33 protein-coding genes and 1 tRNA gene (1 of these 34 running past the window's edge) are annotated in these 57,671 nt (G+C 55.6%); 16 read left to right on the forward strand and 18 right to left on the reverse strand.

Features of this window, described 5'->3' with window-relative positions; genetic code table 11:
* Positions 1–682: 682 nt before the first annotated feature.
* Entirely contained in the window at positions 683–1,960 is a 1,278-nt protein-coding gene (locus ABEA92_RS18325) for a metallophosphoesterase family protein (RefSeq protein ID WP_345685302.1), read from the reverse strand.
* A 360-nt stretch (positions 1,961–2,320) separates the two neighbouring features.
* On the opposite strand from ABEA92_RS18325, the gene ABEA92_RS18330 reads away from it, so the two are divergent.
* Positions 2,321–3,100, forward strand: a complete 780-nt coding sequence (locus ABEA92_RS18330; RefSeq protein WP_345685303.1) for an SDR family NAD(P)-dependent oxidoreductase — start codon at positions 2,321–2,323, stop codon at positions 3,098–3,100.
* Between the two features lie 213 nt (positions 3,101–3,313).
* Here ABEA92_RS18330 and ABEA92_RS18335 read toward each other — a convergent pair whose 3' ends face one another.
* A complete protein-coding gene (locus tag ABEA92_RS18335) occupies positions 3,314–5,785 on the reverse strand; it encodes a peroxidase family protein (protein WP_345685304.1) in 2,472 nt (823 codons plus the stop codon).
* Positions 5,786–6,249: 464 nt separating this feature from the next.
* Between ABEA92_RS18335 and ABEA92_RS18340 the strand changes: the two genes are divergently transcribed.
* Together ABEA92_RS18340 and ABEA92_RS18345 are read left to right on the forward strand one after the other, a co-directional pair.
* Entirely contained in the window at positions 6,250–7,449 is a 1,200-nt protein-coding gene (locus ABEA92_RS18340; RefSeq protein ID WP_345685305.1) for a C40 family peptidase, read from the forward strand.
* Entirely contained in the window at positions 7,446–8,603 is a 1,158-nt protein-coding gene (locus ABEA92_RS18345) for a dipeptide epimerase (protein ID WP_345685306.1), read from the forward strand. Before ABEA92_RS18340 ends, ABEA92_RS18345 begins: the two co-directional genes overlap by 4 nt.
* 2,395 nt (positions 8,604–10,998) lie before the next feature.
* On the opposite strand, the gene ABEA92_RS18350 is transcribed toward ABEA92_RS18345, so the two are convergent.
* Both ABEA92_RS18350 and ABEA92_RS18355 read right to left on the reverse strand, forming a co-directional pair.
* Positions 10,999–11,083, reverse strand: a tRNA-Leu gene (locus ABEA92_RS18350).
* Positions 11,084–11,414: 331 nt separating this feature from the next.
* Positions 11,415–13,124 carry a proteasome accessory factor PafA2 family protein gene (locus ABEA92_RS18355; RefSeq protein ID WP_345685307.1) on the reverse strand — a complete coding sequence of 570 codons (1,710 nt, stop codon included), beginning with the start codon at positions 13,122–13,124 and terminating at the stop codon, positions 11,415–11,417.
* A 455-nt stretch (positions 13,125–13,579) separates the two neighbouring features.
* Between ABEA92_RS18355 and ABEA92_RS18360 the strand changes: the two genes are divergently transcribed.
* From ABEA92_RS18360 to ABEA92_RS18375, 4 genes are all read left to right on the forward strand, one after another.
* Positions 13,580–15,259: an alpha-keto acid decarboxylase family protein gene (locus ABEA92_RS18360; RefSeq protein ID WP_345685308.1), complete on the forward strand. Its 1,680-nt coding sequence runs from the start codon at positions 13,580–13,582 to the stop codon at positions 15,257–15,259.
* 1,086 nt (positions 15,260–16,345) lie between these two features.
* Positions 16,346–16,936: a hypothetical protein gene (locus ABEA92_RS18365; protein WP_345685309.1), complete on the forward strand. Its 591-nt coding sequence runs from the start codon at positions 16,346–16,348 to the stop codon at positions 16,934–16,936.
* 21 nt (positions 16,937–16,957) lie between these two features.
* Positions 16,958–17,257 carry a hypothetical protein gene (locus ABEA92_RS18370; RefSeq protein ID WP_345685310.1) on the forward strand — a complete coding sequence of 100 codons (300 nt, stop codon included), beginning with the start codon at positions 16,958–16,960 and terminating at the stop codon, positions 17,255–17,257.
* Between the two features lie 176 nt (positions 17,258–17,433).
* Entirely contained in the window at positions 17,434–21,588 is a 4,155-nt protein-coding gene (locus ABEA92_RS18375) for a hypothetical protein (RefSeq protein ID WP_345685311.1), read from the forward strand.
* Between the two features lie 110 nt (positions 21,589–21,698).
* Here the strand turns inward: ABEA92_RS18375 and ABEA92_RS18380 are convergent, their stop codons facing one another.
* The 7 genes from ABEA92_RS18380 to ABEA92_RS18410 all read right to left on the reverse strand — a co-directional run bounded on the left by ABEA92_RS18380 (position 21,699) and on the right by ABEA92_RS18410 (position 29,126).
* Positions 21,699–22,394 carry a hypothetical protein gene (locus tag ABEA92_RS18380; protein ID WP_345685312.1) on the reverse strand — a complete coding sequence of 232 codons (696 nt, stop codon included), beginning with the start codon at positions 22,392–22,394 and terminating at the stop codon, positions 21,699–21,701.
* A gap of 137 nt (positions 22,395–22,531) precedes the next feature.
* Positions 22,532–22,822, reverse strand: a complete 291-nt coding sequence (locus tag ABEA92_RS18385; RefSeq protein ID WP_345685313.1) for a hypothetical protein — start codon at positions 22,820–22,822, stop codon at positions 22,532–22,534.
* A gap of 830 nt (positions 22,823–23,652) precedes the next feature.
* Positions 23,653–24,609 carry an EamA family transporter RarD gene (rarD, locus tag ABEA92_RS18390; RefSeq protein WP_345685314.1) on the reverse strand — a complete coding sequence of 319 codons (957 nt, stop codon included), beginning with the start codon at positions 24,607–24,609 and terminating at the stop codon, positions 23,653–23,655.
* 519 nt (positions 24,610–25,128) lie between these two features.
* A complete protein-coding gene (locus ABEA92_RS18395; protein ID WP_345685493.1) occupies positions 25,129–26,133 on the reverse strand; it encodes a ThuA domain-containing protein in 1,005 nt (334 codons plus the stop codon).
* Between the two features lie 124 nt (positions 26,134–26,257).
* On the reverse strand, positions 26,258–26,734 hold the full coding sequence (locus ABEA92_RS18400) for a hypothetical protein (protein WP_345685315.1): 477 nt from the start codon (positions 26,732–26,734) through the stop codon (positions 26,258–26,260).
* A 150-nt stretch (positions 26,735–26,884) separates the two neighbouring features.
* The gene (gene phnX, locus ABEA92_RS18405; RefSeq protein ID WP_345685316.1) at positions 26,885–27,742 is read right to left on the reverse strand and encodes a phosphonoacetaldehyde hydrolase; all 858 of its coding nucleotides are present in this window, start codon (positions 27,740–27,742) and stop codon (positions 26,885–26,887) included.
* A gap of 220 nt (positions 27,743–27,962) precedes the next feature.
* On the reverse strand, positions 27,963–29,126 hold the full coding sequence (locus ABEA92_RS18410) for a phosphonoacetaldehyde reductase (RefSeq protein WP_345685317.1): 1,164 nt from the start codon (positions 29,124–29,126) through the stop codon (positions 27,963–27,965).
* 440 nt (positions 29,127–29,566) lie between these two features.
* On the opposite strand from ABEA92_RS18410, the gene ABEA92_RS18415 reads away from it, so the two are divergent.
* Together ABEA92_RS18415 and ABEA92_RS18420 are read left to right on the forward strand one after the other, a co-directional pair.
* Positions 29,567–33,175, forward strand: a complete 3,609-nt coding sequence (locus tag ABEA92_RS18415) for a hypothetical protein (RefSeq protein WP_345685318.1) — start codon at positions 29,567–29,569, stop codon at positions 33,173–33,175.
* The gene (locus tag ABEA92_RS18420) at positions 33,172–40,431 is read left to right on the forward strand and encodes a hypothetical protein (protein WP_345685319.1); all 7,260 of its coding nucleotides are present in this window, start codon (positions 33,172–33,174) and stop codon (positions 40,429–40,431) included. Before ABEA92_RS18415 ends, ABEA92_RS18420 begins: the two co-directional genes overlap by 4 nt.
* A 142-nt stretch (positions 40,432–40,573) precedes the next feature.
* Here the strand turns inward: ABEA92_RS18420 and ABEA92_RS18425 are convergent, their stop codons facing one another.
* Together ABEA92_RS18425 and ABEA92_RS18430 are read right to left on the reverse strand one after the other, a co-directional pair.
* Positions 40,574–41,077, reverse strand: coding sequence for an RNA-binding regulator (locus ABEA92_RS18425; RefSeq protein ID WP_345685320.1), 504 nt, complete (start codon positions 41,075–41,077; stop codon positions 40,574–40,576).
* Positions 41,078–41,511: 434 nt separating this feature from the next.
* Positions 41,512–42,807 carry a CCA tRNA nucleotidyltransferase gene (locus ABEA92_RS18430; protein WP_345685321.1) on the reverse strand — a complete coding sequence of 432 codons (1,296 nt, stop codon included), beginning with the start codon at positions 42,805–42,807 and terminating at the stop codon, positions 41,512–41,514.
* Between the two features lie 130 nt (positions 42,808–42,937).
* Between ABEA92_RS18430 and ABEA92_RS18435 the strand changes: the two genes are divergently transcribed.
* A complete protein-coding gene (locus tag ABEA92_RS18435; RefSeq protein WP_345685322.1) occupies positions 42,938–43,372 on the forward strand; it encodes an NUDIX hydrolase in 435 nt (144 codons plus the stop codon).
* 145 nt (positions 43,373–43,517) lie between these two features.
* Here ABEA92_RS18435 and ABEA92_RS18440 read toward each other — a convergent pair whose 3' ends face one another.
* Positions 43,518–46,595, reverse strand: a complete 3,078-nt coding sequence (locus tag ABEA92_RS18440; RefSeq protein ID WP_345685323.1) for a hypothetical protein — start codon at positions 46,593–46,595, stop codon at positions 43,518–43,520.
* A 398-nt stretch (positions 46,596–46,993) separates the two neighbouring features.
* Between ABEA92_RS18440 and ABEA92_RS18445 the strand changes: the two genes are divergently transcribed.
* Positions 46,994–47,947, forward strand: a complete 954-nt coding sequence (locus tag ABEA92_RS18445; RefSeq protein ID WP_345685324.1) for a GDP-L-fucose synthase family protein — start codon at positions 46,994–46,996, stop codon at positions 47,945–47,947.
* A gap of 74 nt (positions 47,948–48,021) precedes the next feature.
* Complete coding sequence (gmd, locus tag ABEA92_RS18450) at positions 48,022–49,038, forward strand: GDP-mannose 4,6-dehydratase (protein WP_345685325.1); 1,017 nt, start codon at positions 48,022–48,024, stop codon at positions 49,036–49,038.
* 322 nt (positions 49,039–49,360) lie between these two features.
* Here the strand turns inward: gmd and ABEA92_RS18455 are convergent, their stop codons facing one another.
* Positions 49,361–50,326 carry a DUF808 domain-containing protein gene (locus ABEA92_RS18455; protein ID WP_345685326.1) on the reverse strand — a complete coding sequence of 322 codons (966 nt, stop codon included), beginning with the start codon at positions 50,324–50,326 and terminating at the stop codon, positions 49,361–49,363.
* Between the two features lie 178 nt (positions 50,327–50,504).
* On the opposite strand from ABEA92_RS18455, the gene ABEA92_RS18460 reads away from it, so the two are divergent.
* Complete coding sequence (locus ABEA92_RS18460) at positions 50,505–52,001, forward strand: N,N-dimethylformamidase beta subunit family domain-containing protein (RefSeq protein WP_345685327.1); 1,497 nt, start codon at positions 50,505–50,507, stop codon at positions 51,999–52,001.
* Between the two features lie 237 nt (positions 52,002–52,238).
* Here the strand turns inward: ABEA92_RS18460 and ABEA92_RS18465 are convergent, their stop codons facing one another.
* From ABEA92_RS18465 to ABEA92_RS18475, 3 genes are all read right to left on the reverse strand, one after another.
* Positions 52,239–53,108, reverse strand: coding sequence for a helix-turn-helix domain-containing protein (locus tag ABEA92_RS18465; protein WP_345685328.1), 870 nt, complete (start codon positions 53,106–53,108; stop codon positions 52,239–52,241).
* Between the two features lie 143 nt (positions 53,109–53,251).
* Entirely contained in the window at positions 53,252–53,458 is a 207-nt protein-coding gene (locus ABEA92_RS18470) for a hypothetical protein (protein WP_345685329.1), read from the reverse strand.
* A gap of 72 nt (positions 53,459–53,530) precedes the next feature.
* Positions 53,531–54,340, reverse strand: coding sequence for a 6-phosphogluconolactonase (locus tag ABEA92_RS18475; protein WP_345685330.1), 810 nt, complete (start codon positions 54,338–54,340; stop codon positions 53,531–53,533).
* Positions 54,341–55,021: 681 nt separating this feature from the next.
* On the opposite strand from ABEA92_RS18475, the gene ABEA92_RS18480 reads away from it, so the two are divergent.
* The 3 genes from ABEA92_RS18480 to ABEA92_RS18490 all read left to right on the forward strand — a co-directional run.
* On the forward strand, positions 55,022–55,837 hold the full coding sequence (locus ABEA92_RS18480; RefSeq protein WP_345685331.1) for a PIG-L deacetylase family protein: 816 nt from the start codon (positions 55,022–55,024) through the stop codon (positions 55,835–55,837).
* Positions 55,838–55,964: 127 nt separating this feature from the next.
* The gene (locus ABEA92_RS18485) at positions 55,965–56,993 is read left to right on the forward strand and encodes an SIS domain-containing protein (protein WP_345685332.1); all 1,029 of its coding nucleotides are present in this window, start codon (positions 55,965–55,967) and stop codon (positions 56,991–56,993) included.
* Positions 56,994–57,073: 80 nt separating this feature from the next.
* Positions 57,074–57,671, forward strand: the 5' portion of a protein-coding gene (locus ABEA92_RS18490) for a Gfo/Idh/MocA family protein (RefSeq protein ID WP_345685333.1). Its footprint extends 518 nt past the window's final position; 598 of the gene's 1,116 nt are visible here — the first part of the coding sequence; its start codon is at positions 57,074–57,076; the stop codon falls past the right edge of the window.

A 57,671-nucleotide genomic window follows, 5' to 3' on the forward strand; every position in this document is an offset into this window, starting at 1 on the left:
TTAACCCCCGCAAGGTGAAGAAACGCAGTCAAGCTTGGCCCACCAAACGCGACTGCGACCGCAATCCGCCTCCGCCCAATGGCATCTTCGCCGACCAGGTGGAAATGTCGATTTAGCGGTATTGGCCGTAAGGCACCGGGTCGTGCATGGGACCCGGCCGCTTACGCGTCGCGGCTCAATAGACCGACGAAAGTCTTGACGACTTCCGCTACGCCGAACCGCCTGTAGCGGAACTTGTCAAAAGTTTCGTCCCCCCTCCCCCTTCCATCCGCGCAACGTCTTCTAACCCTACTCAACGAAAGCCTCAACAGATCGTTGATTATTTGAGCCGTGGACCGTATGGCACCGGGTATCGCGGAGACCCGGCCGCTGACGCGTCACGGCTCAGGAGACCGACGAAAGTCTTGACGACTTCCGCTACGCCGAACCGCCTGTAGCGGAACTCGTCAAAAGTTTCGTCCCCCCTCTCCCTTCCATCCGCGCAACGTCTTCTAACCATACTCAACGAAAGCCGCAACGGATCGTTGACTATTTGAGCCGTGGGCCGTCAGGCACCGGGGCCTGTGTGGGACCCGGCCGCTTACGCGTTACGGCTCAGTAGACCAACAACCCGTCAAGATTTTCGTTCCACGGCTAATGCGAATCACCACCTTCTGGCGAAACTATCTAACGGAAAATGCCGTTACGACCATTGATGTTCATGCAACACTTTGCCGTCGAGGTCCACGATACGGATCATTAGCGATTTCTGGTTGCCGTCGTCACTCGCATCGATGATCGTCAATGTGGCTTGATCCGGTTTGGGACCACCACCGACGAACTGCAGGATCGGCATCTCCTTGCTCGCCGCGTCAAGCCGGTCGCGATGCATGTGCCCCGATACAATCGCTTGACAATTGGCTTGTTTCAGCATGGGCAGCCATAGCTTGGCCCCAAAACCGCTGTAGCTTGCGTAACCATCGAGCGTCGTGCCGTCATTTTGTCCGTCGGTTCCTCGCAGCGGGATATGGCAGGCGACGACCTTGTAGCGGGCATCGGCGATCTCAGGTCGCTTGAGCGTTTGAGCCAACCAAGTCGCTTGTTTTTCTCGGTAGGGTTCGTAGGCTGCGGTGCCTGCGAATACGGGATGGTGATCCGGTTTGTCTTCTCCGGTGTCAAGTGTGATCAACGCCAGAGGCCCGAACCGTAGAGCTTGATTGTAGGGTAGTTCCGATGACTCGGGAGCCGCAGCAAAACTGTCGATGACTTCACGAGCTCGTTGACCTCGCACGTCATGGTTTCCATTGCTAAACAGTATCGGACGAGTGCTCGCCCAAGATCGCTGTGGATCTTGGGCGGGATTCAGCAAGATCTGTTCAGGAGAATCGGAGGCGTCGAAATCGTTGCAGCTGTCGCCATTCCAAATCAGCAAATCGGGATCGAGTTTATCAATCTCACGGTGAAGCGCATGGATTGTTTCCAAGTTTTCGTGCGTGTCATTGATACTGACGATGCGAACCCGCGGAGCCGATGCACTCGTCAATTGCAATGGATAGGTCGCGGTGGATTGAGGTTCGCCACGCTCGAGCACGTACGCGTTGGCATAGCGAAGCGGTTGAACTTTCACGCGGTAAAAGATCGGCCGATCGGTTGGCAGGGCTTCCGGGTGATGGACGCGAACATGCAGGACACGATCATCGGCGTGAATCAATCCATACTGGCTCGCCACCGCCGTGAACGGCAAGTCATCTTTGCTGAAGCCATACTCAACCCATGCCGTCGCCAACTGGTTCACAGCAACGCTAACGCCAAACCCATTGCTGCGAGGATTTTGCACGACCGGAGGGCTGGCGATTAGTTCGCTGGCACTGGTGTGGCCCGTTGGCAACTCCGCGCCATCAGCCTGGGCATCTAGGTGAACCGAGGAAATGGCGACCGCAGAAACAGGCACGGTGCCGAGAAACTGACGACGATTGAACATGTTTGGACTCGAAAGGAGGGAATGCTAGGCAGGTGTCATCGGGCGGGATAGCCGTTTTAACCCATTGGGGCGCGTCGTTCCGACTTCTCTGGTAGTTAGCTTCGCTAGATGGTGGTGACATGCACTTGCGCGGCCATCATCCACGCTCTGGCGAGCGTAGCCACAACTCGCAAAGCCGTTGTTCGGTGCAGCCAATATAACCCAAAACCACAGCACCATGGCGGCACAAGTCGTCGAGCTTGACGATCGCGGTAACGATGTGATGCAAGGTTAAACTTATCTTACAATGGACCCAACCTTACTCGAGATGATTCGGGAAGGGGCGGTGTTTTCAAATCACTCGATTCACGTGGATGATCAATGACTCGTTGGCCCGGTATTTCGCAATTCAAACTCGACAACCAAGTCGCCATCGTCACCGGCGGATCTAAGGGACTCGGGGAGGCGATGGCGGCGGGGCTGGCGTCCGCCGGAGCGAACCTGCTGCTCGTCAGTCGCAACGATAAGGAAGCCCAAGATGCAGCGGCAGCGATCGCAGCGGAGTATCCCATCAAAGCGATTGGATTGGCCGCGGATGTTTCGGATGAAGACCAAGTTAAAGCGTTGACACAGCGCTGCGTCGACGAATTTGGTCGCATTGACATCCTCGTCAACAACGCGGCAATCAATATCCGAGGTTCGATCGAGGAGTTAACGCTGGAAGAGTTTCGCGAAGTCCAAAGCATCAACGTCGATGCCATGTGGTTGTGCTGTAAACATGTTTCGGCGGTGATGAAGCAGGTGCAGTATGGCCGGATCATCAATATGGCCAGCACGCTGGGGGTGGTAGGTTTGGCCAACCGAACGCCCTACGCAACCAGCAAAGGGGCGGTGGTCCAAATGACGCGGGCGCTCGGTTTGGAGTTTGCGAAGGACAAGATCACCGTGAACGCAATCTGTCCCGGGCCGTTTCTGACGCCGATGAATGTACCGATCGCCGAGACCGAAGAGGCCAAACAATTTATCGTCGGCGCGACGGCACTGCAGCGCTGGGGAGAGTTAAGCGAGATTCAGGGTGCCGCGTTGTTTCTCGCCAGTCCCGCGTCCAGCTACGTCACCGGTAGCCTATTGACGGTCGACGGAGGTTGGACCGCAAGATGATCCTGTGGGGACCACTCAAGAACGCACGTCGCCTGATGCCCGCACTCGCTCACGCATCTCTGTCGACAGAAATATTTACGCGACAGAAAAATGACGAAGCACCAAAACCGGTAAACAATCTTTCTGTCGCACCAATCTTTCTGTCTTCCCTTGACCGTACACACAATCGCAAGGAACGTTCGACGTGGAGCCGGGGCAACGTTTCAGCGGCTGTTACCGTTGTGGGTTGCGAAACGAGATGTCTCGGCCACTGAAGAACGGATCGACAAGATCAGGACGCAGCGGTTGCTGAAGCGATTGGTCCCCTCGGCCTGATTGCTCGTTGTCCGAAGCGGAACCGCGACGTTGTCCACTGTCGGACCGTTGGCCCGAGTCGGAGCCCGAGCCGGAGCGTTGAGATTTGTCACGATGGTCTGACCCCGTGTCGCCGTCATCATCGCTGAGCGAGAAATCAATATTCTCCAAATGGACGTCCCCGGTTGTTATCGCAACCTCCTCCACCGCGATCGTCGAGACAATGTCGTCGGTTTGCGAAACCAGATAGATTTCGTATTCGCCCGTCCGTAGACCATCTTGAACATCGAAGCGGTAGTTGCCCTCGGAATCGGTTGTCGTTTCAGCAACGATTTCCCCTTCACTGCCCAACTGGATCACCTGTCCCGAGACCCCTTCGGTTGTACCACCCTCCTTGGACTTGTCGTTCCCCTTGGACTTGGTTCGGCCATCGCGATTGTTTTGCTGGACGGTTTCCTCTGTGGTGACTGTGCCTGAAATCGAAGCGCTAAAGAGGAACACATCCTCTTGCAGATCGGTGAGTTCCGTATTGCGCTCGATGATGTCGGACAGCGTCGTACTTTCGATTTCAGCCAACGCGGATCCAGAGAACGTGTTCTCGTACCAAAACCGATCGGCGTCGCGAAGTCGCTCGAATTGGTCCGTGATGATGGTTTGGAACGTTTCGCCGACACTGGCGCCGTCGACATGGTCTTCGGCCAATCCGCCCACCCACAGGTCGATATCATCGACCGTGCCGTAAAGTTGCTCCAGTTTGGCTTGTAGATCCGGGTCCGACGTGATGTCGGCAAAGCTTTCGACGGGATCCAATCCGTAAGCGACCCGCGTCGAGTTGTAGTCCGACAATCCATGGTCCCTGCCCCGCTGGATGTTCAAACTCACCAAGTCGAACCCGCCCGATCCGGGAGGACCAAACAAGAAATTGCGGACGCTGTCGACGACCTGAATATCCAATTCCGAAGATGGGTCGGCCGTCAAATACTTGATGATGGAATCGATTCCATTTTCCGAGACCGCTTCGGGGTTTGAAAACGCCTGGCTCAGCGGGATCTCTTCTGCGATTGCGTTTCCCTCGTTGTCCAAAAACTCGACATCATCGCCAAGCAAGCTATGTCCGAATCGGAACGCGGCGGTCGAGAACTCGTTGGCAATGGTGGGATCAACCGATGAATCGTAGCCATCGTATTCGCTGAGCGCGTCTTCGCCTAAGACCGCCGGAAGCCATTCGTTGTAGGTGATTGCTTGCAGTTCAGCGACCACAATCGCACGCGCTTGCTGATAGATTTCTTCGTCGGTCAGCGTTGGATCGGTAGCTGCAATTTCGTCGGCGAGTCGATTGTGCTCTCGCACGAACAACGTTTGCAGCGCGGTCAGTTCGATGTTCTCGTTTGCGCGTACGTCTCCTGCGGCAAACAATTCGTCGTCAGGAACAATTCCTGCATCATTGTCCATCGGAAGCGTTCCGTCGGGAAACGTTTCGTCGTTGTTGTACGGCAACAAATCGCCTTCGCTCGTCTTCAAATGGCCGCCTGAAAGCGTGCTCAACGCCATCGCGGTTGCATCGTCGGATCCATAAATCACCGAACCGTCGATCCAAGTGGTGATGGCGTTGATCTGTTCGCGAGCGGAATCGGTTCCGGTTTCGGGATCGTAAGCCGACCGGGTCAGCGAAATCGTCTGGGTTCCCGTTGCGAAGGGATCAAAGTATTCGTCGCCCGTAGGGACTTCGATGTCAAACGACTCTTCACCCGTAGGCGTACGTGAGATGTCGTGGTCGATGAATTGGCCCCACGCATAGACGAATGCGGACAAGTCGCGATCGTTGATCAGGCTTTCATCGGTCGCCAGCACATTGCTGATCTCTCGTGCGCTGGGGCGATCTTCACCGGCAGGCTCCGAGATTCCGTCAGCATAGTCGCTGTCCGCGATGCGAGTGAGTTGAGTACCCGCCGTGCCGAGTTCGGGGTTTTCGAGATTGTTGCCCGACCCGTCGATGGACCGATATTCGGTCGGCAGCCCCTCTAGTGAAGTATCGGTTGGAAGATCACTGGGCGCGTCATCCCTCTCGTCTGACGGAACGTCAACGTCATCATAGGACTCTGGAATCTCATGGCGATCGTGTTTGTGCAATCCGCCGCTGTCGGATCGCCGGTGCATATGGTTGGCATTAGCCAGTGATTCGACCGCCGGTGCCACCTCCTCTTGGTGCAAATCTTCAACCATGACGTCGTTGTTGAAGAGATTGGCGGCCAACAGCTGTCGAGCCTCCAAGGACTCTGTCTTCAGACATCGCCGAGTGTTTTTGCGTTTATGCCCCTTCTTCTTTGCTGTAGAGGCTTTGCGGTTGGCGGCGTGACGAGGCTCGGCCCATCGTCCAAAGAAGTTTTCCATGTATGCACCTGATGCAGAGAAGTGGGGGGAGAAGCAACGCCGATAGCCGCTCTGTTTGACCGCCACCGACGTATCCACTTGTGAAGGACGACTTCCCGCCGAGGCTGTCACAGTCTCTAAAAAAAGGTGTCCACTGAGGAAAAATTTCCAGGTGGCTCCAATTCACCTAATCGCCCCTGCAATGGCGACGAGAACCGCCAACAGAGTCGGCGACGGTATTCATCGGTGTTTGTTTCGTCGGGCGCGCACGACGATCGCCAGCGGTATAAAATGAACTTCGCCTGAACGACCGACTCGTGATCCTTCGGGCATCGATGGAGCTGGCCCACCGCCCACCTTGTCAGCTCTTCGTCCTCGCCACTGGATGTAAAACTTCACACCTTCCCATATCCAACCTCGCTAGCCCACGGAATTGCGTGCCGAGGTAAATTGTTTTCCCACCCCAAGCTCGCGGAAGAATGTTGATGATCGTGCTGTTGCCGCTATTGTTCGCTTGTGCGTTTGCATCCCCAGCGACGCCAACCCTTTCAGAGCTGAATGAATTGTTGGACTCGCTACGCGCGACGCATGCACCTGATAGTCGAATTGAACTTTGGGATGTCCAGGTTCATGCCTCACAAAGGGGCCTACGGGTGCAGGGAAACCTGTTGAGTCAAGAAACGTTTGACGCGGTCTCGCAATCGCTTCAGCGGCAGTATCCCGAGGTGGTCAACCAATTGGTGTTACTTCCTGAAAAGGAGACAGGTTCAATCGTCAATGCTCTGGTGAATAATTCAGTGATTCATTTGCGTCGTGAACCCAGCAGCACCAAGGAACTTGTGACTCAGGCCCTGTTGGGCACCCCCGTGCGGATCCTGAAGTCAGAGCGTGGCAAGAGTCTGATCCAAGTTCCCGACGGATACATCGGCTGGGTGAATAACGCCGAAGTGCAGCGTGTCAATCAACAAGAACTGACGGCATATAGAGACTCCGAAAAAGTTATTTACACGGTCCAGTCGGGACGATCCTACAGTGCCCCAAATGTCGAGTCGTTGCCGGTCAGCGACCTCGTGATGGGGAACATCGTCCGCAAAGTCTCGGAGCAGGCTGGATTCACTCAGGTCCTGTATCCCGATGGACGTCGAGGATGGGTGGAGAGTCGCGAGCTGATTTCGGCGGAGGCGATTTTTCATCAAACGACCGTGCAGGATAGTCTTGTTCGGACCGCTCTAAAGTTTCATGGGATTCCTTATCTATGGGGAGGCACGTCGTCCAAGAACATTGATTGCAGTGGACTGATATGCAATGTCTATTTCATGAACGGCATGCTGTTGCCACGCGACGCAAACATGCAGGCCATGGTCGGCCGGGAACTGACTACCGACTTTGTTTCGGACGCTCTGGAGCCCGGGGATTTGCTGTTCTTTGGCAGAAAAGCATCGGCAGCAGCTAAAGAGAAGGTAACCCATGTGGCCATGTACATCGGCGGAGGCGAATACATTCACTCCGCCGGTTACCGGGAACGAGTCAGTATCAACAGCATGGACAGCACCCAACCCAATTTCATCGAGAGCTACCCCGCGATATTTGTGAAAGCGGTTAGGATTGTGGGCGAGCCGTTTGAAGGTTTCCAGTCCACTGCAGAGAATGCCTTTTACAACGAAATCATCAGGAGCAGAGAATGAAGAGCGGACGACGAGCCTTTCTGAGCGGAATGGGAGTGACCTCGCTGGCGACTGTACTGCCACAGACCAAGTGCACGGCGCAGGAAAATCCTGCATCGCTCGCGGCGGCGCCGGCATCGATTGGCAACGGGAAAATGAAGCTAAGCTTTAGGCCCTACGAGTTGCAGCTAGAGCACACCTTTACCGTCGCTGGAAACTCTCGGAAAACAACGCCCGTAGTGCTTGCCGAGATCCAGTACGAGGGATTGACGGGGTATGGCGAAGCATCCATGCCTCCCTACCTGGGCGAATCGCAGCAGTCGGTGATGCAATTCCTCAGCAAGGTGAAGTTGGAGCAGTTCAAGGACCCTTTTCTGTTGGACGATATTCTCGCCTATGTCGACTCGCTGGAAGCAGGCAACCGAGCGGCAAAAGCCTGTGTCGATATTGCCCTGCATGACCTGCTAGGCAAGTTGGTCGGTAAGCCACTGCATAAGCTCTGGGGGATCAATCCAGCAAACACCCCCATGACCTCGTTCACCATCGGGATCGACACTCCTGAAATGGTGAAGATGAAGACGAAGGAGGCTGCCCGGTTCAAGGTGTTGAAAGTCAAACTAGGCGGAGGGAATGACCGGGAGATGATCGAAGCCGTGCGTTCGGTGACGGACGTGCCCATCTATGTCGATGTGAACCAGGGATGGAGTGATAAGCACGAAGCGTTGGAGATGGTGCACTGGTTGGCCGAGCAGGGGACGGAGTTTGTGGAGCAACCGCTTGCCAAGACCGCCGTCGATGATTTGGCTTGGCTGACATCCAAAAGCCCGCTTCCCATCATTGCCGACGAGGCGTTTCAGCGTCTGGGGGATGTGGCCGACTTTCAAGGCGTGTATTCCGGAATCAATATCAAGCTGATGAAGAGCACGGGCTTGCGCGAGGCTCAAAAGATGATCACCGTGGCCCGAGCATTGGACATGAGGGTGATGATGGGATGCATGACAGAAACGTCTTGTGCAGTATCGGCGGCCGCACAACTATCGCCGCTCGTGGACTGGGCCGATCTCGATGGGAACCTGCTAATCACCAACGATCTCTACGAGGGAGTGAAGGTGATCGACGGCAAGTTAACCCTCAGCGACTTGCCCGGCATCGGGATCCGAAGGCGGAACGCCTGATGGCTTGTTCCCCCCGCCGCATCACCGTCGACAGCACGCAATCCCATGCGGCAGTTCTTGAATTTGCGAATTCTTTACAACCCGAAGCGTCAGCGAGGGACCGAGTCAAGATTACGATTCCGCGCTGACGTGTCGGGTTGTGATAACTTGGCACAACACGACTCAGAAATGATTCATAACGTTTCCCAAAACCGCGAATAGATCGAACGACACCTGGCTACCTGTTTAACCATCATCTCGCACTGACGATGATCGGTGGGGATTGTGTTTGGCAGTACGGAGAGACGGCCACCCAAACGGTCGCGCCGGTGACACGTCGAGGGTGGGGAACTAAAGCTGACATCCGTTGACGTCTCCTTCGGTGGGGCTCCTCACGATTGTGATTTCGGTCAAGGGAAGACAGAAAAATTGGTGCGACAGAAAGATTGTTTTACCGTGTTGGTGCTTCTTCATTTTTCTGTCGCGGTAATATTCCTATCGATACAGATGCGTGAGCGAGTACTGACACAAATCAGCGGAACTAAGCTGGTAGGCTGGGATATTTGGTTGGCGTCCCATTTGTCGCTTCGACCAACGCTGCGAAGCATTTGTCACAACCCGAACGCGTCAGCGAGGGAATCTTAAACTTCACTCGGTCTCTCGTTGACGCGTTTTGAAGTTGCTGTTTTTGTGCCGGAGGCACATTGTGCAATAGCCTTGGACTTGAGTCCAAGGTTATCGGTTCTGAAATTGGGACCCCGTCGCGGAGCGACGTTCTGTGGCGGACGACCATGTCACAAAACGTCCCGTTGGGACTCGATTGATACTGGCGAAAATCCTCGGACTAAAGTCCGAGGTTACCGAAATATGTGGCTCCGCGACAGCAAATAACGCAACTTCAAAACGCGAAAGCGAGGAAATCTTTTGCTCGACACGGTCCCTCGCGGATGCATCGAGTTGTTATTCGCCGTGGAACACAACGATAGGGCAATTTCCAGGCGTGTAAGCACGGAGGACTCGGGAGTCCGAAGTCCAAGAGCAACGGTATCAACGACAACGCTTACACACCTCGCTAAGTTTCCGAAGCCGGCAGCGGCACCAACCAGCGTTTTTTGTCTCAGGCCAACCCATCTCCACGAGCGTGCTAAATTAAGTCCCAACGGGACGGCACGATGTAGCCACGTGGCGTGAGCCCGTGGTTGCTGGACACAACGCAATCCCAAAGCCCCGAAGGGGCGACATGAACCACGCGATCATCGAACACAATACCTGACACCAGCGCAGCTTCTCCTCGAAATCAGCTTCTCCGTGAAAGGTGGTTGCCCGCAGGTTGCAGCGGTTCAACGCGAGATAAAGCCCACCTGCCACGTCCGCTTGGAGCGATCGAGGCATTTCGCTAAGCAGCCACCTGCTCCCGCTGATGCGAAGAGGATTGACCCATTTGATTTCTCAAATTCCGAATCTCGCGTCTCATCCTGGCGCAGCCACAAGCAGCCTGTATTGGAAATTGGTAAAAAAATTTACGGGCAAAATGATGAAAAGCCAACGCATCTCCAGTCTGGAAATCATTTTGCCAACGAATCATCTCGCCTAGTGCACGCGTTCGAGAACCAACCAGAACGACTTACTGCAATGAGTCATGGCAGACTGAATCAAACACACGGGGCAATCTATCGCCAAGAGTGTGGCAGGTGAACCATGAGCGGACGAAGTTCGAAACGCTTCCCGCCATCGAAGAAGCGAGGCTCAGCGAGTTTCGATTCGTCTAAACTGACTACAACACAAACCGTATCCACCAAACACTGAACGATCAAACACCGGACGAGTTCGAACGAGCTCACGAACTAACTCTGGCGACCTCAATCAACTTATCCACGGTTCGCAAGTCATGAACCTCGAGTCAGCCTCCGCAAAGCCCCGTCCTAGTTGATTGATGATTTGGGGCCACCACCATTCCCGCAGATCGGTAAGGCTTTGTTGTAGACATCGATATCGACCCGACGAATAAATAACTAGGCCTCAGCGCGGTCGAAAAAATCTTTCTGTCGCACCAATGTTTCTGTCGTCCCGATTCGAACGAACAATGGCGAGACGAGCCGTCAAGACAAAAGACAACGGCTGTCATTTTTTGTTGCCAACATCGCTTACGCTTGGTTTCGCAGCGAGTGACTCTCAGGGGACGCGATCGCTTACCGCCGTGTTGCCCTCGGCAAAGCGTCATTCGGCCGCCAGAGGCGACGGCACCTGTCACCTCGTTTGACAAACTCAATTCGGCTACGGATCCTGAAGACCGGTGCGTGAGTCGCAAATACCGGTGCTCTGCTGTCAAATCAGGCGAGCTGGGGAGTTCGTCGGGACGTGATCCCAAATACCATCCGCGCACGAAAAAGCCCCGTGTATTACGGGGCTTTTTGAATGCGGCCGAGAGGACTCGAACCTCCACGGGATTAACTCCCACTAGGCCCTCAACCTAGCGCGTCTGCCAGTTCCGCCACGGCCGCTCTTGTCGTGCTTTCGCTTAGCAGTATGCAGAGTTTTGCGTCCGCGGCCCAATTCGTCAACTCCCCCCATGCGATTCCTTTTTGTGCACCCCCACCCACCGCATTTTTCAGTCCGTTTGTTCCTGTTTTAACGACCAAATCGCCTCCTGAGGGACGCTGGGTTTAGGCTTCGACAGACGTGCCGGGGTTGCAATACTAGGGATGAGGAATCGTGGTAGCGGCGTATGAGTTTCGTCGTGGGTGGTAAACGTCGAAAGTCTTGACGACTTCCGCTACGCAGTTGGACGAAAGTCTTGACGACTTCCGCTACGTGCTTTGGCCCGCTGCACTGCTATGTGTCGAAGTTGACTCGCTTTCGCTTGCGGCCGCGACCGATCATCGCGTAGGCCCAGTCGGTATGGAACACTTCGTCACTGCCAGTGAACTCACGAATCATCCAGCCGCGTCGGGCCGCCGGGGATCCCGAGGGTGGGGAACGGCGGCGTCGATCGACGTTTTGCTGTTTGACAAGGACCGCTTCTGGCAGCCGCCGGATCAGCTGCTGGAAATACCCCGCGGCGGATAATTCGTGGTAACGCAAATCAATCTTCTTCTTCTCCGTCCACTCGGACTTCTCACCAAGCGCATCGATCAAGTGCTTCTTCGTCATCCAGTCGATGCGTCCGATCGCGTCGCGTGTCTGCGTGTGGTCTCGCCGGAACGCCGACAGGATGTCGATTAGCGATCCCCAGCGACTCAGCACCGTCTCGGATTCGCCATGCCATTGCTTTGACGTTTCGCCAACAAATTGTCTGGCCGCCATCAAGTACTTCTTTTGTATTTCCAACGCCGACAATTCGCCTTGCGACGTGGGCACGCTCGAAATCAAATTCCAATCACTTGCGATGCGATGGATCGATGCGACGCTGTTCTTTAAAACGGGCAAGTCCGCGACCGCTCCCGCTTCGATCATATCGAGCACCAGTGACACCGATGCAAATTTCACATACTCGGCATGATCGGCCATGTTCGAATCCGACAATCCGATTTGCAAGCGTTGACGTCGAGCGAACATGATGCGAGTCGACGCCAACGACAGGAACGTTTTCGCACAATAATGACTGAGCCAATGTCCATAAACAAACACCGGCCGCTCGCCACGAAAGCTTCCCATGTCGGCAATCGTATCGATCGCCATCGCCTTGCTGCTAAGCCGATAACGTCCTTCGTAATCCAGACCTCCCGATCCACAGACCGCTAACCGCGAGGCCAGTAGTGCGGTCAAGTAACGACGTTGGGGGCGAAAGGCAATGTGCCGAGCAACAAAACGCAACACGAGTACGATGGGCAGGTGAATCACTCGCAGTGCAGTGACGAAGAACATCGCAACCACTGGCGGTACCGAATCAAATGCGGTCTTCGGCGGTTGATCGTGCAACGAATCGTGTTCGGTAAATCCGGCAAACTCGCTTGCGTCGTATTCCGCAGCCGAGTTTGGGAAATCCGCCGAGTTTGCCCGCCCACGACGACGCTGTGCCATCCAACCGATCGCCAGCATGCACCACAGCAGCGGTACCGAGACGACCAAGCTGACGACTTGCATCATCCACAGCAGACAGACAAATATGCGGTAGACCAGCAACCAGACGCCGCTGGCGACTTCGGCATCATAGCTCTCTTGGCAACCGTAAATGTGTGAATAGGAATCGGAGCTGTTCTTCAGCACGCGAAGATCAAAACTGGTTTCCGATTCGGCCGTGGCATCGGCCACCAATTGGTCGATCGATCGTTGACAGGTCAACAGTTCTTCGGGGCTTCGCACTTCAGGGGTTGCGATCTCGATCAAACCGCCGGGAGTGTCGTGTAGCGTTGGATTGGATTCAAACGTGACCGCACCACCGCTGGCTAAAAACATCTGCTCGCTGTCGAACAATCCTTTCGCAGTCGGCTGGTCGCGGCGAATCGCTTCGCAGATTTGTTCATAGACAAACAAGGACGCGGGAAGATCTTCGGACGACAACGCTTGCGGGTCGACCGCCAGCGTGGCGTATTCGGTTTCCATCCCCATCAATCGCGATACGAGCGCGGTGGTCCGCTTCGGTCGAACCGCCGCGGAGCGTCGGTGTCTGTCAGCGGAAGCACGAGCGTTCACAATCGCGACTATGGATAACCGAGGTCTGGGAGTGATTAAAAACGGACCCGCCCTAACGCGTCACATTCTAGGGTGTCGCGTAGAGAGCAGATAGACCCGGGAGTGGGGAGTGGGGAGTGGGGAGTGAGGAGTGAGGAGTGAGGAGTGAGGAGTGACAGGGAGACACGGAGACACGGAGACACGGAGACACGGAGACACGGAGACACGGAGAGGGGGAGAGGGTAAATGCTGCGGGTTGTGATATGAGAGGGGGGCGGACAGCAGGGCTGGCAATTTTGGCGTGCGCTGCAGCCCGCTTTTGTATAATAAGATACACGCCGCGAGCTGGTTGGTATTTCGGAGTTCGTTTTTGTGAGGAGACTGCGATGAGTGTGTCAAAGGAAGCCCCACGCCGCGAGACGGCGAACGTGTCGATCGGTCAATACTTGGTGCGGCGTCTGCGTGATTACGGGGTGGACGACCTGTTTGGAATTCCCGGCGACTACGTGCTGGCACTCTACAGCGAACTCGAAAAGAGCCCGATCAATGTGGTCGGCTGTACGCGTGAAGACTGCGCAGGGTTTGCCGCGGACGGCTACGCGAGAATACGCGGGATGGGAGCATTGTGTGTGACCTACTGCGTTGGAGGACTGAGTGTCTGTAATTCGATCGCAGGCGCCTACGCGGAAAAGTCGCCGGTGGTTGTGATTTCGGGATCACCGGGGATCAAAGAACGCAGCACCGGGGCACTGCTGCATCACATGGTTCGCAACTTCCGCACGCAGATTGACGTGTTTGAAAAGTTCACCATTGCGGGGACGGAGCTTTCCGATTCGCTGACCGCGTTTTCAGAGATCGACCGTGTTCTCGATGCCTGTGATCGCTATAAACGCCCCGTCTATATCGACGTGCCTCGCGACATGGTCCACGTTGTGCCTCCGGTCACTCATGGTTACACCGGCGTTTCCTTCAGCAACAGTGAGGAAGCGACCAACGAAGCGATCCAGGAAACCGTGCGGCGTCTTTCGAGTGCAAAGAACCCCGTCATCTTGGCGGGAGTCGAAATGCATCGATTCCGATTGCAAGAACAACTAATCCAGCTGGCTGAATCGGCGAACCTTCCGATTGCGACCACCATGCTAGGCAAAAGCGTGGTGAGCGAACGTCACCCCTTGTTCATCGGTTTGTACGAAGGCGCGATTGGCGATCCGCAGGTGACGCGGTTTGTCGAGGAAAGCGATTGTGTGTTGTTGCTGGGGACGTTCTTGACCGACATCAATTTGGGGGTGTTTTCAGCGAAACTGGATCCAGGACGCTGCATTTTGGTGACCAGTGAAACGCTGCGTATTTCGCATCATCATTATCATGACGTTGATTTGAAGGCGTTTTTGACAGGATTGATCGAAGCCTCGCCGCAGACCACCGAACGCAACACCACCAATTTGATCCCACCACGCAACACCGAATCGGCGGACGAAGCGGGGACCGATTTGTTACAAACCAGTTGGATGATTCGCGAGCTGAACAAGCGACTGGATGCCGACACGATTGTGATCGCGGATGTGGGGGATTCGCTTTTTGCGGCCACCGAGTTGACGATCCACGAGCAGAGTGAATTTCTAAGTCCCGCCTACTATGCGTCAATGGGCTTCAGTATCCCGGCAGCGCTCGGTGCGGCAACGGCCAAGCCGGATCATCGGATCGTCGTGCTGGTGGGCGACGGTGCATTTCAAATGACAGGCCAAGAATTGAGCACACTGATCCGCCACGGACACAATCCAATCGTAATCTTGCTGGACAACCACGGATATGGCACCGAACGCTATCTGCACGAAGGCGAGTGGAAGTACAACGAGATCGCGAGATGGAATTATGGCGAATTATTGAAGGTCTACGGCGGTGGTGTGAGTCATTTGGTGAAGACCAAGTCCGAGTACATTCAGGCACTCGAGCGTGCATGGAACGAGAACGATTCGCCTCATCTGATTCAAGCGAAATTGAAAGAGAACGACGCGAGCCAGACCTTGCGAAAACTGGCTGAACGCCTGAGCAAATCGGTCGGATAAACGCCCCCCATCTCCGTAGCGGAAGTCGTCAAGACTTTCGACGGTTGGGGGGCATATTGCGGGCGTGGGGATGAAGTTGTGGCGTGGAACGAAACTTTTGACGAGTTCCGCTACGGCAAATCGAGAGTAGCGGAAGTCGTCAATACTTTCGACGGTTGGGGAGATATTGCGGGCGGGTGGATGAAGTTGTGGCGTGGGCCGAAACTTTTGACAAGTTCCGCTACGGCAAATCGAAAGTAGCGGAAGTCGTCAAGACTTTCGACGGTTGGGGAGTTTTTACGAGCGGGTGGATGAAGTGGTGGCGTGGCACGAAACTCTTGACGAGTTCCGCTACGGCAAATCCAGAGTAGCGGAAGTCGTCAAGACTTTCGACGGTTGGGGAGATATTGCAGGTGGGGGGATGAAGTTGTGGCGTGGGCCGAAACTCTTGACGAGTTCCGCTACGGCAAATCGAGAGTAGCGGAAGTCGTCAAGACTTTCGACGGTTGGGGAGATATTGCGGGCGGGTGGATGAAGTGGTGGCGTGGGCCGAAACTTTTGACAAGTTCCGCTACGGCAAATCGAGAGTAGCGGAAGTCGTCAAGACTTTCGACGGTTGGAGAGATTTTGCGAGCGGGTGGATGAAGTTGTGGCGTGGTCCGAAACTTTTGACGAGTTCCGCTACGGCAAATCGAAAGTAGCGGAAGTCGTCAAGACTTTCGACGGTCGGGGAGATATTGCAGGTGGGTGGATGAAGTGGTGGCGTGGTCCGAAACTCTTGACGAGTTCCGCTACGGCAAATCGAGAGTAGCGGAAGCCGTCAAGACTTTCGACGGTCCGGGAGCTTTTGCGAGCGGGTGGATGAAGTTGTGGCGTGGTCCGAAACTTTTGACAAGTTCCGCTACGGCAAATCGAGAGTAGCGGAAGTCGTCAAGACTTTCGACTGTTGGGGAGATATTGCAGGTGGGGGGATGAAGTTGTGGCGTAGGCCGAAACTCTTGACGAGTTCCGCTACCTGAATCGCAAACATTCGAATCTTCTATCGATATCCGCTACAATCAAAGACACAGAGTCGAACTTTTTCACGAACTCGGTTGGATGCATTGCATGACCGTTCTTCATCCTGATCGACTGAAGCGTCTGACGCCAGAGTACTATCAGGGGGATGCGTGGGTGCACTGGATTCTCACGATCGAAAAGCGACGCATCGGCTGGCTCGACGCTCGCTTTCTGTATCGGTTTCGTGAGTTGTTGACGCATGGTGCGTTTCGATACCAATTTGCGTGTCCCATTTATTGTCTTATGCCCGATCATATGCATCTTCTTTGGGCTGGATTGACGGCGAAATCGGATCAGCTTCTTGGGATGAAAAGCTTTCGCAAAAATCTGAACGACACACTTCAACGAATCGGCTTTCAGTTGCAGCGTCAACCTTATGATCATGTGCTTCAGGACGATGAACGTGAACAAAAGGCGATCGAAGAAGTCGCTGAATACATTGCCCGCAATCCAGAACGAAAGGGTTTGGTCGCAGACGACAAGTTTGCAAAGTATCCCTATACCGGTTGTCTGCTGCCGGGTGCACCGCTATTGAAGCCGTTTCAGGCCAAGGGATGGGATCCGATATGGACGACCATGTCCTTCCTCCGACGCACCGAATGCTTTCGCAAAGCAGATCCGAAATACCCTACTTCGTAGCGGAAGTCGTCAAAACTTTCGATGGTCGGGGAGATATTGCGGGCGGGGAATGAAGTTGTGGCGTGGTCCGAAACTTTTGACAAGTTCCGCTACGGCAAATCGAAAGTAGCGGAAGTCGTCAAGACTTTCGACGGTCCGGAGAGATTTTGCAGGTGGGGGGATGAAGTTGTGGCGTGGTCCGAAACTTTTGACAAGTTCCGCTACGGCAAATCGAAAGTAGCGGAAGTCGTCAAGACTTTCGACGGTCTGGAGAGATTTTGCAGGTGGGGGGATGAAGTCGTGGCGTGGAACGAAACTCTTGACGAGTTCCGCTACGTGTGAGGGGGCGTCGGAGGGAAAGAATATTGCGATTCGTTACATTCGTACCTCGAAAAAAACTTTCTTGCGAAGAATGCGGCGGTGTTGGGCTCTAATCGAACGTAGTCTTGCCAATAGCCACGCTTCCGTTTTGGCAATTCGGCCCCCCGACTTTCTCACTCTCCGTCTGCGTGTTCGATATGTCCGATCGCTATCTTCCTTTCAACTCTGGTTTACTGAGTCGGTTTGTCGTCGTGTGCACGCTGATGATCTGCACGGCAGCGTCGGCACAGTCGCCACCGATTCCTGAAGTGCTGAAACCATGGCAGGACTGGGTGACCTGGGATGTCGACAATCGCGATTGCCCCAAAATTTTCAGTAATGCAGGCGAGGCGATTTGTGCGTGGCCGTCGACGTTGAAATTGACGGTGGACGACGACGGTGGTGCGTTTGAACTCGAGGTTCAACGGTTTGACGAAACCTGGATGCCGCTGCCTGGTAACGTCACGTTTTGGCCACGGAACGTACAACTGGATGGGGAACCGGTCGTGGTCGTGCAGCATGACGGAGCTCCGTCGGTCAAATTGGACAAGGGCAATGGCAAGTTGACGGGCGAATTTTCGTGGCAACAAATGCCGCAGCGCATGCAAATCCCGGCATCCATTGGCATTTTGACTCTCTCGGTCAACGGCGCCGACGTGGCTGATCCAACCTGGGACGCGAAGGGCGAGGTTTGGTTGAAACGTTCGCGTAGCGAGCCTACCGACAAAGACCTGTTGAGTGTGAAGGTGTATCGAAAGATCGAGGACGGCATCCCACTGTGGTTGCGCACTCAAATCGAGTTGACGGTTTCTGGGAAAAGTCGCGAAGAGTTACTCGGTTCAGTGCTGCCCGAAGGCTGGCAGCTGGCGACCGTGCAAAGCCCCATCCCGGTGGCGATCGATGAACGTGGGGTCATCAAGGCTCAGGTGCGAGCGGGAAAATGGACAATCACGCTGGATGCGTTTCGCACGCAGGATGTCGATGAAATACGTTTCGCTACCGATGCGAAGCCACTTGCCGATAACGAGTTGATTGGGTTGCAAACCGATCCCGATTTCCGAGTCGCTCAGATCGAAGGATTACCGACGGTCGATGTGTCGCAGACGACCTATCCGAGCGGATGGCGAAATATTCCGGTGTATCAGTGGGATGTCAGCAAACCGTTTCAGTTGGTCGAAAAAATGCGAGGCATGGGGGATAAGGCTCGCAAGGGGCTGGAGATCCGACGGCGGTTGTGGTTGGACGAAGACGGCGAGATGTTCACCTATCACGATCAACTCGGTGGCCAGATGCAACAGATCTGGCGATTGGATGTCGCGGGGGATCATGAACTCGGTGCGGTGCGCGTCGATGGGGAAGCTCAGTTGATCACCTTGAATCCGGTCACCGGATCAAGTGGCACCGAAATCCGCCAACGGAACCTACAGCTGGACGCGGTCGGACGTGTGCCCATGAGCGACGCGTTGTCTGCGACCGGTTGGCAAGCGGATGCGGAATCGTTGCAAGTGACGATGACGACTCCGCCCGGTTGGCGAGTGTTTGCTGTTTTCGGGGCCGATCAAGTGCGCGGCGACTGGTTGACCGCTTGGTCGCTTTTGGATTTGTTTTTGCTACTAGTGTTTTCCTTAGCCGTGTTCAAGCTGTTTGGCTTTGTGGGCGGCGTGGTGGCACTGCTTGCGTTCGGGCTGTCGTATCACGAACCGGGATCACCGCGAATCACATGGCTCTTGTTGCTGATGCCGATCGCATTATTAAGAGTGGTTGGGGAAGGCAGTATTCGAAAATGGATCGTTGCATGGAAAGTCATTTCGATCGCGGTGCTGGTCCTTTGCCTGGTTCCCTTCATTGCGTTGCAAGTTCAAAGTGTGATCTATCCCCAGCTTGAACCGCAAGGGATTTCCTACGGCGATCGCGGCTTGTTTGTATGGAGCGGAATTGGTGCGGAGCCGCGTGCGGGACGAGCGATGACGGACGAAGCTGTTTCCTTTCAAGTCGACGCGCCCTCGAGTTCACTGGCACCGCAAAGGAGAGGAGAATCTGCCGCAAAGCAACTGGGCAAGGCGATCCATCAGTACGCCAATCTGAACTACGACCCCAAGGCAGTGATTCAAACCGGGCCCGCTCAGCCGCAGTGGAATTGGAACAACGTCGTATGTCGCTGGAATGGCCCCGTCGCGGCGAATCAGACCGTTCATCCGGTATTGGTTTCGTTGACGACCAACCGCATTCTGACGTGCATCCGAGTCGGGTTGCTTATCTTGTTGGCCGCGATTTTATTGCGACAGCGCGGCCGACGTTGGCCATGGTCTCGGGCAGCTTCACGCTCAGCAGTGGCCGTCACCGCGTTCGCAATGATGTGGTTGCCGAGTACTGCAATCGGGCAAGACACTGCGACCGACAGTACCAACGCAAATCCAAAAGCAACAAGTGCCCCAGGACCTGAAGTCGAATTGTTGGGCATTCCGACACCCGAGATGCTTGACACGCTGCGTGCGCGACTGCTGCAAACATCGGATGCGTTTCCCAATGCCGCCGCAATTCCGAACGCGGAGTTAAACATCACCGATAACGTGTTGACGATGAAGGTGACGATTCACGCGGCAGCGGATGTCGCGGTGCCGTTGCCAGGACGATTGCCGGCATGGTCACCGCTGTCGGTTACGACTGATGGAACCGATGCCGTCGCGGTCACGCGTCGTGACGGATACCTGTGGATCGCGCTGAAACAAGGGATTCATCAAGTCACGGTGAAAGGAACAGTGGCCGAAGCCGCCGAATGGGAATGGAGTTTCCTATTGAAGCCGCACCGATTGACGATCGACGCCGATGGATGGAACGTGACCGGATTAGACCGCAACGGGGTACCCGCCGAACAGGTGTTCTTTGTCAAAGACCAGGAGGTGAGCGATGACCAAGCGGCGTATGACCGCACCGAGTTCAGTCCCATTGTTCTGGTAGACCGGCGACTCGAAATTGGCTTGATTTGGAAGGTTCGCACCACTGTGACGCGACTATCTTCGGCGGGAAAAGCGATTTCATTGCAGGTGCCTCTATTGGAAGGCGAGCAGGTCTTGACCGCAGGGCGAGACGTCAACGACGGAGCCATCGCCGTTCAAATGGCCGCAAATCAGCAATCGTTTGGCTGGGAAAGCGAACTCGAGCGACGGCCACAAATCACGCTGTCGGCTTCGGACACCGAACGCTGGGTCGAACGTTGGCAATTGGTCACTTCGCCGATATGGAATGTGTCACTCGATGGGCTCGCTCCAATTTTCGAACCCGATGAACAAACTTTGATCCCCGTTTGGAAGCCATGGCCGGGGGAAACCGTAACGATTCAGTTTAGTCGCCCGATTGCCGTCGCGGGCGATACCGTGACGGTCCAGCGCGCGGATTTGACGACCACCTTAGGAGACCGACGCCGCACCAACACGCTGAAGATTGATCTTGAGTGCAGTTTGGCTAACGATTTTGGGATCACGCTTGCACCAGAGAGCGAAATCACTTCGCTAACGCTTGATCAGCAATCGATCCCGGTCCAGCGAGTGGACGGCGATTTGATCATTCCAGCGCATCCCGGTCGTCAAACGGTCGAAGTCCAATGGAGCAGTGCGGTGGCGATGGATCAGATCGTTCACTCGCCTGCGGTCACGCTGCCCGCGCCCGCGTCGAATGTCACCACGACGCTGGACGTTCCCGAAAGTCGCTGGATATTGTGGGCCGATGGGCCACTGCGAGGCCCCGCAGTGCGTTTTTGGACGATCCTTGCGGTTGCGATCATTGTGGCATTGGTGTTAGGCAGCGTTCCGATTTCGCCACTGCGACGTTATGAATGGGTGCTGCTGTCGATTGGATTGACGCAAGTCCCGCTGTTTGCATCGGTATTTGTCGTGGCATGGTTGTTTTTGCTGGCGTACCGCGGCAAGTACCCGGTCGTCGGAAGCTATCACCGTAGCGACTATGTGTTACAAGGGGTGATTGTACTGTTGACCGTGATTTCGCTATTGGTGCTGTTCATCGTGGTGGGCGAAGGGTTGCTTGGGAACCCCGACATGTTCATCGCGGGTAACCAATCATGGCGAAATCATCTGATTTGGTTCACGCCTCAGTCCGGTACGACGCTACCAATCACCACAGTCGTTTCGATCTCGGTTTGGTTCTATCGATTTTTGATGTTGGTATGGGCACTTTGGTTGGCCGCAGCATTGTTGCGATGGCTGGCGTGGGGCTGGAAGCAATTCAGCAAGGTTGTCGATGACGAGCCCGTGCTAGATGCCACGGTGGTGGAACCGGGAGAGGACGTAGAAGCTTAGTTAAGCCGCGTGCGTTCATTTCGCAACCCAACCGCGGTTGCGATGATGACTCTGGATTCATGCGGTTTTCCGCGGATTGACAATGCCCCGCAGTGCGAAGGCGGAAACGCTTATTGAGCGGACCGCTGTGCGGTGAGCAGGATCAGACGGTTCTCGTCAAAGAACTCGGTGACTCTTGCTGTGATCGTCCATAGGCTGTCGTTTGCGTCAGCGCGGATTGCGTTAACCACACGCTGTAAGACTAGATTTTCAACGATTTCAAGCGACTTGGCTTGCTTGACCGGTTTTGTCGGCGCGGAATCACGTTCGTATGTTTCGATCGACGTGGTAAACACACGTGAGATTGCGTCGTTTTCAACCGATTCTCGAAGCTGCGTTTCTGTTTTTCGCAAACGGTTATCGGGCGAAACGTTTTCGTGACGGTTTTCGTCGCTTGGGGTGAACAACCATCGGCGACCGGACATCGAGATTTGGCCGGTGATTTGAGGAATCACCGTGCCTTCGCGCAACTGATGGCGCAGCGAGTTATGATGCGTCAGCTTGGGGCTGTCGCTATTGTTACTGCGTGAAGCGAAATCCGAGCTGGAACCGGTTCGCTCAATCTCGTTGCGGTTGTGACCTGTTGCGTTCACTTGGCTTTCGTCGCCAAACCGGTCCGTTGCCAAGACGCTGCCGTCAAGCGTGACCACGAATAACGGAGTCAACACCGCGATCAGCGTTGTTGTTGGGATCAAGCATGCCATCAAATATCGCGAAAAATACATTGGCGTACGGGCCCACAACAGCAAGAGCGGTAGTAGCAGCATGACAGGGTATCGCAGTGGTAACGGTTTCAGGGATTGAAACAGTTCCTCGGATAACGGCTTCCATGCTGGCCGGGAACGAACGGAGCAAAACGCAACAGGTCGATAGATTCTTGCAAAAATGAATTTGGCGTTTAAATTCAGTTTTCTTTTGGCATTGCAAACGCATGCAGCGTGATTACGGCGCCGCAAGCGATCATGGAAAGTCCCAACCAACGAGGTGGTTGCACTCGTTTCATTGGTTTGGGATGAACTCGCAGCAGGATCGAATCGAGCGTAGGCGAATTATTCGCGGTCGTCGTTTCGCTGAACCGTGCCAACGTACGCGTGGTGGATTCATTCAAGACAAACGAATCGACCATTCGGAACTGGACACCGAGCAACACGAGCAGCAGACCGAAAAAGAAATAGCGGTGGCGATATCTTGTCATGACAATCAAAGCCCTAGCAATCTCGTGCCCCCCGGTGATTTAGATCGGATGGGCGGGTCGACACGAGTGACGTGGATTAGTGGAACGAAGCGACATGGATCGGTTGGTGTTTGGCAATCAGCCCAACCTTGGCGACTAATAATGCAATCGTCGTGATTAGCGTGGCGACGTCAGCGGATTTCAAAAGGAATCGATCGCAGCAAAAGCACCGTTGGTGCGTCGCGCAGCGGTCGTGCCCTCCTTGGCGGACTTGGTGAAAATGCCACCGGAGCGCGGCTGAGTAGCAATATTGTGAGATTTAGCGAGCGAATTCGTTTGCCACTTTGCGAGTTGCGCGCCATGCCCCCGCAAAACGCACCCCCGCCACATGTAGCGGAAGTCGTCAAGACTTTCGTCGGTCTCCTGAGCCGCGACGCGTCAGCGGCCGGGTCTCCGCGCGATACCCGGTGCCTTACGGCCCGCGGCTCAAATACTCAACGAACTGTCGAGGCTATTCTTTGAATAGGGTTAGACGACGTTGCGCGGATAGAAGGTGGTAAGTGGACGAAACTTTTGACAAGTTCGGCTACACGTGTTTCGGCGTAGCGGAAGTCGTCAAGACTTTCGTCGGTCTCCTGAGCCGCGACGCGTCAGCGGCCGGGTCCCACGCACGACCCGGTGCCTGACGGCCCACGGCTCAAATATTCAACGAACTGTCGAGGCCTTCGTTGAGTAGGGGGAGAAGACGGTGCGTGGATGGAAGGGGGTAAGTGGACGAAACTTTTGACAAGTTTCGCTACGTTTGGTTCGGCGACGCTTGGTTCTGCGACACGTGGTCCGCGCCGGAGCGACTAGTTGCGGCTGAGCGAGACTTGTTTGCTCGCCAAACGCAGTCGCAGTGTTGGGCTGACCAGGAAGATCACCAAGCCGCACCAAACGAATCCGAAGCCGAGGATTCGCCATGCATCGAGTGGTTCACCAAAGACGAACGCGCCGACAATGAATTGGAGCGTGGGGCCAATGTATTGCAGAATTCCGATCGTCGACAGATTGACTCGTCGCACGGCCGCCGCGAACAACATCAGCGGTGTGATGGTGACCAAACCGCCACCGATCAACATCATCTTGACCGCGGAAGTCGATCCGATCATCGCACCCTCGCCTGAGACCGATCGGGATCCGATGATCAAAACCGCTGGCAACACCAAGACCGCCATCTCGAACCACAGTCCGACGATGGCGGGCAGATGCGTTTTCTTTTTGATCAGTCCATAAAACGCAAAGGAACTTGCCATCGCCAATGAAACCCAGGGTACAGTGCCGCCCGCGATCGACATCACCAAAACGCCGACTGCAGCCACTGCGACCGCAACCCACTGGATTCGCCCGAGCTTCTCACCGAGCACGACGACTCCCAGCATGACATTCATCAGCGGGTTGATGTAATAACCCAGCGATGCTTCGAGCACTCGGTTGTTCTTGACTGCCCACAGGAACGCTAGCCAATTGATCGCAATCATGACTGCCGCGAGCGAGTAGACCGCCCAAACCTTGGGAGTGCGAACGGCGGTGACAAACGCCTGATACCCTCCCAGGTTCCCTTTGCGAAGCACGACCGGAAGGATCATACACAGCATCACGAATGACCAGAGGATCCGGTGCCACACCAATTCCGTCGCATCGACTTGGCCGAGTTGACGCCAATAGATCGGAAACAGGCCCCACAAGGTGTGGGCCGCGATCGCACAGAAGAACCCAAAACGCAAATCGAGCGGCGAGGGGGCGGTCGTGTTTGCGGACGCGTTCAATGAGGATGCTCTGATGGGGTAAGAGAATATGCCGAGCTGACACGAACGATACTACTGAGTGCGACTTAGGTAGAGGGGATGGGAACCAGACCGCTCAGGTTTTATCCCTTGGGGGCCGGAATCCTCCCTTTCATGCCGCGAACGTAACGACGTCGCTGTGACACCGAACACGCCCCCGACGTTCACGACGTTTTTCCTCGCGGCGCCGACGTCTAGATACAGCGGTGATGGGTGGGGACGATCGGGCAGGAACGATCGGGGACGCCAACCGCGGCGGGAATCGGAGCAAAGGGTGGGGTTTACTTGGCCGCCGTGCAGCGAAGCGGTCGTTCCAAGTCCGTCTAGCACTCTGCCGCGGACGTCAACGTTTTGATCCGCAGAACCTATGGATCCAGCCGGCTCGATTCGGACAACGTTCCAGGGGCTGAATGAGGAAACTCAGACGTTACCAAGAACGTCTGAGTCTCCGTCGTGACGATGCCGATGTGTGCAACGTATCGATGCAGCGGGTCGAGAATCTTACTCGATCGTTTTCGCGGATTTCCCAAGCTCAAAGTCTTCGGGTTTTAGCCCGCGTTTCGGGTAATAGTCTGCAGGTTGAAATCCATAGAATGATGGATCGTAGGGATCGACAAAACTCACGTCGGCTTTTTCCGGCACTTCTTGGTCGGTCAGAAAATAGGCAGCGTTGACAAACAATCGACGCAGATCCTCACTCAACAGATCGACGGCGGCACCGGCGGTGGTGGCAAACACCTTGCCTTCGGTCTCGCCCGAGGGTGATTTATAGCTTTTCAGCCATGCCAATGGCATCATGGGATCATTGACGGGGCCTTCGACGATCGGTGCGTTCGGGTCCAACGCGGCGATCACCGCACCTCGCAACAATACGGTTGCGGCTTCTTGATCCAAATGCACGACTCCATAGATGTCGGATGCGGTATAGATATCCGAGACCGAATTCAAAACGGGATGGTCGGCGTTTTCAGGGACCACGACGGCGCGGCCGCCTTGGACTTTATGCCGACCGTGATGGCTGTGCCAATTCTCGCCGATCACGTTGATGCCAAAGTTGGCCCAGTTGTACCCGCCATACTTCCCACTTTTGAAAGCGTGAGTCGAGGTGCGAAAGCCAATGACCGGTTTGCCCGCGTTGAGATAATCCAGGATCGGCGCCATTTGTTCATCGGGTAGCACTCGCCATCGAGTTCCGATGATCATCAAATCGGCATCCGCCAGCGACTCGAGACCGGGGATGTTAGTGTTGTCGTTGGGATTGATGACGCCGGTTTCTTTGTCGATTGCAAACAGCACGGTGCATTTGAAACCGTGTCGTTGGCTGAGGATCTTGCCGAGCATCGGACACGATTCCTCGGTGCGATATTCTTCGTCGCCCGAGATCAATACGATATGGCGGCCATTGGCGGTGTCCGCAGGAGGGTCGAACACAAGTCGATCCGCCGCGAGCGAGAAGGTGGCGGCGAAGGCCAGGCATAAAAAAGTTGCGAAGCGAGTAGTGATCATCATGAACCCGTTGGAATAGCGAGTGGGGGGACGGAAAAAATTGGACTTGGCGGCCCGTCGGATGCCGCATCCTGTTTGCGAATCAGTGTAGTTGACGGCCGTACCGATCGACAAGCAAGGCGTGCTAAACCCCTGGCGAATCCGCGATTTGGATCGGTTGCGGCAGGTCGTCCGTCCAACGCGTCAATTGGGCAAAAAACGTGGTATTTTGCTGGTCAGCGACTCGCCAAACTGTTTCCTTTTTACCAATCAGGTATCGCAGATTCCCAATCCAGTGGTCGAGACACTCAAGGATCGCAGCGTGGTGGGGCTGCGGCACCTCGCTGGATTCGAATTGAATTTTGCCGCCACGCGTGGCTCGATCCAGGCGAACCAGCCGGCCAGATTCGGCGGCATATCGCTGGCCTTGAAAATAGACACGGCGTAGTTCTTGTTCCGCGTTGAACTGAAACACGGGATCGGCACCGCAGTACAGACTGAGCTGCCCTGCGTCACGAAAACCGATAACAACGACGATGTCGTTAATCGTCGTCTCGCCGCGGATCGCCATTTGACGACCATCACGGAGCAGGTCTTCGCGATCTTGTTCTTGTTTTGCCATCGCATTGTCGCCGGATTTCGCAGAGAACCAGGCGATTGATCGTTTTGGGGGACGGAGGTGCCAGCCCCGCGCCAAGGAATCGATAGGGACGGGAGCCAGCTTATCTGACCCGCATAGTTTGGTCGGTCGGTCACGCGAACGTCAATGACGTCAGTGAGAGGGCGTGGTGGCGTTGACCAGTACTTCAGGCTGCGACGCCCCCAGGCGATTGATTTGGTCAATCAGCGATGGCAATTCGGTGATGGTCCGAATCACTGCATGCGCGCCGGCGTCACGAAAGATCGATTCAACTTCCTGCAAACGCTGCGATCGTTCATGGCCGGGCAACCGAGCATAATCCGTTTGGGAAACCCCCATCAAACTGCTGCTATCACAGACTGCGATCGACCAGCATCCGGCGGCCAGTCCCGCTTTGATGTCGGCAACGGTGTCGCCGATTTTAACGACACGTTGGGGAGCTTCGATGTTTAGCTCTTGCATCACGCGGTGGATCATCCGTGGTGCGGGGCGACCTTCGGGGACATCGTCGGAGCAAACGTTCGCGTCGGGGACGAAGCCTGCCTCGGCCGCATGTAACGCCACCGCCTCGGCCGCGGCACGAAAGTAACCCGTCGTGCCGCCTATTTTGACGTTTCGCTGCCTCAACTGGCCAACCACCTCGATCAATCCCGGTACCAAGTCGGCATGTTGTTGAATCGCTGCCAGTTGTACGGGGATGAAGGCTTCATACAGGTCATCAACGTCGTCCTCGTTCCATTCGTTCCCCGTAGCGCGGAGCCATGCCGAAGCGATCTCGGGGGCACTTAGCATCTCCACCAAGTGGTCGCGTTTATTGAGCCCCATCGGTGCACACGCTTGTTCGTTGGTGACTTGGACGTTTCGCGAAGCGAATACGTTCATGAATGCGGCGGCCGGGGCGCGTGAACCGAAGTCGACGGTCGTACCGGCCCAATCAAAGATGACCAGGGCGATCGTTTCGGTGCGGGGGTTTTCAGAGTGGATGTTCATGGAGGGTATCGTCGCGGACGTAGGGTGCGAACGGCGTGTTCATTGCATGAAGATTGCATGTAGTTCTTCTTGTCGGTCGCGAAAAGTCTGCTGCGATCGAGACTGCGGCAGATTGGAACAATTGCCGAGCCGACCGGAGCTGAATGCAAATTGGAATTGGTGATCCGCAATTGCCACGTTCATGCCAGGTCATGCCCGGACGCTACAACCCAACCATGAATTAAGCGTTCGAATCGTTTAGCAATTGCATCAGCGACTCGTCGGTGGTCCGCCGCGGGTTGTTCGACATTCGCTCGGCATTGACTCCGGCGACGATCGATTCCCATTGCGATCGCTGGGTGATTCCCACTTCGGCCAACGACGCGGGACCACCGGCATCGCGGATGATCGAGCGAATCCCTTGGCAGGCTGACGGGACATCATCTGCTCCCAATAGGTCGACGATCGTTGCAATTCGTCGACGCACGTCCTTCACTCCGCGAGGATCGACACAGTCCGAGGCGGTTACTTTGGAATTGAATGCCAACATCGGCGCGAGGGTCAACGCGACGGCGATGCCGTGTGGAAGATCGTGCAGTGATGTCAGCGGGTAGGACAATGCGTGGCACGCAGTTGTTTTGCTGATGTTGATTGCCTTGCCCGCCAAATGGGACGCTTGGCACATCGCCAAACGGGATTCGGGCGTCGGATTTTGGACCGCTGCAACGAGCGAGCGGACCGCAAGCGACGCGGCTTGCGTTGCATAATCACACGACTCGTCCGTGGCACCGACGGCCCAAATCGATTCGATCGCTTGGCAGAACGCGTCTAGCCCCGTTGCCGCAGTGATATTCGCAGGCAAGCTGTGCGTTAATAGCGGGTCGATCAACGCGTACTCGGGTAGCAGGGTCGGGTCGGCGACAGAAAATTTTTCTCCGTCGACGTAAACCACGGCAAAATGAGTCGCCTCGCTGCCGGTGCCTGCGGTCGTGGGAATCGCGATCAGCGGCGGTCCATCGCACCGAATCGACTGTCTTCCGAGCACGATGGATCTTGCAGCACCGGATTGGACCGCCAGCGTGCCGATCAATTTGGCGAGATCCATTGCCGTTCCGCCCCCCAATGCGATCACGATTTCTGGATCGACGTTGCGAAATTGCGAAATTCCTCGCTGGACGTCCTCGAGTTTTGGATTGAGTTGAAATTCTGAAAACTTAGTCACCTCACAGCGATCCAGCGCGGCCGCGAGCACCGCGTCTGCCCCGCAGGCGGCCGCTGCAATCGGATCGATGACAAGGAAGACGCGAGTGATCGAGAGCTGCGAAAGGATGCCGCCAAGCTGTAAAAGCGAGTCTGGGGCGAGAATTACGGTCGAAGGCGTCGCGGTTTGAAGGTCTACAGTCATGTTCGGAGCCGTTCGGAAACTCGAAAACAGAATTCGATTGATCGCGGCGAGCAATCTTTCTTGTTGGGTGTGTCGCCCCCTCGTGCCGAGGGGTGCGATTGCAGCGATTAGTGGCGTTGTGCGCTGTTTTCACCTTTTCAACCGTAATATGCGAAGGAACAAAGACGCAATTCCTTTTGCCGGTTACGGAGCTTGCGTAGACTATAGGGTATAACGTCGAGACAATGCACGCGGTGCTAACACCTCGTATCGTTCTGAGGCGATTGATGCGGCTGGTTAACGCCGCAACGGTCCCTTCATTCCTATTCTCAAGCGTACCCGGCAACTCTCTTGTCTTGCACTTCTCTGTGATGCCACCGATTCCCCTTCTAAACGGCTTCGTTTGCGCGTGTTGCATGCTTGCGACACGACGATTCGGCGTGCGTTTAAGTGGTGGACGCATGAAGGTTGCGAATCCTGCGAGCAATCGCGGTCGGGATGCTTCGGTATTCCGCAACGATGTCGATCGGCGATGCCGTCCAGGCCGCATGGCGGTGCTAGCGATGTTCGCGATTGGGTTTGCAGCGTTCACCGGTGCCGCGAAAGCGCAAGGGCCTGGTTCGGAGCCGCCTCGGAGCATTCTGCAATCTTCGAGCGATTCGGAATCGTCTACCGGCGGCAGCCAGTTACGAGTCAAAGGATTCTTGTTTCTTGATCAGTCGGGCGTGCCGGTACTGATGCCTGGGACGACTTTCGAAGAGATCGAACGGCTACAAAACTTGGAAGCCGGCGTCGATTCACGCAGCCAAGTGTTTGATTTCCAGTCGCTCGAGATCACCGGCGCTGCGTCACAAGGGATCACCGGGGCGGGATCCCCAGGCCGTGCTGAATTGAAGATTGTGATTCGGTTGACGATTGATTCCACCGGCGGGCGAATGGTGGCCATTCCACTGCGGATGCGGAACTTCTTTTTGTTGGGACCGCCTGATGTCAGCGGATTAGATGAATATCGCATGACGGTTTCGGGAAGCGATTCCGGGCATGTATTGATGGTCAAAACCAACCGGCGTCGCGAGGCGGTGGTGACGATGAATGTCGCCGCGCGAGTGGAACCGGGGCCAAATCACTCGCTACAGTTTCAATTGCCCGACGTTCCATCGAACGTTCGCATCACGACGGATGACGAACAATTCACTGGCGAGATCGTGGGTCGCGGCGACGAGGTACTACAAACCCAGCGGTCGGCAGCCAATTTGGCCGAATTTGTGATCGAAAGCGGCGGCGGCGTGTTCACGTTGAGGTGGGGTAAACGTGATCGAGCATCCGACGGATCTCCGCTGTTAGAGATCGATAACAGCCGGATTGTGGTGCAGTGGGACACGCCACAAGACCAACCGATTGCGTCATGTCAGATGATTATCCGCAGCGTTCGAGGGACGATCAACACGTTGAAGCTGCGATTACCCGAGAATGCGGTGTTGTTGGATACGCCCACGCTGGGGTCCAACGGTCAATCGGTCGAGATCACCAGCCCAGTGTCACCGACCAGCCCGTCGACCGGCGGCGAGGGGACGCTGCTTGATATTGTGATTCCCGAGACCGAACGTCAACAGCGGATCGATTTGAACTTGGATATCCAATTCTCGGCGAGCGATCCAAATGCATCCAACCCGCTGATGTTTCGTGCTCCGGAAGTCATCGGGGCGCTGCGGCAGCGTGGCGAGATCCAGATATCGACCGGCGATGATTATCGCTTGCGATGGCGGTCGCGTCCTTGGGTGCAAAGCATCTTGGCCCAGCCAACCGAAGAAACTGGGCGTTCGTACTTGTTTCGCTACGATCGTGCTTCGTTTGACTTGCCGATCTGGTTAGCCACGACGCGGCGTCAATTGCGATTGTCGACCGAATCGGAAATCTCGCTTCACGATTCAATCGCTCGGATCAAGTACCGTATCCTGTCGAGCGGACGCGCGGCGGAGGGAACGCTGCTAAAAATCGATATGGGATCGTGGCGATTGCGTTCGATTGAAAACGAAGAGACGTCCGAGCAGATCGAATCCGGTCTGAATGGCAACTTGCACGAAATTTATCTCGAGTCCGTTTCCAGCAGTGATCCATCGCCGATCCGAATTGTTGCCGAACACGACTTGCCGATCAACGTTGCGGATCATTCGGCGATCCGTAGCGAAGAAGATGACGGTATCACGTTTTGGCTGCCGCGCATTACCGACATCGAAGACACCATGTTGGTCCAATCGGCGACGGTCATGGTGGCCAATCAAGGCCGCATGTCCTTCGTCGTCGATCTACAAGATTCACAGAACATCGATCGTGTGATCAGCACCGACAATGCATCAACGGTGGAAACGCCTCGCTCAAATTACCGGATCATCCCTCCGGATGCGGCGGGGAAAATGGTCGGGCACGTGGTCCAACAATCACCCACGATCTCGCTCGCTGGCGACGCAACGATCGAAATCGAGGGCCGCAGCCTTCACACCACGCTGGATTGGATTGTCAATTCAAGTCTGGATCTGGAAGGCCGACTTCCCATTCAAATTGCATCACAGGATTATCCGTCGACTTCCAAACCGGAGGATGCCAGCCTGTCTGACGATTCGCTTCACGGGACGGTGTCGGATGGATCCGTTTCGAAGGAAATGAAGGCGGAAACCACGAAGGATTCTGATACATCCGCAACCGACTTTGCGTCCGCGTGGACCGTCCGAGTGAACAATCAACCCGCGGTGCTGGAACCCCGCGGAGACGACCGGTATGAATTGATCTCGGAACAACTTGGCAGCGGATCGATGTCCATTCGATGGGAACAATTGCGTCCGATCCAAGACGTGCGGTCGGCGGACCATATTGAAACATTGTCGATTCCACGTCCGTTTGGGGTGGAAACGACATTCCGCGGCACGATGCGTGTGTTGATGCAAGGCGATACGACCACGGAAATCATCGCGGCTGACCGGCTTAGCAAAGCCAGCGGGATGATTGGCGACGCGTCGACATCGGACGAGACTGCATCGCCGGTTTCGCCGATTCAAGATCGCGACAAATCGACGATGATTTTAGAAGCGTTGCCACGCGAACCACTGCGTTTGCGATTTCGTTCGCGGCAAACGGATACCGAGGATGTGTTCGTGTCCCGCGCGGTGCTACGATCAGCAACCGGTTACGCCACTCGCATGGAACAATTGCTGGCCAACGTCGAAGGCAGCCCCGAGCTGCGACTGGGGATTCCTGCGGGAGAATACAACATTTCGACCGAGGCGTTGGTCGACGGCAATGTTGCTCGAGTGCGTCGCGAGGACAACACGTTGGTGATTGCATTGCCATCGGACGGAAAGAACCATTTGGTGGATTTGCGAGTTTGGTTGCCAATGGATGCGTCGATGATGGTCGAAAGCATCCGGCCGGCACTCGAGTTGCCGATTGGTGTGGGGCGATTGTATTGGGAGATTGTGGCACCGCATGATTCGCATGTGATCTGGGCTTCACCGACGCTTGGACGCTCGATGGCATGGCGTTTTGATCGGTGGCGGCTGTATCGTGAATCGACACAGACACCTAGTTCGTTGGCAAGCTGGGTCGGCGGCAATGACCTTGTCGAAGTCCCACGTGGCAATCGGTATTTGTACGTGGGGGCCGACGTGCGGTCGTTCCGCGCGATCGTGGTGTCACGGACAATTTTGTGGGCGGTGACCGGATCGATCGTGTTGTTGATGGCGGTAATGTTGTCGTTCGTGCCTCAAACTCGGCATCCGTTGTTTGCCGTTGCGGTGGCGGTGATGTTTGCAGGCATGTTGGTGGTGGCTCCCGACGCGGCGGTGTTGGCAGGGCAATTGGGCATGATTGCAATGGTGTTGGTCGTGGTGATGTCGGCGATTCGGACGATGGTGCAATCGCGGGACCACAGCAGCGCGTTGGATTCGCGTCCACGCTCGCGTCGCATCGAAGGATCGACACAAATGCACAAAGAAAACTCTGGCGCAAGCCGTGGCACCCTGTCCGCAACCCGATCGATCGCTCCCGCTTCTAGCGTGAACAAGGTGACGCCGTGACACGCAGTGTTTGGCTCTGCATCCTCGCGATGGTTGTCACATTGGCGGTTTCGCCAACGTCCAGTGCTCAGGATTCGCCAATCGCTGATCCACCGGTGAATTCGGCAGCCTCCGAAAACGAAATAAACGCAGCCAGCGACGTCGATCCATTGGCGGAACCCGCCGGTGAGCCCGGCTCGAATGACACCGCCGGTGCGAACGAAGCCATGGCCGATTCGGACTCGGCCGATGCGGAAAGCGTTTCGAACGACCCAAGTGCGCCAAATACCGACAAGTCGGACAAGAGTGAGTCCGATGCAAACGAGCCAAAAGGGGAGGAAAACGCGGGAGAGGAACCTGCTGCGGCGACCAATCCGTTGGCGGTGCTGCCGGACCGACTACCCGACGGCAGCCGGTTGCGTCCGATTGCGCTGTTTCATTCCCAGCTTACCGAACTTGTCCCTGACAACTTTCAGCCGATTTCGGTACTACGGCTCAAAGAAGCGATCGATCTGGCTAGCAGTTTGGTGCCTGATGACAACGCGAGTCGACTGCGGCATGCGTTGTATGTGATCGAATTGGACGGCAACACCTTGGTCAGCGAGCGTTCGGTGCTTGACATCCAATGTGACGACAAAGGCATCGTGCGTCGACGGTTAGGCCGAGTCAACCTGGCGATCCACTCGACCGCCCGCAATGGGAATGTCAACAACACTTCGGCGATCCCGCGTTTGGAATCGCTACCGGACGGCGATTTGATGGCGGTGGTCGACGGTGATACGTCGCTCGCGTTTTCGTGGAGTTTGAAGAGTTCGACTCAGGGACTTGTCAAACAATTTGATTTGCGACTGCCGGCGTCGCCGCAAACGCGAATTATTTTGCAAGTCCCCAAAGGCATCGCGGTCGATTCGCTTGACGGCGTGGTCCGTTTGTCGCCAAGCCCGCCACCCGAATTGGAATTGAGTGCGCGAGGTGTTGATTCTCGCTACTACATCATTGACGCTGGCGGACTTTCGCGAGTCCGTTTGATCACCACCCGCGAAGGTTCACGCGAGAATCCGCGTGACTTGTTAGTCCGAAATCAATACACGCAATATGCGATCGATACATCACGCGTCGTATGGACGCATCAAGCGATCCTGCAACTTCATGTACCCGATCGTCTGCCTTCGATGATTGTCGGCGACAGCGCGATCACCTCGATTGCCATCAACGCTGTCGAGACTCCATTTAGTACGACCGAGATCGCCGACGGGGTCAACCGGATCGACATATCCCCGCCGTCGGGATCGTTGCCGTTGTCGGACAACCCCACATCGATCACGATCAAGGGGCAATCGGTATGGCAGGAAAGCGATGGTTGGTGCGACCTGCCGCAGCCCCACTTTCTGGTCAAAGGGATCGTTGTTTCCGAAGTGATCAGCAAGGTGGATCTGACGATGTCCAATCCACTGCGGGTGATTCAGTGGCAATTGCCCGACGGATGGACCATGTCGACCGAAACCCCCGATGACGAAGAGAACCTGCAAATTTCGGCGTCGGGGCCTCCGTTCACGCTCGACGAATCGGTGATCAAACATTTTGCATCCAGCGGCGAATCGGCCGCCGTGACATCGGATGATCGCGATGACGCCGAGTCAAGTTCGCCCGAGCTAGCCGACGGTTTGCCAGCTTGGTCCAAGGTACGGATCGCCAAAGCGTCGCCACTTCGCGATTCATCGACAGTGATGAATCTGAGCCTAGCTGACGGACTGATCACGGCGACGACTCGAATGCGAGTTCGCATGGATCCTCAGCGTGTTGAACCGATCCGGATCGAATTGCAACGTGGATGGTCATTGCAATCGATCACTTTGGTGGGCTCGGGACGCGTGATTGAAACGCCCGCCATCAATGCGGCCACGTCTCAGTTCACGATTTGGCCCGAAGCGAGTGACGTTTTTGATTCGGAGTTGCAGATCCAGGCAACGGGACAATCGCGAATCATTCAAGCGGATCCGCAAATCATTGTTCCACGAAGTTGGTTCCTCCGTTTTGTCGACGTGCAAGGCGAGTTTATCGCTGCGGTCACACCGCCGGCCAATTTAGATTGGTCAAGTCAGATGTCGTTGTTGAGTCAACGAATCAAACGTAGTGATATTGACCAACCGTTTCGCGATTTCATCGAACCGGCAAACAAGAACGCGATGTACTTGCGATGCCCCACCGGTCGCACGCCTACACTGGTGCTGCAGCCGCCAAGTGTCGCGTTTGATGTATCGACCGCGATGGCGATTCGCTTGATCGGCGACGAAGTGCTCGAAGACCTCGTCATCGAAATGTCGACGACCAACCCATCGCCACAAACGATCACCGTGCAAACAGGGCCGAATCACGATCGCCCCGCTTTGTCGTGGAGTTTGCGTCAATCCGATGGAGGATCGGCGATCAGTTTACCCGCGTCCAACGTGCTGCTGGAACGTCCCGATTCGGACGGTGTCTATACGATCGATGTTTCGCAGTGGAACCTTCGCGGCAAACGTCTTGTCGGCCGTCGGCGTTATCCACTCGCCGGCGACATGTCGATCCGACTTCCCGTGATCCCCAATGCAACCTCACAAACTTCGGAAGTCTTGATCGGTGACGGCATGATCGTCAAGCAAAGCGACGACTCGGTTTTGCGTGTGCCCATCGATGCCAATTTCCGGCTCGATGAATTGATTGATGGACGGCGAAGCAGCGAAGATTCTCCATCGGCCAATTCGGAGGATGCTGCGGAGGGGCCAGCGAAACCGGCGACGTCATCACCCGATGTCCCCTCGGTTGCGACGAACCCAGCCAACGCGATTAAGACCCGACTGCGTTATGACGCGGTCGACCAGCCTTCGTTGACGATTGCGAAAACGCAAGCGAACCCGAACATCAACATCGTTTGGAATCAAGACGTGACGCTGGTCGCATCGAGTCACGGCACGGACCGCGTGGAAGCGATCCTGCGGGTCACCGCGTCCAAGCCGCTACGAATCGATTACGACTCGGATTTACAGCTTGTGTCGGTCGAACAGAACGGCGTTGCGATGTCGTCGATAGATCTGACGAGTCGTCCGGTGGTGATTCAACCGGTCCAACCGATCAAGAGTCAACAGCTAAGGTTGATTTGGAGTCGTCAGCAGGTTTACCGAACTTGGTGGCGAAAATGCACGATGCCGTCGATCGACGTTGATGCCGTCGTGATGCAAGCCGAATCGCACGTGCGTGCGTCATCCGACTCATTTTTGCCCAAAATCCTTTTGGCCGAAACGCCCGAGATGAAACCGCAGTCGACGCTATCGCTAGACGCAGGCTCCGAAATCTTATTGGTGCGTCGCAACAACGCGCTGGCGATCGGTTGGTTGGCGGCGATGTTGGTATTCGCGTTTTGTTGGATGACCGCGCGTCGCTCGTTGTACCTGAATTTGATGATCGTGCTGCTGATGGCAATGATGGCCGGATGGTGGTGGCCGTGGCACTGGATCACGATCGGCTGGTTCTTGATTCCCGCGATTATGGGCGCGCTACTCGTCAGCACGTTGCGTTGGAAAGCGTTTACCGAATTCCGATCCGAACGCCGCCGTCAACTCGAAGAACTCGAACTTGAATCTCAACGGTCACAAGAACAGGCGACGGAGTTTTCCGTGACGACGCCTAGTGTGATCGCGTTGGCAGCGCTGTTGAGTTTGGCGTGTGCCGTCGCATCGGCCCAGGAAACGGGTGCCTCAGCGACCGATACAAAATCAACCGCCTCGAATTCGCCGATGGTTCCCAGCGTGGATTTGTTGGTTCCTGTGGACAAGGATGGAAATCTAGTTGGTGACAAACTTTACATTCCACGTGAATTGAAGTCGTCGCTTTTAGCACTGTCGTCGCGTTCGCAACCCGAGGAAGCTCGGTTCCAATCAGCGAGTTATCGGCTGCGAGTCGAATCGGACGAAGACTCGCTGCGTCCAGGTGCATTGTTGCTTGATGCCGACTACATCATCCACACCGATCGCGCGACCGATCGGATCATTTTGCCATTTGCTCCGGAAACGATTCGCCGGATCGAATTGGTTCAGGACGAACAAGATCGGATCGTCCAGTTCGTCGAGGCAGCGGCAGACGAAGTGGTCGCTAGCGTGCCACTGGGTGACCGATTTCGCTTGCGAGTGACGCTGATCCCGGATTGGATGGCCAGCGAGAACAAGGGGCAATTGACCGTCAGTTTGCCGCCTGTTTCGTCGTCGCGTTTGACCGTCGAAGGCAGCGGAACGTTGGACCGTGTGCGAATTTTAGGGACCACTGGACAACTGATCTCGCAACGTCAATTGCAGATTTGGACGGCCGAATTGGGGCCGATCAGCAAATTGGCAATCGAAATTGAATTCACCAAAGGCACCGCCACCACCAGTTCACTTCCGCTGAGGCGGCGTTATTGGCTGCACGCCGGAAAATCGCATACGACCGTCGAATGTCAAGTCGAACCGACCTATGCCGTGTCCGCCGGCGATACGGTTTCACTGTTGATTCGTGATTCCTTGATGCCGACGGTGGTATCGACATCCTGGGAAATCCGGCAAACCGATTCACTCAGTCCAACGCGGCGTCAAGTCACAATGGCCGCCTTGTTGGATTCCCCCGGTCCGATCCAATTGTTGTGGACATTACCCTCGCGAATCAGCCAAGCGGACTCATTCGAGGATGCGGTGTCGATGGTGATTCCCGATGTGGTGCCAACGACCTCCGGCGACAGTGAACCCGCTTGGGTCGGTATCAACAGTGATCCAGGCATCCGCGTTTTGCCGGTCACACGAGAACCGCTGGACGCATTGACCGACGACCAATTCCTTGCCGTTTGGTCGGGTTATCGCGGCAGCAAACCGGATCGCACGTTTGTGGCGTTTGGTCAACTGCCATCGTTCCAACTGATTAGCATACCAAGTCGTCGCTCGACGATTTCGCAAACTCACCAAGTGCACATTGCGGTCGATGCGTTGGAAATTCGCTACCAGGCCGAGATCGTTCATCAAGGCAAATCGTCACAGCGATGGATCTTAAAGCTGCCCGCCGGTGTGTCGCTGCGTCAATTAAACATCGATGGACAACCCAGCGACGCTCGCCCGTTGGTATCGAAATCATTCACCGAAGTCATGCTGGGCGATCTGTCCAACCAAACGACCAGTGTGGTGGATGTGATCGCGGTTTCGAATCTGCCGTCCAATGGCCGATTCACGCTGCCTCGTTTGACGCTGAGCCCGAGTTCGGAAACCACCGACCGATACTTTATCACACGCGACCAATCGCTCGATGTGCGTATCGCGACACGACCGCCGAAAGAGTTTGTCGAGCGAAACACGACGGGGGATCTTGCCCATTTGGCCAAGGGGTGGGTGCCGGTGGCCGGGTATGAATTCGACTCCAGTGTGGTCGGCGATGCGATGAAGATCCCTTCGATGGTGCTGCGAACATCGGTTCGCCCGACTCGTTTTGATGCGAATCAATTGATCACGTTGTCATGGAGCGAAGGGCGATGGAGCATGCAATCGTTAACTCGATTTGGTCCCGGCAAGCTGCCGGATTTCATCGACATCCAAGTTCCGACACGATGGTGTGAATCGCTCGACGTTTCGTCCGCGGCGCGTTGGTCGCGGCAACCGGCCAATGACGTATCGAATCAATTGATACGGGTTTCCTGTGACGAACAAGTGCGAAAGAGCCGAGTGATCTCGATTCAGGGCACCTTGGCTTCGTCGGACAAGTCTCGCGTGAGCGTTCCTTCGATTCAAATTCTGGGCGAGGGCAAGCGAACCGTTCATGTTTCGGTACCGAGTCGTTTGACGAACGAACCGATCCGCTGGCGATCCAGTTCGGTGCGAGCAGCTGAACTGCCGCCATTTTGGGTTGCGATCACTCAGCAAAAGGAACTCGAACTCAGCGGGCCACGTGCGACGTATGCGGTAGCGGCTAGCGGTTGGTCGATTGAACTTGCTCCGCTGCAACAGCAAAACCGGATCGCCAAAGTCATCGCTGCGGACACACGTGTGTTTCCGGGCCACCAGCGGATTGTCGTCATGACGCGGTTCGATTTGGTTCCGGGCTCATTGGATTGGGTCGATGTCGCGTTGCCCGAGGGAGCGACCTGTTTGGGCGCATGGACGGCGAATCAGGCGGTCACTCCGACGATGGTATCCGAGCAGAATGATAAACCAATCGGCGAGAGTGCTGCGGAGAAAACGGACGGAAACCAAACTGGCAAAGCCGTGGGAAACAAAGACGATTCGCCATCGGATCCTCGACATGTCATCCGGTTACCGCTGTCGCTTTCCCGTCTCGCGCAAAGCGTTGAAGTGATGTTTGATGTCCCATTGTCCCATGCCCGTCGTGGCGACTACGCGGCGACGATTTTGGGAATCCCGGTTAACGAAGCTTGGGTGTCGACCTATGCCCAATCGGGCGATCATGAAGCGGACCCGCCTGCATTGATCGAAACGCTTGTCAATCACGACGGCGAGCAACAGGTCTTGACGCCGGAACAAGTGCGTGCGGTGATGGTTCAGCGTCGAGGATTATCGCTAGCGGCATCGATCGTGCAAATGATTAACGATTCGAGCGACATCCTGGCGGAACGCCCCACCGCCGAATCGACCACTTGGATTCGCCCAATGATCGCGCGTTACGAAGACTTGGCGACCGAAGCCGGTTTTCCGGTGGAATGGATTTCGCCGGCTACTTCCGATGACAATGAAAAGGAAGGGGCATCCGAAGAGGCTGGCAGTGCGAAGTTGAAAGTGGCATCGCTGCCGAAGACGTCGGATCAACAATCGTTTCTTGCCGACGAGGTGATTCCCGGGCTAGCTAGCTGGGAGAAGCTAAATGCCGAGATGTTGGTACATGTCAAACGATATTCGAGTGGATCGATCGAGATTCCCTTCCTGTTTTCGAATCGAGCGAATTTGAAAGGATACCGGTTACAACAGATCCAGCGTGTGGGCGATCAAGCGGTATTGTCGCCGTTTGTGCCCGCCGATCCGAATGAAACCTATCTGAAGGCGATCATTACCAACACGATTTCGTTGTTGGCTGCGATTGCGATCTTGATCCTGTTATGGCCACTGAAACCTTATTTCAATACGGTCGTTTCCTACCCGGCATTCTGGCTGTGTCTTGTCGCGATCTGCGGTTTCTTTGTCGCGCCGATTCCGGTTGCGGCTAGTTTATTGTTGGTCGCCATTTCGGCTCCGGCGCTTCCCCACAAACCGTTTGGTCGACGCATGATGCGTTGATGATCCATCTTGCGATTGATTTGGGTGGGCGCGTAAAAACGGCTCGCTTTGGAGATCCAAGGCAAGCCGTTTGAGAATACGATTTTTGTGACGCTTAGGCTCTGCAAACAGGGCCGTCGGTCACGAGTCCATCGGAGACGTCTTAGTAACGATCGCCGCGGCCACCGCCACTGCGACCACCGCCGCCGCCACCACCGTAGCCGCCGCGACCACCGCCGCCGCCACCGCCACCGTAGCCGCCGCGACCACCGCCGCCGCCGCCACCATAACCACCACGTCCGCCGCCACGATCTTCACGCGGGCGAGCTTCATTGACTGTCAATGAACGACCTTCATGTTCTTTTTCGTGCAGTCCAGTGATAGCAGCTTGAGCTTCAGCATCGCTGCTCATCTCAACAAAGCCAAAGCCTTTGCTCCGGCCGCTATCGCGATCAGTGATGACCTGGGCGCTTTCAACCGTGCCAAACTCAGAAAACAAGTTTTCCAGGTCAGAACTTGAGACACTAAAGCTCAAGTTTCCACAATACAATTTCCTTCCCAACGCTAAACTCCTGTGCAAGGATTGACCGCCCGCCGTTGGAAGTTGCGGGCATAAAAGACTGCGGCCTATTTGGAGACCTACCAAGTGGGACGGACGAAACTGCACGCCCCGGCCTAAATCCGGCTACGAGCTGCACGATCAACCAACCAACCACGATTCAATTTACCGTATTAAACAGCCGCGTATAGCCCAAAGTCTCTCTGGAAATCGCCCCAGAGTGCCAAAATATCGTAAAAATTTGCCCCGCACTGGCTGCCGACCCAGCACGCCAAAATGCAAAAACGACCGTCCTTAGCGAGGCGGATTTTGATTAAGCCAGCAAAACAGACGCCTCGCTGCTGATCCGCTTTGCCACGTTACAATTAATCCACTTTCTTGATTTCTCACTGTGGACACAGCCAATTTGCATCGACGATTAACGTTCTCGCCCGGCAAATGCGTCGTCAAACCGGTTGTAACAATGAAATGCAGCGACCTGTTTTTGTTGTCACAATCAACCATCCCACCACGCCGCCGACGCTCTCGCCAGGACGGTTGGGTTACCACTGTGTCGCCCGGACTTCGGCAATGGCTTCCTCACGCGTCGTTAGTTCGCCATCGAGTTGCCGGCGGCGAAGTTCACGCAGTATCTTTGTGTACACTGGGCCCGCTGGGATTTCCAGCTTTGCCAGATCGCTGCCATTGAGTAGCGGCGGCGGGTCCAACACATCCGCAGGAAGTTGCAACGCTTCTTTGACTCGCCGGATCCCTTCATCCCCCAGCCCTTCGGCGGCTGCAAAATCACTTGCCACGTCGAGCACAAAGGCGGCATCACGATCCGTCAAAATGGGTTGGATCTTTGACCACGGGACTTGATGTGCAATCGCTAGTCGCGGGGCGGTTCTCAGCGCCGTGGTCACAATCCGAACCTCTTCGTTCGATAGTTTCCACCGCTCGGTGATTGCTTTGAGTGCGGCGTTGGCCGCTGGGCTGGCCAGCAAAAGGATTGCTAGCGCGACGGGAAAGTCACGCGGACGACGTTTTTGAAAAAACTGTGCAATCCGAGCATGGTCCATCTGCAAAAGTTCCGGCAGCACGTGTTGCGCCAATTGAAGCTCGCGAAGATAGTCCAGCCCCGACAGTAGATGCTCCGAAGCCATGCAGCGTCGCATTTCAACACCGATGCGTTCTCCGCTGACGACTTCGATTTCGCCAGCATTTTCGGCGATGGCATTGGCGGTTTCAGCGTCAATTTGAAAGCTGATCGTGGTGGCAAAGCGAACCGCCCGTAACATCCTCAACTTGTCTTCGGCGAATCGTTGACGAGGATCCCCGATCGTCCTCAGCAGTGAACGATTAAGGTCTTCGCGGCCGCCGACGTAGTCGATGATCTGAGATTCCACCGGATCAAAGAACAGTCCGTTGATGGTGAAATCGCGACGCAGCGCATCTGCCTCGGCGTTTCCAAAGTGAACGCTATCGGGACGTCGTCCATCAAGGTAAACGCCGTCGCTGCGAAAGGTTGCCACTTCGGTCGGTTCGACCTTTTCGACGCTCGCTTGCCGTGAATCGCCCGGCGACGCACTGCGGCGGTCGGGCAACACTCCCATCACTCCGAAACTGGCTCCGAATGCGAGCGTCCGCTTGCGGCCGAACACGTCGCGGATGGCGTCGGGCGTTGCATCGGTCGCGACGTCATAGTCCTTGGGCGATTTCCCCAACAACGCATCGCGGACGCTGCCACCAGCTAGGTACGCGGTAAAGCCGGCTTCGCGTAAGCGGTTGATAATCCGGATCGCTTCTTGGGCGGGGGGACTGGAAAAATCAAAATCGTAGCGGGTGCGAATGGGGTTCAATAAATCGTTGCAATGGTGACAGTGAAACAGCCGTGATGGGATCCGTTGGGCGTGCAAAAACAGCCCCAATCGACACGGTCCCTCAAGACCTCCGATTGTGGCTAAAGCCGATCTTGGGTAAAAGCACGGTATGAGTCATTTCAAGCAAAGAATCGGAAAAAAGCGAGGTGTCGTGGGAGTGATCTTCCGCGACGAAAAATTATTGATCATCCGTCGTTCGCTTACGGTGACGGCCCCGGGCAAGCTCTGTCTGCCCGGCGGGACGATCGAAAAAGGAGAGACCGAAGAGTTCGCGTTGGTTCGCGAAATGCAAGAAGAACTTACGATTGATGTCTCGCCCGTGCGCTTGGTCTGGCGGAGCGTTACCCCGTGGGGGACAACGCTGGCGTGGTGGTTGGCACACCTTGATGCCGACGTAACCCCGGTTCCCAATCCCGACGAGGTTTCCGAATATCGCTGGATGAACAGCGACGATATCTGTGCCGCGCGTGAGATGCTGCCGAGCTTGCCCGAGTTCATTCAAGCCGTGCGGGCTCGCGAAGTTGAACTCGATTTCGCGTTCTAATGTTCGCGATGCAAAATCGACTTGCCATACTGGGACGCAAGCAAGCCTGCAGACTAACAGCAACGCTGGCTAGCCGCGGGCAAACTTAGTTTGCAGCAAACCGATGTCGTTTCGGTTTGCTCTTGGCTATGCAACGAAAGCGATCCTAACGGGGACGCGTTGCGATGCGAGACGCGTCGCCTTCGCTGATCGATAATGCAACCCAGCCTTCGCGCAATTCCAATTGGCTGATCTGTAACCCATTGACACCGGGGTGGCGTGCCAATGCTTCGGTCGTCAACGGGAATCCGTGGTTTGGCGAAAGCACCTTGTTAAAGATCGCACGGATTGGCAATCGCTCTCGCATCGACAAACTCGGACCACTGATGCTCAAGTGACCGTCACGTACCAGCGTCGCATGCAGCCCATCGACTTGCGGGACATACGCCGCACGCACGATGAAACGTCGCAGATCAAACGACTCGCCACGTGTCAATCGGACGATCCGCAGCGTTAGCCAAAGTTTGCCATCTTCGATCTCGACCGTGATCGGTCGAGTCTTGGCAAATTGAATCATCACATCATTGGGAATGTCTTCAGGGATCGTCGGTGTTTCTTTGCCGAACAACACCATTCCTTCGTGAATCATTTCCGAGATCAAGCGAGGACGATCGCGTGGGACCAATTGCTCAAGCGTGTTGTTCATGGTTGATTGATGCACCTGAACGCTCATTAAACTGTCTCGCAGTGCACGCGGACGCGGCGTGTGGGCACCGAGCTGCCAATCGCCCGCCAACCGGTAGCGTGCCAACAAACGTTCGTTCGTGGTTTGCATATCAGCGACCTGCGGATCCAATCGCAATGCTCCAAGTGGCCCAAGCACCATTTTCGATAGATTGCGTGCCGACTCGTTAATTTGGTCATCAACGCGTTGATCAATTTCGCCGCCGACTTGCTCGCGAACCTTTTCTTGAGCAATCCGGTTCGAGATCGGCTCGAGCGAGTCGTAGCGTGATTCGGCGATGCTGCGGACAAGTGCGCCGATCAATGGCCAATTGTCATAATCGGTCTCGATGCCTTGCAATCGGTTTTCACCGCGTACATCCACCCACGAATCACCGAGTTGAACGCCGTCCGGAGTGATTTCGATTGGCGTTGTCGCTCGGAAGTCGGCGTCACCGTGCGTTCGCAAGGCGACGGGGCCATTGAATCCGACCGACTGCGTACGCACATTGCCGGTCGTTTGCAGATCGAGCTGCCAATGGTTGGGCGACGGTAACAATTGAACGCTCAACTTGCTTTGTACATGGCTGGTGCCACGCACGCGGCTGCCCAGCATCTGCGTTCGCACGGGAATCGTTTGTGGATCGATTGTCGGTAACATGCGCTGCAGCATCGCTTGGCTGATCGCAAGACGCACATTGGCGTTGCGGTAGTGCGAATCGATTGCCGCAGCGACTTGCACGGCAACGGGGTTGTCGGCGTGGCGAAGCGTTTGGACGGCCTCGGCAATTTCAAGCGAGACAGTGTCGATTTCGTTGGACTCTTGATGCTCGATCTGGTTCAGCAAGCTGGCGTAGTCCACGGCTCCTCGCGTCCAGGGACGGACGGCGACGGCAAGTTGTTCGACCGCATCGTTTGCGAGCCATTCGCGATGCTCGGGGTGCAAGCCGTGCCAGCGCAGACGTGCCAGGAATCGCTTGGCCAACATCGCACGGTCTTCGTTGGACGAACCGGTGGCCGCATTTTCAATCGCATCAAGCAACAGGAAACGGGCCCAACCTTCGGCATCCCCGGTCTCGTCGAGGATTTGCCGGACGTTGGCGACGAACTCGCTTGCATCGACGTCCGCTTCCAAAATGCTCCGCGATGCGAGCGTTTGTGTGTCACCACGTTGGGTCAGCTGCCAAATCGGTTGCCACACCGCCACACGCCGCTCGATTGCAAAGCAGGCATACAAAAATCGAATTTGGATTTCGCGGGTCGCCATCAATTCGGCGGTCTGGCGGCCCTCGCTTCGAAGTCGGTCGAGCGATTCAATCAGATCACCCGCACGCATGTCGCCAAGTCGAGGAAGCGTCCTCAGTTCGCGAAGCGTTTCTTGAACGGCGTGAGTCCACTGCGAAACCGCCGCCAATTCTTGCTGACGCAGCGCCGTCATTGCGTGGTCGGCTTCTGCTTCGGTCTTTGAATATTCGGCCAGCAGTTCGAGCTGATGATCCAAGCTGGTAGTCACAGGCCAACCGGCAGGACTGAGCTGGTGCGATCGACGGTCCGGCTGGAATACCGACGTTGGTTGTTGTGACGACTCAGTCTCGTTGGTTTGGTCCTGCCCTGAGATCACCTCGGGGGCATGAGGATCCAGCGCGGCCCGCGGGCTGATTTTTGCCAGCACGGAAATCGATTTTGGCAGAATCGACTCGCGGGGATTCGATGCAGTTGTCTGCGGAAGTGTCGCCGTCGGCTGCCGCGAAGCCACTGGCGATGGCGCCGCCGCGTTTAAAACCACTTCGTTACCGCGAACACGCGAGTAATCGACATCGGGCGAGAGGGTTGCGAGTTCGTCGTACGAATGTGCTAGCGATGCATCGTCCTGAGCGGCGAGGGTGGGGACGGCCGCATCGTGGCCAGCTAGTTCTTGTTGTTCTTCGCGAATCGGTGCCACCAACCGCTTTTCACTTTCCGCCACTTCTCGGGCCGCGTCGACGCTGGCGTCTGCATCGGCGTCGACGATGACTGTATTTGTTTCGCCCAACGCGAGGTTGCCGGTTGTGGCGTCGTCGTTTTTGGGTTCGAAAGCAAACGAGTCGAATTGATTCGCCGCTTCGTCTCTCATCTTCTCGGTCAGCTGATCACTGGGGCGCTCGGGTGTCGCTGGCACAGACGGCGCCGCGGGTTCGTCCTCGGGCAGCTCGGTTGGCAGCTCGCTCGTGGCAATCGAAGCGGTTGGCGAAATTAGTTCGCGTTCGAGCCGCAGTGGCAATCGCATTCCACGCGTTCCATGCTCGGCTCGTTCCACCACGTCGACGGCGACATCGGGAGGCGAAATTTGGCTGTGCAAGACGTTGATCTGGCTGGTCTTTGCGGTTGCTTCGGTTCGTGAAACCGGCTGCACAACTGGCCCGGAAACGGACTTGCCCATCAACATTGCCGAATCGTCCGTGATGCCATCGGTTCGTGATCCGGCTTTCGCGTCCGCGTGGGGCGATACCAGGCCTCGAGCCCTCGTGGTAAACTCGCTCAACGACGGAATGGTTCCAATCCACGACAGCGATAGAACCGTGATTGAAGTAAGCAGGGGCCAGAAAACCAGGGATCTTTTGACGTCTTTACGCATCCCGATCTCATCTTGAATTAGCGGGAGAAGTGAACAAGGACGGCCGTGTGCTGGGCGATTGCCAACCATGGCAATTCTGTACGGCCGTTGTAGACTAGCATCGGCGATCCAATCGGCTCAGTTCACAATGCTCTTTCGATCGCTACAAAAAGACGAGAAGTCGCCATTCCCCCCAACCCGTAGGAGTGGTTTTTATGTACTATTTTGCGAATTCAAGTTCGTGTTGGCTCGAAAGCGTAAATTTGCTATCAGTACGCTAAATTGCCTTGCCAATCATCCTGTTTTTCGAGACACCGTTTCGCGACATGACTGAAATCTCCGGGAAAATCTACGTCGCCGGCCATCGTGGTATGGTCGGTTCAGCGGTGTGCCGAAGACTGGCCAGCGAGAAAAATTGCGAAGTTTTGACTGCAACTCGCGATCAGCTCGATTTGACAAACCAACGTGCCGTGGAGGATTTCTTCGCTCGGGAGCGTCCTGACGCGGTCATCTTCGCCGCCGCCCGCGTTGGCGGAGTGCTCGCAAACGACACGTACCCGGTCGAATTCTTGGGCGACAATGTGCTGATGTCGACCTTTGCCATCAATGCAGCCTATACAGCTGGGGTCAAACGGTTCCTGTTTCTGGGCAGCACCTGTATCTACCCACGCGACTGCCCGCAACCGATTCAAGAAGATGCGTTGCTGACCGGTCCGCTTGAAAAGACCAACGAAGCGTACGCGCTGGCGAAGATCGCTGGGCTGAAACTTTGCCAATTTTATCGTCGCCAACATGGCGTGATGTTCCACAGCGCGATGCCGACGAATCTGTACGGTCCCGGCGATAATTACCATCCCCAGCACAGCCACGTGTTGCCGGCGTTATTGCGAAGGTTTCATGAAGCCACCCAGCAAGAAATCGACAGCGTCACCATTTGGGGCACCGGCACCCCACGGCGTGAGTTCTTGTATGTCGATGATCTCGCCGACGCACTTGTGTTCATGCTGACACAGTCAAATCCACCCGACTGGGTCAACGTCGGAACCGGGGTCGATTTGTCGATCCTCGATTTGGCGCATCTTGTTGCAAAAACCGTCGGTTATCAGGGAGAAATCAAGACCGATCCTTCCAAGCCCGACGGCACCCCGGTCAAATGCAGCGACGTTTCGCGGCTGAACTCTTTGGGGTGGAAGCATCAAGTCGAACTCGCGGAAGGTTTAGAAAGAACGTACGATCACTTTTTGAGCGAGCTGGAATCGGGGCTAATGCGTTCGGTCTAAGTTCCACCCTTTCATCCAAAACATTGGATCCCATCAACTCTATTTCGTAACCCAAACTACTCTCCGATACAGACATGACCAAAAACGCATTGATCACTGGAATTACCGGTCAAGACGGCAGCTACCTCGCAGAACTGCTGCTCGACAAGGGATACACCGTTCACGGCTTGGTGCGCCGCAGCAGTACCTTTTCGACCGAGCGAATCGAGCACATCTATCAAGACGTTCACGAGGATTCACGGCTTCGCCTGCATTACGGCGACCTGACCGATGGCCAAGCGTTGACGAATCTGGTGCTGGAGATCGAACCGGATGAAATTTACAACCTGGGGGCGCAGAGCCACGTTCGCGTCTCGTTCGACCAACCGGTCTACACGCTACAAACGGTGGGCGTCGGAGCACTCAACGTACTCGAAGCAGCCCGTTTGCTGAACCAGAAGAAGCAGGTCCGCGTTTACCAGGCCAGCAGCAGTGAGATGTACGGCGACGTGTTGCAAACGCCGCAAACCGAGTTGACTCCCTTCAACCCACAATCGCCCTATGCATGTGCAAAGGTCTTTGCGTTTCACCAAACCGTAAACTACCGACACAGCTACGACATGTTCGCCAGCAACGGGATTCTATTTAATCATGAATCCGAGCGACGCGGAGAGACGTTTGTCACACGAAAGATCACCCGAGCTGCGGGCCGTATCAAAGTTGGAATGCAAAAGAAATTGTACCTCGGCAACCTCGACGCCAAACGCGACTGGGGCTACGCGAAAGATTACGTCGAAGGGATGTGGCGAATCTTGCAGCACGACGAGCCAGACGATTTTGTGCTTGCGACCGGACGCACCGAGACGGTTCGCGACTTCGCTCGTTTGGTGTTCCAACAACTGGATCTGGACTACGAAGATTTCGTCGAGATCGATCCACGTTACTTCCGTCCGGCGGAAGTCGAGTTGTTGCTGGGCGATCCCAGCAAAGCAAAAGAAAAACTGGGCTGGGAAGCTGCCACCGACTTAGAAGAACTCGCGCGCATCATGACCGAGCACGACTTGGAACTGGCCAAGCGTGAAGCTCACGCCAAGAGCTTCGTTCCCAGCTAATTCGGCCGATCGACTCCAGAGCGATTCGAAAGATTCCCGGCGGTGGTAGATCGCCGGAGAATCTGCAACGCATAACCCATCAGCGGTGCGACGATCATCTTGATCGTGAGCACTGCTGTCAGGTGTTTTTTAAGACACGGCGACTGAGCACCATGATCTACGTTGGTTGTAGCAGTAGCAATGCCGCGGTCACGGCTCGCTGCAACAGGACGGCTTGCGCCGTGCCACTGCTTGCAGTAGACGGCATTGTCCTTTCAGCTCACGTCGCACCGTCTTGTTTGCGTCGCTACGCTCGCCAACGCGTGGATGGTTGCAGCTCCAATCAACTCGCGGCGCTGCTTTGTGACGGTTCCTTGCGTCCGCGTAGTCGCTGCACTCCGTTGACAATCAATAGACAGAGCGTGCCGCCGATGATTCCTAAGATTGCATCGAGCAGCATCTTCGCGATGCTGGATACAACGCCGCCAATCCCTTCGATTTCGGTCAATGGATGAACCAGAGACTCAACGAGGTGGTGCAGCGGAGGAATCCCATGCGTCAGGATGCCGCCGCCGACCAAAAACATCGCAGCCGTGCCGGCGATCGACAAGAATTTCATCAAGTACGGGGCTGTCGTGATCAGCGCGTAACCCACTTTTTGCTTGAACCCTGGTTTGGACTCCGCCGAATCGAGCCGCATCAGCCGAGTTCCCAAATCATCGATTTTGACGATTCCGGCAACCAAACCGTAAACGCCGACGGTCATTAGCATCGAGATCGCGACCAAAACCATCAATCGTGTGGTGAACGACGACGTCGCCACGGTTCCGAGCGTGATCACCACAATTTCGGCGGACAAGATAAAGTCGGTCCGGATCGCGCCGCGAATTTTGTCCTTCTCGATCGCGACCATGTCGATGTTCGGATCCACAAGCGCGGCGCCTAATTCTCGCTCGTGCTGTTCATCTTCCTTGTGGTGAAAGAACTTGTGGGCGAGTTTCTCGCAACCTTCAAAGCATAGGTACAATCCGCCGATGATCAGCAGCGGCGTGATCGACCAAGGAGCCAGTGCGCTCAAGCCGAGCGCGATGGGCACGAGGATGGCTTTATTTAGCAGCGATCCTTTGGCAACCGCCCAGACGACGGGAAGCTCGCGACGCGCGTCGACCCCGGTGACCTGCTGGGCATTGAGTGCTAGGTCGTCTCCGAGCACCCCCGCCGTTTTTTTTGCGGCCACTTTGGTCAAGACGGCGATGTCGTCGAGGATGGTGGCGATGTCGTCCAGCAACATCAACAAACCACTGGCCATAGAATAAACCCCAAAAGCAGTGAAACGGTTGAGAAGCGTCGCGAGATCGGACGCGTGAATATCGATCCCCGACGCAGTGATGGTTATACACCATCTGAGTAACCGTGGGAGAGTACCGATACGGTACAATGCCCACCTGCGTTATCCCTCGCCATATTTCCTACCGGATGGGCTGTCCATGAATCGTTCGCCTGACCGTCGCCAAATGCTCGGGGCGACTGCCGCAACCGCCAGTTCACTGATGTTACCCAAGCTCGGCTGTGCAGGTTCGGCGGCGTCGACGACGATCGCGTCAGAGAACGCCAAGGCGGGAACGCAGCAGTGGCGACTACGTAAAACACGAATCGATCCTGAAACGAAATACCGCTGCCCTTGGATCGAAGGCTATGTGTCGCACGCCAGCATCTTGCCGGGGGAAACGCTGCAAGTGATGGTTAGCACCGATCCGGTCAGCGAGTTTACCATCGAATTTTACCGGCTGGGCTACTACGCAGGCGACGGCGGACGGTTGGTTCACACCAGCGGGAAATTACAGGGCACCGTCCAAACGATGCCATCACCGGGCCCGCGTCGCTTACAAAATTGCAAGTGGGCGTCCAGTTTTGAAATGCGGATTCCCGACGATTGGGTCAGCGGTGTGTACGTCGGCAAGCTGACCGAATTGACCGAAGGGTTGCAAAGCTACGTCATCTTTGTCGTCCGTGACATACGGCGGGCCGAGTTGATGTTTCAGTGCAGCGATCATACATGGCAGGCGTACAACCGTTGGCCCTCTCAGTATTCGCTGTACGACAATGGCGAAACACCGTGGCATTGGGGCGGCGAATCGCAAGTCAGTTTTAATCGTCCGTACGGCAAGTATTGCCAGATCCTTGATGCTCCTCTGTCGATTGGCTCGGGCGAGTTTTTCTTGTGGGAGTTTCCGTTCGTCTACTGGCTCGAGAAAGAAGGTTACGATGTGACCTACGTCTCCAATACTGATTTGCACCGTGATGCCCGCGAGCCACTCCGCTGCAATGGCTTCCTCAGCGTCGGGCACGACGAATATTGGTCGATCGAGATGTTTCGCAATTTGCAAACCGCGATCGCCAGCGGCGTTAACATTGGATTCTTTTCAGGCAATGCGGTCTGCGGTCGCATCCAATGGGACGAAGCGACGCGGTCGTTCTACCGCGTCGGAGTGTTCGGGCCGCCTGGGGGAACCCGTGAATTTAAGTCGATGTCTTCGCTGACGCACGAGCGTCCCTACGCAAACGAGATCATCGGCGCGCATAGCACCGGACCGGTCACTGGCGGAGCGGATTGGATCTGCACCGCTCCGGATCACTGGCTCTACGAGGGCACGCAGATGCAGCGGGGCGATACGATCCCGGGCGTGATTGGATGGGAGTGGCACGGCGACCCCGCAGCGATAGCCGGGCTAGAGATTGTCGCTCGCGGACCGACTCAGTCGGCACCGGGAATCCCCAACGGTGGCGAGTACACCGCCACGGTTTATCCAGGCCCCAAGAACAACATCGTGTTTAATGCCGCCACCTGTTGGTGGGCGGACGGTTTGTCCGACCCGCCGGGCTATGTTCGTCCGAGCGTGTACACGTCACCGCAAGGCCCCGATTCACGGCTGCAGCAAATCACCCATAACGTGCTCCGCCGAATGCGGCTAACAATGTCGTGATTCGCTCGCCGAATGCCATAAACCCTCCAGTGAAGTTTGGTCCGTTCCGCTAGCGTTTTACTGGAACGGGCATAGGTAGGCCAGCATTTGAGGTAATGGACAAGGCAACGAGTCCCCACGACGGAGAGGCACGACGGGACTCGTTGCCTCGTCCACTACGGAGCAAATACTTTACCCGCGTGATTCGGCACAAAACTCGAATGACGAAGTTGTTTCCCAGCAGTGCTTTACGAACCCCTACGAAGCGATACGGAATCTCGCACGGTAATCCCGTGGCGTCATTTGACGTAATTGACGAAAACGACGGTTGAAATTCGAAAGGTTTGCGAACCCTGCCTGCATGCTAATCGACAAAATAGAATCGTCGGTGTCGGTTAGTAGCCGGCAAGCCAAACCAATCCGCAATTCGCTGATGTAATCCGATAGCGTGCGACCGGTCGACTGTTTGAAAAAGCGACTGAATGCCGACGCGTTCATGTCGGCAAGCTCTGCCAATTCGCTGTGACCAAGCTCAGGGTCGGTCAAATGATTTGCAATATGATCGCAGATCTTTTGGATTCTTGTTTCCACATCTTGGCTGGACGTGACCGAATAAAATTCGCTCGCCAATTGCACGCTTTGGTTGCAAGAGGCCAGTTCGTCTAAGATCGTGAAGAGTTCGATCAGTCGTGTCGCACCTTGCTTGTGTACCAGCGAGGTCATGCGTGCGCCAATCCGGGCCGCTACATGCTCGGGAAACCACAATCCACGGCTCGCGGTTTGCAACAGTTTGTTGATACTGAGCATTTCCGAGACACAAAAGAATTGGTTTCCCAGAAAATCGGGGTGAAATTGCAATACGATCGCAGGATGACGGTCGTACTTCTTTCCCCGGTATTCGTCGGAAGCCCAGGTGTGCGGAAGTTGAGACCCAAGCAACACCAAGTCGTGATCGCGATAGCTGCCAATGTGATCACCGACCACGCGTGACCCTGCGCCTCGGTAAATGTACGTCAGCTCGATTTCGGGGTGGCGATGCCATTTCACCGGAGAAAGTAACTCAGAGCGATCGAAGCAGCGAAACGACTCTCCGACCGCAGGAACAAGTTTCTCGTAGGACGGTTTCATGGCAGTGATACGGGGTAGGAGGCACTTCCGAATCGAGACGCAATGGGATTCTGCAATCGCGTGGTCAGGGGGGAGTGGCGAATGGGCGGCGGTTGGTAGGCGTGGCGGGGATGTCGCAGGCGACTCGGCGAGGACACCAACCATCATACCAAGCGAACGATTTCGGGATCACCCATCGCGGATACGTTTGGTTGACGCGATCCCGCCAAAGCGTCGATCCGGGACACCGGTGGACTGTTGCGATGATCTGCAATCCGCTCCGATCGGTGCGACTTGCAGACCATCGTTTCAACGTTTTGAAGCTGCGTGTTGATCACAACCCGACGCGTCCACGAGGGAATTTTCATCATGACTCGGTCGCTCGCTAACGCGTCGGGTTGGGATTTACCGGGAAAAATGACAACGTCGCAACTTCAAACGTACTACTTCGGGTCTAGCGTTGATGCCGCTGCCGAATCCAAGGCGAACTGAACGTCATCATGACCTTGCAGATAGGTTGCGGGCACCGAATCGGTGATCTCGCCTTGGACGCTACGCGCGACAATGGCGGATTTGTGCTGGCCAAACGCTAACAAGCGAATACGGCGGGATCGAAGGATCGTGCCGACTCCCATCGTGATCGCCAGTTCAGGGGTATTGTCGAGTCCACCAAAGTCGTTTGCCGCATCTGAGCGTGTGATGTCGCAAAGTTCCACAAGCCGGGTGGCTGAGTCGACTTCGGATCCAGGTTCATTAAAACCAACATGACCGGTGCGTCCGATGCCAAGCAATTGAAGATCGATGCCGCCGGCGACATTGATCGCGTCCTCATATTGTTGACAGTACTCGTCAACACCGTCGCGACCGATCGTGCCATCGGGAATATGAATGCTGGACCGAGGAATGTCGACGTGGTCGAAGAGTTGTTCGTTCATGAACCGAACATAGCTCTGGGCGGCATCCGGTTGCATCGGGAAGTATTCGTCTAGGTTGAACGTCACGACATGCTTCATCGACAGGTTTTCTTCGCGATGAATTCGTATCAGTTCGCGATAAACACGAACGGGCGTCGATCCCGTGGCAAGGCCCAAAACGCACGACTCGCCCTCAGCGGCACGTTGGCGAATCAGTGCCGCGATCTCGGACGCGACGGATTGACTAGCGTCAACGTCACTGCCAAACACACGAACCGCGATGCCGTTTCGAATCCACTGGACAAGGTTGTCGTCTTTCTCGGTCGGTTGGGTTAACAAAGTCTGTTCCTATTCGCGTACGGGAAAATCGCTATCGAAGGGATCCGAACTCAGACGCCGTGTGCCACCCCGCGGGGTGACTGTTCTGGGGCCGCCGGTTCCAGGTCCGGATGTGCCCCGGCCAAGGGGGAGGCAACGTCCACTGAACCCCTACGGCGTGACGGGGCCAACGTGTCTGAGCAACCTATCTTAGAGGCAATCAGCGATCGATCCACACTAGGTCTTGCTATTTATGATACCGAGTGTGCGCAAATACTATAAAACACTATGGTTACTGCAAGATTGCTGCAACAGTGATACAAAGATGATCTCGCTCGATTGCCGCATTGTTCGCCGCAATGCTGTGGCCAGGGGCCAGATTGGCGCCAAAACAGCCAATCATAGAGTTTTTGGAACCAGTGTTTTACGCGTAATAACGGTAATTCCGTTTGTGATTGCGATTTGACTTGCCTATCAATCTTGGCGTCGCCGCCCCCTCGGATTGAGGGCATTAACTGGGGCGTGGTGCGCAATTATCTCATCATCTACGGCGGTGATGCGCATCCCCTGGAATGGATGACTTACTGTGGCGCACACAGAACACCAGAAATGGCAACCGAACAAGAGGACACGGGCGGTGAAGCCAAGCAAACTACGTGCACGTCGGACTGAGAACATCACGCATCCTAGAGGTACCGAACCATGGCCAGCACGGAAAAAAGCACGCAGCGCAAAGTCGCACTGGCATTGATGGCTCACCCGGATGATGCAGAAATCACTTGCGCGGGCACCTTGATCCGCTTGGCCGAACAGGGCTGGGAAACCCACATTGCGACGTTGACTGGGGGTGATTGTGGGGCGTTGACCGGGGATGCCGCCGAGGTGGCGCGTATCCGCATTACCGAGGGAACCGAAGCCGCAAAATTGGCCGGAGCCACGTTTCACTGTTTGAACGAACCCGATGGGCGTGTGGTTTATGACCGCAATGCGTTGCAGAAGGTGATTGATCTGTTTCGCACGATCGCCCCCACGCTCGTGATCACGATGCCCATGTCGGATTACCACGCCGACCATGAAATCACCGGCCAACTTGGGCGTGCAGCGAGTTTCGTGTTTGCCGCTCCGAATGCTTCGACGTTGCCGTTGGTTGCTGGATCCACGATTCCACATCTCTATTACTGTGATGGTCACGGCGGGACGGATCGCTTGGGACAAAAAGTGGAACCGACGACACGCGTTGACATCACCGAGCAACTCGATCGCAAAACTGAGATGCTGGCCTGTCATGCAAGCCAACGAGAATGGCTGCGAGTGCACAACGGAATCGACGAATACTTGTCGACGATGCGTTATTACAACGAAACACGCGGCGAGGAATGTGGTGTGCCAGCAGCAGAGGTGTTTATTCAGCACACCGGGCACGCCTATCCGACAAACGATCTGCTCGCAGAACTGTTCCCCTTGAATCGTTCGTGCCAAAGCAACGCCATCGGCGCGTCGACCGTGATTGGCTCCTGATCGCCTTTGCTGACAACACAGCAATCGATTCACTGTACCGAACTCAATAAGCTCCCCCGCTTTTTCAAATCGCTTCCCAACAACTCGCGACTCTATCCATTCGAAAACCTCTCGATCGAGAAAAACGATGAATCCTGAAAGCGAGCATTTTATTCAATTCGGTTTGGTCAACGATATGTTATCGGTGCCTGATTTGATCCGCAATTTCGATACGGATCGGATGAGTGCGATGGCGGACGCGATCGTTGAAGCGGGCAATTTGATGATCACGGGTGAAGGATCGAGCCGTTTCTTTCCCGCCCGACAAGCGATCACCTGGGCGAGAAAACGAGGATCCTCGATTGGGATTCATACGGAATCGGCGCTGCAAGCGATGGAATACAACTTGCGAGATTGGGCCGTCTTGGGGCTGTCCAATTCCGGGCAAACTGCCGAAGTGATCGAATTGTTTTACAATTTGAAACTCGATGGGCACCCGAAACGATTCAGTTTGACAAGTTATCCAAACACACAGCTTGAGACGTTCGCGACCGCCGGATATGTACTGGGATGCGGCGAAGAAAACGCGGTGGCGGCTACCAAGAGTGTTGTCGAACAGGCGTTGTTTTTGCGAGCGCTGTTAGAGCATGTCCATGGGGTCGACACGCTTGCACCGCGTCGAGGCCAGCTAGCCGATGCCGTCGAGTCTGCGCTGTTAAGCGAGTTGCCCGCTGAGTTGGTTTGCCGCGTTGCGCGAGCCAAAACGGTATACTGGGCAGGACGCAACGACGGGGTCGCGGAGGAATTGACGCTCAAAACGAACGAGGTGATTCGAAAGTCCGCCGATTTTCTCGACGGTACTTATGCCGTACACGGGATCGAGGAAGTGATGGACGCCGAGGATGTCTTGATCTGGATCGAACCGCACTCGGTCAGTGAGGCCAAATTCAAAAGCGTGCTCGAGCGTAGTGTTGGAATGGAGATCATCGCCATTGCTTCGCGTCCGACGAGTTTTCCAACCATCTTGATTCCCGACGCCCGCGATTTGTCGGGGTTCGTCCAGATGGCGGCGGGGTGGAATTTGTTGGTCAACGTCGGGCTGAAACTTGGCGTCGATGTGGACACTCCCGTACGTGCCCGAAAAGTCGGAAATGCGTTTTCGCCTCAGTTGGTCTAGCCGATCGTGTCCATTCTTTTGAGTAACAAACCACGTTTACAGAGCATCGTTGTCCTAAGAACTTGAAGAAAGAATTGCAAATGAAGTCGTCTGTGCGAGTGTTGTGCGTCGGGGCAGGGCATATGGGGCGATCCCATGCGTTGGCCTACCACCGAATCGACGGATTTGAGATCGTCGGCATCTGCACTCGATCCTCTCAATCGAGCAGCAAGTTAAATCGTGAACTAGGCGGTGGGTATGCCGAGTTCCATGACTTTGCGGCTGCGTTGCAAGAAACCCAACCGGATGCGGTTTGTATTTCCACATGGCCCGACACGCATGCCGAATACGCCACCGCGGCGATCGAAGCGGGATGCCATGTGTTTGTCGAGAAGCCGCTTGCTGATTCCGTCGCCGCGGCAGAACAAATCATCCAGCATGCCAACGCCTCGGACCGCAAAGTGGTGGTAGGTTATATTTTAAGGCATCACCCAAGTTGGACGCGGTTCACGGAAATTGCCAAGACATTGGGCAAACCGTTGGTGATGCGAATGAACCTAAACCAAAGCTCCTCAGGATCGGCCTGGCAAACGCATAAAAAATTGATGTCAACCGTTTCGCCCATCGTCGATTGCGGCGTGCACTACGTGGACGTGATGTGCCAAATGACCGAGTCGCGGCCGGTGCGGGTGTCGGGGA

Origin of the sequence: Novipirellula caenicola (assembly GCF_039545035.1) — a bacterium.
GTDB classification, from domain to species: Bacteria; Planctomycetota; Planctomycetia; order Pirellulales; family Pirellulaceae; genus Novipirellula; species Novipirellula caenicola.

Excerpts from the sequence above, each read along its gene's own strand:
- ABEA92_RS18415 (WP_345685318.1), top strand. The coding sequence starts at position 29,567 with ATGAAGGTTGCGAATCCTGCGAGCAATCGCGGTCGGGATGCTTCGGTA.
- ABEA92_RS18385 (WP_345685313.1), bottom strand. The coding sequence starts at position 22,822 with ATGACAAGATATCGCCACCGCTATTTCTTTTTCGGTCTGCTGCTCGTG.
- ABEA92_RS18370 (WP_345685310.1), top strand. The coding sequence starts at position 16,958 with ATGGTCGGGGAGATATTGCGGGCGGGGAATGAAGTTGTGGCGTGGTCC.
- ABEA92_RS18480 (WP_345685331.1), top strand. The coding sequence starts at position 55,022 with ATGGCCAGCACGGAAAAAAGCACGCAGCGCAAAGTCGCACTGGCATTG.
- ABEA92_RS18325 (WP_345685302.1), bottom strand. The coding sequence starts at position 1,960 with ATGTTCAATCGTCGTCAGTTTCTCGGCACCGTGCCTGTTTCTGCGGTC.
- ABEA92_RS18465 (WP_345685328.1), bottom strand. The coding sequence starts at position 53,108 with ATGAAACCGTCCTACGAGAAACTTGTTCCTGCGGTCGGAGAGTCGTTT.
- ABEA92_RS18375 (WP_345685311.1), top strand. The coding sequence starts at position 17,434 with ATGTCCGATCGCTATCTTCCTTTCAACTCTGGTTTACTGAGTCGGTTT.
- phnX (WP_345685316.1), bottom strand. The coding sequence starts at position 27,742 with ATGAACATCCACTCTGAAAACCCCCGCACCGAAACGATCGCCCTGGTC.
- ABEA92_RS18355 (WP_345685307.1), bottom strand. The coding sequence starts at position 13,124 with ATGGAAACCGAATACGCCACGCTGGCGGTCGACCCGCAAGCGTTGTCG.
- ABEA92_RS18400 (WP_345685315.1), bottom strand. The coding sequence starts at position 26,734 with ATGGCAAAACAAGAACAAGATCGCGAAGACCTGCTCCGTGATGGTCGT.
- ABEA92_RS18365 (WP_345685309.1), top strand. The coding sequence starts at position 16,346 with ATGACCGTTCTTCATCCTGATCGACTGAAGCGTCTGACGCCAGAGTAC.
- ABEA92_RS18485 (WP_345685332.1), top strand. The coding sequence starts at position 55,965 with ATGAATCCTGAAAGCGAGCATTTTATTCAATTCGGTTTGGTCAACGAT.
- ABEA92_RS18410 (WP_345685317.1), bottom strand. The coding sequence starts at position 29,126 with ATGACTGTAGACCTTCAAACCGCGACGCCTTCGACCGTAATTCTCGCC.
- ABEA92_RS18335 (WP_345685304.1), bottom strand. The coding sequence starts at position 5,785 with ATGGAAAACTTCTTTGGACGATGGGCCGAGCCTCGTCACGCCGCCAAC.
- ABEA92_RS18460 (WP_345685327.1), top strand. The coding sequence starts at position 50,505 with ATGAATCGTTCGCCTGACCGTCGCCAAATGCTCGGGGCGACTGCCGCA.
- ABEA92_RS18455 (WP_345685326.1), bottom strand. The coding sequence starts at position 50,326 with ATGGCCAGTGGTTTGTTGATGTTGCTGGACGACATCGCCACCATCCTC.
- ABEA92_RS18435 (WP_345685322.1), top strand. The coding sequence starts at position 42,938 with ATGAGTCATTTCAAGCAAAGAATCGGAAAAAAGCGAGGTGTCGTGGGA.
- ABEA92_RS18395 (WP_345685493.1), bottom strand. The coding sequence starts at position 26,133 with ATGATCACTACTCGCTTCGCAACTTTTTTATGCCTGGCCTTCGCCGCC.
- ABEA92_RS18330 (WP_345685303.1), top strand. The coding sequence starts at position 2,321 with ATGACTCGTTGGCCCGGTATTTCGCAATTCAAACTCGACAACCAAGTC.
- ABEA92_RS18470 (WP_345685329.1), bottom strand. The coding sequence starts at position 53,458 with ATGATGAAAATTCCCTCGTGGACGCGTCGGGTTGTGATCAACACGCAG.
- ABEA92_RS18445 (WP_345685324.1), top strand. The coding sequence starts at position 46,994 with ATGACTGAAATCTCCGGGAAAATCTACGTCGCCGGCCATCGTGGTATG.
- ABEA92_RS18345 (WP_345685306.1), top strand. The coding sequence starts at position 7,446 with ATGAAGAGCGGACGACGAGCCTTTCTGAGCGGAATGGGAGTGACCTCG.
- ABEA92_RS18360 (WP_345685308.1), top strand. The coding sequence starts at position 13,580 with ATGAGTGTGTCAAAGGAAGCCCCACGCCGCGAGACGGCGAACGTGTCG.
- ABEA92_RS18340 (WP_345685305.1), top strand. The coding sequence starts at position 6,250 with ATGATCGTGCTGTTGCCGCTATTGTTCGCTTGTGCGTTTGCATCCCCA.
- ABEA92_RS18380 (WP_345685312.1), bottom strand. The coding sequence starts at position 22,394 with ATGCTGCTACTACCGCTCTTGCTGTTGTGGGCCCGTACGCCAATGTAT.
- gmd (WP_345685325.1), top strand. The coding sequence starts at position 48,022 with ATGACCAAAAACGCATTGATCACTGGAATTACCGGTCAAGACGGCAGC.